This window comes from Micromonospora chokoriensis, from assembly GCF_000718555.1.
Classification (GTDB): domain Bacteria; phylum Actinomycetota; class Actinomycetes; order Mycobacteriales; family Micromonosporaceae; genus Micromonospora; species Micromonospora chokoriensis_B.
On sequence record NZ_JOAN01000030.1, the window covers coordinates 1 to 55045 of the forward strand.

Annotated in this window: 52 protein-coding genes; 22 read left to right on the top strand and 30 right to left on the bottom strand. The window is 69.5% G+C overall.

The window, feature by feature from the left end; genetic code table 11:
* Window positions 1–232: 232 nt before the first annotated feature.
* Window positions 233–1930 carry a DEAD/DEAH box helicase gene (locus IF46_RS0129470; protein WP_030491670.1) on the top strand — a complete coding sequence of 566 codons (1698 nt, stop codon included), beginning with the start codon at window positions 233–235 and terminating at the stop codon, window positions 1928–1930.
* An 88-nt stretch (window positions 1931–2018) separates the two neighbouring features.
* Entirely contained in the window at window positions 2019–3179 is a 1161-nt protein-coding gene (locus tag IF46_RS0129475; protein WP_030491671.1) for a class I SAM-dependent methyltransferase, read from the top strand.
* A gap of 11 nt (window positions 3180–3190) precedes the next feature.
* On the opposite strand, the gene IF46_RS0129480 is transcribed toward IF46_RS0129475, so the two are convergent.
* Window positions 3191–3631: a hypothetical protein gene (locus tag IF46_RS0129480; protein ID WP_030491672.1), complete on the bottom strand. Its 441-nt coding sequence runs from the start codon at window positions 3629–3631 to the stop codon at window positions 3191–3193.
* Between the two features lie 250 nt (window positions 3632–3881).
* On the opposite strand from IF46_RS0129480, the gene IF46_RS0129485 reads away from it, so the two are divergent.
* A complete protein-coding gene (locus tag IF46_RS0129485) occupies window positions 3882–4298 on the top strand; it encodes a helix-turn-helix domain-containing protein (protein ID WP_030491673.1) in 417 nt (138 codons plus the stop codon).
* Window positions 4299–4331: 33 nt separating this feature from the next.
* Here the strand turns inward: IF46_RS0129485 and IF46_RS0129490 are convergent, their stop codons facing one another.
* From IF46_RS0129490 to IF46_RS0129530, 8 genes are all read right to left on the bottom strand, one after another.
* On the bottom strand, window positions 4332–5258 hold the full coding sequence (locus tag IF46_RS0129490) for a hypothetical protein (protein ID WP_030491674.1): 927 nt from the start codon (window positions 5256–5258) through the stop codon (window positions 4332–4334).
* 260 nt (window positions 5259–5518) lie between these two features.
* The gene (locus IF46_RS0129500; protein WP_030491675.1) at window positions 5519–7651 is read right to left on the bottom strand and encodes a RecQ family ATP-dependent DNA helicase; all 2133 of its coding nucleotides are present in this window, start codon (window positions 7649–7651) and stop codon (window positions 5519–5521) included.
* 99 nt (window positions 7652–7750) lie between these two features.
* The gene (locus IF46_RS0129505) at window positions 7751–8854 is read right to left on the bottom strand and encodes a branched-chain amino acid ABC transporter permease (protein ID WP_030491676.1); all 1104 of its coding nucleotides are present in this window, start codon (window positions 8852–8854) and stop codon (window positions 7751–7753) included.
* Window positions 8851–9741 carry a branched-chain amino acid ABC transporter permease gene (locus IF46_RS0129510; protein ID WP_030491677.1) on the bottom strand — a complete coding sequence of 297 codons (891 nt, stop codon included), beginning with the start codon at window positions 9739–9741 and terminating at the stop codon, window positions 8851–8853. Before IF46_RS0129510 ends, IF46_RS0129505 begins: the two co-directional genes overlap by 4 nt.
* Entirely contained in the window at window positions 9741–10523 is a 783-nt protein-coding gene (locus IF46_RS0129515; protein WP_051724267.1) for an ABC transporter ATP-binding protein, read from the bottom strand. The genes IF46_RS0129510 and IF46_RS0129515 overlap by 1 nt, the downstream gene beginning before the upstream one ends.
* Before the next feature lie 53 nt (window positions 10524–10576).
* Window positions 10577–11320 carry an ABC transporter ATP-binding protein gene (locus tag IF46_RS0129520; protein ID WP_030491679.1) on the bottom strand — a complete coding sequence of 248 codons (744 nt, stop codon included), beginning with the start codon at window positions 11318–11320 and terminating at the stop codon, window positions 10577–10579.
* A 2-nt stretch (window positions 11321–11322) separates the two neighbouring features.
* On the bottom strand, window positions 11323–12522 hold the full coding sequence (locus tag IF46_RS0129525) for a substrate-binding domain-containing protein (protein WP_030491680.1): 1200 nt from the start codon (window positions 12520–12522) through the stop codon (window positions 11323–11325).
* Between the two features lie 414 nt (window positions 12523–12936).
* Window positions 12937–14049 (bottom strand): glycerophosphodiester phosphodiesterase, encoded by a 1113-nt coding sequence (locus tag IF46_RS0129530; RefSeq protein WP_030491681.1) that lies wholly within the window; start codon window positions 14047–14049, stop codon window positions 12937–12939.
* Between the two features lie 79 nt (window positions 14050–14128).
* On the opposite strand from IF46_RS0129530, the gene IF46_RS0129535 reads away from it, so the two are divergent.
* Window positions 14129–15523 carry a TrkH family potassium uptake protein gene (locus tag IF46_RS0129535; protein ID WP_051724259.1) on the top strand — a complete coding sequence of 465 codons (1395 nt, stop codon included), beginning with the start codon at window positions 14129–14131 and terminating at the stop codon, window positions 15521–15523.
* A 17-nt stretch (window positions 15524–15540) separates the two neighbouring features.
* Window positions 15541–16209 (top strand): potassium channel family protein, encoded by a 669-nt coding sequence (locus IF46_RS0129540; RefSeq protein WP_030491683.1) that lies wholly within the window; start codon window positions 15541–15543, stop codon window positions 16207–16209.
* 24 nt (window positions 16210–16233) lie between these two features.
* Here the strand turns inward: IF46_RS0129540 and IF46_RS0129545 are convergent, their stop codons facing one another.
* The 7 genes from IF46_RS0129545 to IF46_RS0129575 form a co-directional block, all read right to left on the bottom strand.
* The gene (locus tag IF46_RS0129545) at window positions 16234–17880 is read right to left on the bottom strand and encodes a serine/threonine-protein kinase (RefSeq protein ID WP_051724260.1); all 1647 of its coding nucleotides are present in this window, start codon (window positions 17878–17880) and stop codon (window positions 16234–16236) included.
* A gap of 71 nt (window positions 17881–17951) precedes the next feature.
* Window positions 17952–19514: a fused MFS/spermidine synthase gene (locus IF46_RS0129550; protein ID WP_030491685.1), complete on the bottom strand. Its 1563-nt coding sequence runs from the start codon at window positions 19512–19514 to the stop codon at window positions 17952–17954.
* A 36-nt stretch (window positions 19515–19550) separates the two neighbouring features.
* Window positions 19551–20567, bottom strand: a complete 1017-nt coding sequence (locus IF46_RS0129555) for a coiled-coil domain-containing protein (protein WP_030491686.1) — start codon at window positions 20565–20567, stop codon at window positions 19551–19553.
* Between the two features lie 179 nt (window positions 20568–20746).
* Complete coding sequence (locus tag IF46_RS0129560) at window positions 20747–21556, bottom strand: inositol monophosphatase family protein (RefSeq protein ID WP_030491687.1); 810 nt, start codon at window positions 21554–21556, stop codon at window positions 20747–20749.
* A complete protein-coding gene (locus IF46_RS0129565; RefSeq protein ID WP_030491688.1) occupies window positions 21549–22001 on the bottom strand; it encodes a response regulator in 453 nt (150 codons plus the stop codon). The genes IF46_RS0129560 and IF46_RS0129565 overlap by 8 nt, the downstream gene beginning before the upstream one ends.
* On the bottom strand, window positions 21998–23734 hold the full coding sequence (locus IF46_RS0129570; RefSeq protein WP_030491689.1) for a sensor histidine kinase: 1737 nt from the start codon (window positions 23732–23734) through the stop codon (window positions 21998–22000). Before IF46_RS0129570 ends, IF46_RS0129565 begins: the two co-directional genes overlap by 4 nt.
* On the bottom strand, window positions 23731–24930 hold the full coding sequence (locus IF46_RS0129575) for a PP2C family protein-serine/threonine phosphatase (RefSeq protein WP_051724261.1): 1200 nt from the start codon (window positions 24928–24930) through the stop codon (window positions 23731–23733). The genes IF46_RS0129570 and IF46_RS0129575 overlap by 4 nt, the downstream gene beginning before the upstream one ends.
* Before the next feature lie 290 nt (window positions 24931–25220).
* On the opposite strand from IF46_RS0129575, the gene IF46_RS0129580 reads away from it, so the two are divergent.
* A complete protein-coding gene (locus tag IF46_RS0129580) occupies window positions 25221–27641 on the top strand; it encodes a M28 family peptidase (RefSeq protein WP_420063604.1) in 2421 nt (806 codons plus the stop codon).
* Window positions 27642–27697: 56 nt separating this feature from the next.
* Here IF46_RS0129580 and IF46_RS0129585 read toward each other — a convergent pair whose 3' ends face one another.
* Window positions 27698–28186: a hypothetical protein gene (locus tag IF46_RS0129585; RefSeq protein ID WP_030491692.1), complete on the bottom strand. Its 489-nt coding sequence runs from the start codon at window positions 28184–28186 to the stop codon at window positions 27698–27700.
* Between the two features lie 280 nt (window positions 28187–28466).
* Between IF46_RS0129585 and IF46_RS0129590 the strand changes: the two genes are divergently transcribed.
* Complete coding sequence (locus IF46_RS0129590) at window positions 28467–30617, top strand: tetratricopeptide repeat protein (protein WP_051724262.1); 2151 nt, start codon at window positions 28467–28469, stop codon at window positions 30615–30617.
* Window positions 30618–30621: 4 nt separating this feature from the next.
* On the opposite strand, the gene IF46_RS0129595 is transcribed toward IF46_RS0129590, so the two are convergent.
* Window positions 30622–31563: a threonine/serine dehydratase gene (locus IF46_RS0129595; RefSeq protein ID WP_030491694.1), complete on the bottom strand. Its 942-nt coding sequence runs from the start codon at window positions 31561–31563 to the stop codon at window positions 30622–30624.
* Window positions 31564–31579: 16 nt separating this feature from the next.
* Entirely contained in the window at window positions 31580–32353 is a 774-nt protein-coding gene (locus IF46_RS0129600) for a hypothetical protein (protein WP_051724263.1), read from the bottom strand.
* 220 nt (window positions 32354–32573) lie between these two features.
* Between IF46_RS0129600 and IF46_RS0129605 the strand changes: the two genes are divergently transcribed.
* Window positions 32574–32822 carry a hypothetical protein gene (locus tag IF46_RS0129605; protein ID WP_030491696.1) on the top strand — a complete coding sequence of 83 codons (249 nt, stop codon included), beginning with the start codon at window positions 32574–32576 and terminating at the stop codon, window positions 32820–32822.
* Window positions 32823–33286: 464 nt separating this feature from the next.
* Here IF46_RS0129605 and IF46_RS35390 read toward each other — a convergent pair whose 3' ends face one another.
* Complete coding sequence (locus IF46_RS35390) at window positions 33287–33844, bottom strand: winged helix-turn-helix transcriptional regulator (RefSeq protein WP_232234212.1); 558 nt, start codon at window positions 33842–33844, stop codon at window positions 33287–33289.
* On the opposite strand from IF46_RS35390, the gene IF46_RS0129620 reads away from it, so the two are divergent.
* Entirely contained in the window at window positions 33767–34402 is a 636-nt protein-coding gene (locus tag IF46_RS0129620) for an NAD(P)-dependent oxidoreductase (RefSeq protein ID WP_030491698.1), read from the top strand. The genes IF46_RS35390 and IF46_RS0129620 overlap by 78 nt on opposite strands.
* Window positions 34402–34824 carry a nitroreductase family deazaflavin-dependent oxidoreductase gene (locus IF46_RS0129625; protein ID WP_030491699.1) on the top strand — a complete coding sequence of 141 codons (423 nt, stop codon included), beginning with the start codon at window positions 34402–34404 and terminating at the stop codon, window positions 34822–34824. Before IF46_RS0129620 ends, IF46_RS0129625 begins: the two co-directional genes overlap by 1 nt.
* A gap of 140 nt (window positions 34825–34964) precedes the next feature.
* Here IF46_RS0129625 and IF46_RS0129630 read toward each other — a convergent pair whose 3' ends face one another.
* Window positions 34965–35318: a hypothetical protein gene (locus tag IF46_RS0129630; protein WP_030491700.1), complete on the bottom strand. Its 354-nt coding sequence runs from the start codon at window positions 35316–35318 to the stop codon at window positions 34965–34967.
* A gap of 219 nt (window positions 35319–35537) precedes the next feature.
* On the opposite strand from IF46_RS0129630, the gene IF46_RS0129635 reads away from it, so the two are divergent.
* Window positions 35538–35882 (top strand): hypothetical protein, encoded by a 345-nt coding sequence (locus IF46_RS0129635; RefSeq protein WP_157563649.1) that lies wholly within the window; start codon window positions 35538–35540, stop codon window positions 35880–35882.
* A 15-nt stretch (window positions 35883–35897) separates the two neighbouring features.
* Here the strand turns inward: IF46_RS0129635 and IF46_RS34935 are convergent, their stop codons facing one another.
* The 3 genes from IF46_RS34935 to IF46_RS0129650 all read right to left on the bottom strand — a co-directional run bounded on the left by IF46_RS34935 (window position 35898) and on the right by IF46_RS0129650 (window position 36602).
* Window positions 35898–36071 (bottom strand): hypothetical protein, encoded by a 174-nt coding sequence (locus IF46_RS34935; RefSeq protein ID WP_198041566.1) that lies wholly within the window; start codon window positions 36069–36071, stop codon window positions 35898–35900.
* Window positions 36068–36286, bottom strand: a complete 219-nt coding sequence (locus IF46_RS0129645) for a hypothetical protein (protein WP_030491702.1) — start codon at window positions 36284–36286, stop codon at window positions 36068–36070. The genes IF46_RS34935 and IF46_RS0129645 overlap by 4 nt, the downstream gene beginning before the upstream one ends.
* Window positions 36287–36374: 88 nt before the next feature.
* Window positions 36375–36602 carry a hypothetical protein gene (locus IF46_RS0129650; RefSeq protein WP_084598100.1) on the bottom strand — a complete coding sequence of 76 codons (228 nt, stop codon included), beginning with the start codon at window positions 36600–36602 and terminating at the stop codon, window positions 36375–36377.
* Between the two features lie 249 nt (window positions 36603–36851).
* Between IF46_RS0129650 and IF46_RS0129655 the strand changes: the two genes are divergently transcribed.
* Window positions 36852–38021: a helix-turn-helix domain-containing protein gene (locus IF46_RS0129655; RefSeq protein WP_030491704.1), complete on the top strand. Its 1170-nt coding sequence runs from the start codon at window positions 36852–36854 to the stop codon at window positions 38019–38021.
* Between the two features lie 75 nt (window positions 38022–38096).
* On the opposite strand, the gene IF46_RS0129660 is transcribed toward IF46_RS0129655, so the two are convergent.
* The gene (locus tag IF46_RS0129660; RefSeq protein WP_030491705.1) at window positions 38097–38663 is read right to left on the bottom strand and encodes an NUDIX hydrolase; all 567 of its coding nucleotides are present in this window, start codon (window positions 38661–38663) and stop codon (window positions 38097–38099) included.
* Between the two features lie 378 nt (window positions 38664–39041).
* Between IF46_RS0129660 and IF46_RS0129665 the strand changes: the two genes are divergently transcribed.
* The 4 genes from IF46_RS0129665 (at window position 39042) to IF46_RS0129680 (ending at window position 45244) form a co-directional block, all read left to right on the top strand.
* Window positions 39042–39419, top strand: a complete 378-nt coding sequence (locus IF46_RS0129665; RefSeq protein WP_030491706.1) for a hypothetical protein — start codon at window positions 39042–39044, stop codon at window positions 39417–39419.
* A 1052-nt stretch (window positions 39420–40471) separates the two neighbouring features.
* The gene (locus tag IF46_RS34610; protein WP_157563652.1) at window positions 40472–41251 is read left to right on the top strand and encodes a hypothetical protein; all 780 of its coding nucleotides are present in this window, start codon (window positions 40472–40474) and stop codon (window positions 41249–41251) included.
* Window positions 41248–44544 carry a DEAD/DEAH box helicase gene (locus IF46_RS34110; RefSeq protein ID WP_084598099.1) on the top strand — a complete coding sequence of 1099 codons (3297 nt, stop codon included), beginning with the start codon at window positions 41248–41250 and terminating at the stop codon, window positions 44542–44544. Before IF46_RS34610 ends, IF46_RS34110 begins: the two co-directional genes overlap by 4 nt.
* Before the next feature lie 142 nt (window positions 44545–44686).
* Window positions 44687–45244: an HD domain-containing protein gene (locus IF46_RS0129680; protein ID WP_030491709.1), complete on the top strand. Its 558-nt coding sequence runs from the start codon at window positions 44687–44689 to the stop codon at window positions 45242–45244.
* Here IF46_RS0129680 and IF46_RS0129685 read toward each other — a convergent pair.
* A complete protein-coding gene (locus IF46_RS0129685) occupies window positions 45232–45702 on the bottom strand; it encodes an NUDIX hydrolase (RefSeq protein WP_030491710.1) in 471 nt (156 codons plus the stop codon). The two genes, IF46_RS0129680 and IF46_RS0129685, sit on opposite strands and share 13 nt — an antisense overlap.
* Window positions 45703–45780: 78 nt before the next feature.
* Here IF46_RS0129685 and IF46_RS34115 point away from each other — a divergent pair, with 78 nt between their 5' ends.
* Window positions 45781–46170 (top strand): tyrosine-type recombinase/integrase, encoded by a 390-nt coding sequence (locus tag IF46_RS34115; protein WP_232234213.1) that lies wholly within the window; start codon window positions 45781–45783, stop codon window positions 46168–46170.
* A gap of 57 nt (window positions 46171–46227) precedes the next feature.
* Here the strand turns inward: IF46_RS34115 and IF46_RS0129695 are convergent, their stop codons facing one another.
* The 3 genes from IF46_RS0129695 to IF46_RS0129705 all read right to left on the bottom strand — a co-directional run bounded on the left by IF46_RS0129695 (window position 46228) and on the right by IF46_RS0129705 (window position 47838).
* Window positions 46228–46482 carry a Smr/MutS family protein gene (locus tag IF46_RS0129695; RefSeq protein WP_007465523.1) on the bottom strand — a complete coding sequence of 85 codons (255 nt, stop codon included), beginning with the start codon at window positions 46480–46482 and terminating at the stop codon, window positions 46228–46230.
* Between the two features lie 118 nt (window positions 46483–46600).
* Complete coding sequence (locus IF46_RS0129700) at window positions 46601–46969, bottom strand: tetratricopeptide repeat protein (RefSeq protein WP_030491712.1); 369 nt, start codon at window positions 46967–46969, stop codon at window positions 46601–46603.
* A gap of 98 nt (window positions 46970–47067) precedes the next feature.
* Window positions 47068–47838, bottom strand: a complete 771-nt coding sequence (locus tag IF46_RS0129705) for an ROK family protein (RefSeq protein WP_030491713.1) — start codon at window positions 47836–47838, stop codon at window positions 47068–47070.
* 62 nt (window positions 47839–47900) lie between these two features.
* Here IF46_RS0129705 and IF46_RS0129710 point away from each other — a divergent pair, with 62 nt between their 5' ends.
* From IF46_RS0129710 to IF46_RS0129720, 3 genes are all read left to right on the top strand, one after another.
* Window positions 47901–49538: an ABC-F family ATP-binding cassette domain-containing protein gene (locus IF46_RS0129710; RefSeq protein WP_030491714.1), complete on the top strand. Its 1638-nt coding sequence runs from the start codon at window positions 47901–47903 to the stop codon at window positions 49536–49538.
* Window positions 49539–49576: 38 nt separating this feature from the next.
* Window positions 49577–49885, top strand: coding sequence for a hypothetical protein (locus IF46_RS0129715; protein ID WP_030491715.1), 309 nt, complete (start codon window positions 49577–49579; stop codon window positions 49883–49885).
* 210 nt (window positions 49886–50095) lie between these two features.
* Window positions 50096–50821, top strand: a complete 726-nt coding sequence (locus IF46_RS0129720) for a methyltransferase domain-containing protein (protein WP_030491716.1) — start codon at window positions 50096–50098, stop codon at window positions 50819–50821.
* A gap of 16 nt (window positions 50822–50837) precedes the next feature.
* Here IF46_RS0129720 and IF46_RS0129725 read toward each other — a convergent pair whose 3' ends face one another.
* A complete protein-coding gene (locus tag IF46_RS0129725; RefSeq protein ID WP_030491717.1) occupies window positions 50838–52340 on the bottom strand; it encodes an amino acid permease in 1503 nt (500 codons plus the stop codon).
* Between the two features lie 206 nt (window positions 52341–52546).
* Here IF46_RS0129725 and IF46_RS0129730 point away from each other — a divergent pair, with 206 nt between their 5' ends.
* Window positions 52547–54205: a glycoside hydrolase family 10 protein gene (locus IF46_RS0129730; RefSeq protein ID WP_030491718.1), complete on the top strand. Its 1659-nt coding sequence runs from the start codon at window positions 52547–52549 to the stop codon at window positions 54203–54205.
* A 180-nt stretch (window positions 54206–54385) separates the two neighbouring features.
* The gene (locus IF46_RS0129735; protein ID WP_030491719.1) at window positions 54386–54922 is read left to right on the top strand and encodes a phospholipase; all 537 of its coding nucleotides are present in this window, start codon (window positions 54386–54388) and stop codon (window positions 54920–54922) included.
* Window positions 54923–55045: the final 123 nt, after the last annotated feature.

Sequence of the window (55045 nt, forward strand, 5' to 3'; positions counted from 1 at the left end):
GGGGTGGAGCGGGGGTGGAGCGGGGGTGGAGCGGGAATCGGGACGGGGGTGTGCCTGTTCAGGTAACATGGAGCAGTTGCCGTGGGCGCCGATCTGATCGAAGCTCAGCCTGCGGCGCGCGTGCGGCCCGGTCCGGCTCGGCAATCTGCCGCCGACCGTGTGGCCCGCGTCATACCGAACGCGCCCTGAGGACAGGACGGGCGCACCCACGAGAGGGCACCCCCACATCCACATGAGCGATCTGACTCAAGATTTGATGGACGGCCAGGAGCTGGCCCCCACCGCCCCGGTTCGACCGGAGGCCCCCACGTTCGCCGAACTCGGCGCCCGCGCCGAGACCGTCGAAGCCCTGGCCGCGGCCGGCATCACCCGCGCCTTCGCCATCCAGGAGTACGCGATCCCGATCGCGCTTCGCGGCGTCGACCTGATCGGTCAGGCGCCCACCGGCACCGGCAAGACCCTCGGCTTCGGCGTACCGCTGCTCGACCGGGTCTTCGCCCCGGGTGAGGGCAGCGACGGCGTCCCCCAGGCGCTGGTCGTCGTACCCACCCGTGAGCTGGGCATCCAGGTCGCCAAGGATCTGGCCGCCGCCGGCCGGACGCGCGGTGTCCGGGTGCTGCCGATCTACGGCGGCGTGGCGTACGAGCCGCAGATCGACGCGCTGCGCAAGGGCGTCGAGATCCTGGTCGGCACCCCGGGCCGGCTGATGGATCTGCAGAAGCAGAAGCACCTCCGTCTGGACCGGGTGCACGCGCTCGTCCTCGACGAGGCTGACCGGATGCTCGACCTGGGCTTCCTCGACGACGTCGAGAAGATCCTCGCGATGCTTCCGGAGGACCGGCAGACGATGCTCTTCTCGGCCACCATGCCGGACCCGATCGTCACGCTGTCGCGGCGTTTCCTGCGCCAGCCGATGACCATCCACGCCGGGCACACCGCCGAGACCGGCCCGTCGCCGCAGACCCAGCAGTTGGTCTACCGCACCCACTCGATGAACAAGGTCGAGGTGGTGGCGCGCATCCTCCAGGCGGAGGGACGTGGGCTGACCATGATCTTCACGCGTACCAAGCGGGCCGCCGACCGGGTCGCCGAGGACCTCGACTTCCGCGGGTTCGCGGTCGCCGCGGTGCATGGTGACCTCGGCCAGGGCGCCCGCGAGCGGGCGCTGCGGGCCTTCCGGGCCGGCAAGATCGACATCCTGGTCGCCACCGACGTGGCGGCGCGCGGGTTGGACGTCACCGGCGTCACCCACGTCATCAACTACGACTGCCCGGAAGACCAGGACACCTACACCCACCGGATCGGTCGTACCGGCCGGGCCGGCGCGACGGGTGTCGCGGTGACCTTCGTCGACTGGGACGACATGCCGCGCTGGCGAATCATCGACAAGACCCTCGGTCTGGAGATGCCGGAGCCGCCGGAGACGTACCACACGTCGCCGCACCTCTACACCGATCTGCACATCCCCACCGACATCAGTGGCACGCTGCCCACTGCCGAGCGCACCCGGGCCGGGTTGTCCGCCGAGATCGAAGAGGACCTGGGTGGCACGACCCGCTCCCGCCGGGGCGACAGCGCTGGTCGGGGCCCCCGCCGCGGTGAGAGCCGCAGTGAGGGTCGAGGCGAGCGCCGTGGTCGGGGCGATGGCCGCCGCGACCGCTCCGACGCCGGCACGCCGGCCGTCGCCGAGGCACCTGCGGCCGACGCCGGCGACTCCGCCGACGAAGGCACCCGTACCCCCCGCCGCCGGCGTCGCCGCCGGGCCGGCGAGGTCGTCGCGAGCGAGGCGACCGCGGTGATCTCGGCCGACGCCGGCCCCGCCGAGCCGGCCACCGCGTCGGACGGTGAGGCGTCCAAGCCGCGCCGCCGCCGACGCCGCCGTGGTGGCGGTTCCGGTGCGGGTACGCCGGCCGAAGCGACCGCGGACTGAACACCTGCCACACCTGACATCCCCCGCACCGCCCCGCGCGGTGCGGGGGATGTTCCCTTCTCCCACCCCACCTGCCGAAGATGGAACGATGCCGCAACCACTGGACGCTGCCCTGACCGAGGTTCGGGCGCTACTGCTCGACCCCGCGCTGACCCGGGCGGTCGCCGCCGGACGCCGCCGCGGACGTCGCCCCACCGTGGCCCGAGCCGAGCTGCGGCCGGTGACGCTCAAGGCCGGGCCACGGCTTCAGGTCACCACGTCCGACGGCGTTCGCCCGTACACCCGCAACATCGCCTCCGGCCCCGAAGCCGCTGCGGCGATCGACGAACTGCTCGCCGAGCCGTTCGGCAACTGGCACGTGGAGACGGCCGACGCGACGCTCCAGCTGCGGGTGACCAAATCCGGCGAGGCGCAGGTGCACCGGGCCGCGACGTCCCGTCCGGCGGCGACGCCCACCGGAAATGACCGGACGAAGGAGTACCTGCTCGACCCGGGTGACCCGATCTTCGCCGAGATCGGCGGCTCGGCGGCCAAGCGTCGCCAGGTGGACGCGTTCCTGCGCGCCTTGGCCGCGACCCTGCCCGACGATCTGACCGGTCCGCTGCGGGTGGTCGACCTGGGCTGCGGCAATGCCTACCTGACGTTCGCCGCGTACCGCTATCTGACGAGTCGTGGCCTCGACGTCCAGCTGATCGGCGTGGACGTCCGGGAGGACCAGCGGCGGCGCAACACCGAGCTGGCGCAGCGGCTGGGCTGGGCCGACCAGGTCAGCTTCGTGGCCGGGACGATCGCCGACGCCGTCGTCGACCCGGCTCCCGATCTGGTGCTGGCGCTGCACGCCTGCGACACCGCCACGGACGAGGCGCTGGCCCGCGCGGTGCGCTGGGAGGCCCGCTGGGTGCTGGCCGCGCCGTGCTGCCACCACGATCTGGCGAAGCAGCTCCGGGCCCAGCCCACCCCGGCGCCGTACGAGTTGCTGACCCGGCAGGGGATCCTGCGCGAGCGCTTCGCCGACGTGCTCACCGACGCCGTGCGCGCCGGGCTGCTGCGGGTGCACGGGTACCGAGCCGAGGTGGTGGAGTTCGTGGACTCGCAGCACACGCCACGTAACCTGCTGATCCGCGCACGCCGTACCGGTGCGGACGCGACCGAGCCGCAGCGCGCGGAGTACCGCGAGCTGGTGGACCAGTGGGGGGTCACCCCTCGACTGGAGACGCTGCTGGCCGCCGCCGAGGCGTCCGCCTCCTAGCTCGTGGGTGGCTAGCGCCGACGGTCCCGGCCACCGTTGCGCTCGCCGGTGCTGCGTTCGAGGACCGACACCCGATCAGCACCGGACCGGTTGGCGGCGAACTCGCCGTCGCCCGGGACGGTCGGGAATGGTACGACCTTGCCCGTGCTCTCGGCGTTGCCGGCTGCCGCGAAGGCGTTCCAGGAGATGTCCACCAGCAGTTTCTTGACCTCGGCGTGCCGGATGGCGGCGTTGTGTTGCAACGCCATCCGGGCACCGAGCAGAACGGCGACCAGGGTGGTGGTGATGGTGCCGGTGGCGGCAAGCACCTGGAGACCGGTCGCGGAGTCGGTGCGGAGCACCAGGACCAGCAACCAGATCCAGAACGCGGCAGCGAAGACGCCGGCCTTGGCGACGAAGAAGAGGCTCACCGCACCGGGCTGGTACGGCTGGGGACGGCTCGATTCGGCCATGGTGCTCCTCGGCGATGGTCCGGTCGGACGCGGCAGGCGAAAGACGTCATGTCGGGGACGGGCACCGAGCTTAATGGAAGAACGACGATGATCGCTCGGTGCAATTTTCGTTATGCACGAAGGCTGCCAGAGAAAAAGTCTCGTCCACGGGACAGTTTGTGCGGTCAGTCAATTGTTTCCTGCCCTGGGCGTACTACCCTCGGAAGGCGCATCGTCCCGGTGCTCCGGCAGGAGGGGAAGACACGCAGGGATGGGATCCGCCGACGTATCACCGCAGATGGCCTTCGCCCGCTTCGTCCGGCGTGCCATCGATGACGCTCGCGACGAGCGCGGCTGGACCGTGACCGACCTTGCCTCACACACGGGCGTGGGTCGCTCCACCGTGTTCCGCTGGCTGGCCGGCGATTGGCAGGATTATCCCGAGCTGGCCAAGGTTCGCGGCTTCTGCGCCGCACTGGATCTGCCGGTCGCCGCCGCGTTCCGCGCGCTCGGGCTGCCCGACGCCGGCCCCGCTCCGCGCCGCCGCCACGACGAGGGCCCGGTCGAGGCCGACGTCCGCGCCATCCTGGACCGGCTGGCCGACCCCACGGTCCCCGCCGAGGAGAAACACCACATCCGCGACCTGCTCCGCTACCTAGCCCGCCGCCCCATCCGCCGAGCCGGCTAAACCCACCCCCGCGGGAGAGGGGCAGGGGCGGGGTCAGGGGACGGTTAGGGTGAATTGGGCGGTTTGGACTTTGGCATCTACCTGGAAGTCGAGGTAGAGGCGGTAGCGGCCTGGGCCGGGGGTGGTCAGCCAGAACTTGATCTGACCGTCGACCAGCTCGGTCTCCGGGTGCACGTGCAGGTAGCCGAGGTCGCCCTCGCGCAACGCCACCAGGTGCCCGTACGCCCCGAGGTATCGCTCCAGCGAGGCGGCACCGCCAGCACGCTCGACCCGGAAGGTCAGCGGCACGGTCGCCCCGGCCTGCGGGGTGCCCTGGTAGCCGACGGTGAAGCCTTCCACGGTCGTCGAGGTGGCCGGCCCTGGCAGTGCACCAGGCTGGTAGTCACCGGGCACGACCAGGTCCGTGCCGAGGGTCACCGCGGTCTGCGCGCCATTGTCGGCGACGACGGTGAAATCGGCGTACGCGCGCCAGAGGCCGGGCTGCGCGAGGGTCAACGGCACCGACCAGGTGCCGTCCGCCGCCATGGTCGGGTGCAGGTGCTGGTAACCGGTGAGGTCCCGCCGGACGACGATGAGGTGCATCGGCTTGTCGTGCACGATGGCGAACCGGGTGACCTGCCGGCGCTGCACGTCGCGCACCTGAAACTGGAGCTGACCGGGGCGACCGGCCGTGAACTCGGTGGCCAGTGGCGCCAGAGTGAACCCGGCCGAGCTGACCGCCAGACCGCCCGGCTCGGTGGCCGCGCCCTGGTCGGCGCCCGTGGCGGAGCCGTGGCTGTGCGGCCCTATACCCGGCGGATCGGTGTGGTCGGCTGCCAACGGCGGGCTGCCGGCGGCGGCACCGTTGGCGTTCAGCCGGCCGAGGCCGAAGCCGAGCAGCACCGCCAGCACCAGCCCGCCGACGATCAGCGCCAGCCGGAGGGTGCTCCGGTCCGGCCCGGCGGGGACCTGGTCAGGCACCGCCGACGCCCAGCGCCTGGCCGGCCTGGTCGCCGACGGTCAGGTCCGTGCCGGCGTTGGCGCGGCGGACGGGCTGCTGGTCGGTCATGCCGCCCACGGTACCGCCGCGCCGGGCCGGGTCAGGCCGACGCCCGGGCGGCGTGGCGACTGTCGCATTCGACGCCGCCCGGGAACTGAACGCGCATCGCCCGAGCCAGAGCCAGAGCCGCAGACACTACGACCACCCAGCCCCGCGCAGCCAGAGCCGGGGCCGAGGCCGGTCAGCCGGCCACGGCGAGGGCGAGCGGGAGCACGTCGGTGGCGCCGGCCCGGCGCAGTGCCCGGGCCACCAGCGTCATCGTCCAGCCCGAGTCGATCAGGTCATCGACGAGCAGCACCGGGCCGTCCAGCCCAGCCAGGGCGTCGGCCAGGTCGGCCGGCACGGTGAAGGCGTCGTGCAGCGCGCGTACCCGTTGGGCGCTGTTGCCGCGCGGCCCGGCTGGGCCGCCGGGGCCGGCCGCGGTGACCTCGCCGAGCAGCGGCAGCCGGCCCACGGTGGCGATCCGCTCGGCGAGCGAGCCGAGCAGCCGGGGTCGCCGCCGGGAACCGACCGCGATCACCGCCACCGGCCGGCGGGGCCACGGGTCGTCACCGTGCGCCCACGCCTTCAGCACCTCCACGACCGCGCCAACGACGTCGTCGGGCACCGGCGCGTCCGGCGCGTCCGGGCCGACGAGATCACGCAGCCGCCCGCCCCAGCCCAGGTCGGAGAGGCGCCCGACGGCACGACCCGGCAGCGCCTGCTCCGCGGGGGCGATCCGGCCCTTGAGGGGTACGCCCACCGCGTCGAGCCCGGTCGGCCAGAGCTTCTTGGGCGAGATCTCCACGCCGGGTCGGCCCAGGAAGGTCTGCGCGGCGGAGAGCGCGGCCGTCGACACCTCGGCGGCGAAGAGGGGGTCGGCGCACCGATCGCATCGGCCGCAGTCAGCCGCCTCGGTGTCGTCCAGGCGTTCCCGTAGATACCGCATCCGGCAGTCGGACGTGGTCGCGTACTCCCGCATGGCCTGTTGCTCGACTGTGCGCGCCTCGGCGACGCGGCGCAACCGGGCCTCGTCGTAGACCCAGGGCTCGCCGGTGGCGAGCCAACCACCGCGCACCCGGCGGACCGCGCCGTCCACGTCGAGCACCTTGAGCATCAGCTCCAACCGGGCCCGGCGCAGGTCGACGAGGGGTTCGAGGGCCTGGGTGGAGAGCGGGCGGTCGGTGTGCAGGGCGGCCAGCACGGCCCGGACCTGCTGCTCCGGTGGGAACGCCAGCGAGGCGAAGTAGCGCCAGATCGCGGCGTCCTCGACGCCGGGCAGCAGCAGCACCTCGGCGTGTTCGACGGCGCGGCCGGCGCGGCCGACCTGCTGGTAGTACGCGATCGGCGAGGGCGGTGCGCCGAGGTGGACGACGAAGCCGAGGTCAGGCTTGTCGAAGCCCATGCCGAGGGCGCTGGTGGCGACCAACGCCTTGATCTTGTTGTCGAGCAGGTCCTGCTCGGCGGCCCGCCGGTCGGCGTCGTCGGACTGCCCGCTGTACGAGGCGACCGGGTAGCCCCGGGAGCGCAGGAACTCGGCCGTCTCGCCCGCTGCCGCCACGGTAAGCGTGTAGACGATGCCCGAGCCGGGCAGCTGGTCCAGGTGGTCGGCGAGCCAGGCCAGCCGGTGCGCGGGGCTGGGCAGGTCGAGCACCCCGAGGCGCAGCGACTCGCGGTCCAGGGTGCCGCGCAGGATGAGGGCGTCGCCCAACTGCTCGGCCACGTCCTGGGTGACCCGTGCGTTGGCGGTGGCGGTGGTCGCCAGCACGGGGGTGCGCTCGGGCAGCTCGGCGAGGAATGTCCGCAGCCGGCGGTAGTCGGGCCGGAAGTCGTGCCCCCAGTCCGAGACGCAGTGCGCCTCGTCGACCACCAGCAGGCCGGTGGTGGCGGCCAACTTCGGCAGGACGCCGTCGCGGAAGTCCGGGTTGTTGAGGCGTTCGGGGCTGATCAGCAGCACGTCCACGGCGCCGGTCTGGATCTCGGCGGTGATCTCGTCCCACTCGTCGAGGTTTGCCGAGTTGATCGTGCGGGCCCGAATGCCGGCCCGAGCGGCGGCCTCGACCTGGTTGCGCATCAACGCCAGCAGCGGCGACACGATGACTGTCGGCCCGGCCTGGTGGCCCTGCTCGCGGTCGCGGAGCAGGGCGGTGGCCACGAAGTAGACCGCCGACTTGCCCCAACCGGTCCGCTGCACGCAGAGCACCCGTCGCCGGTCGACGACAAGCGCCTCGATGGCCCGCCACTGGTCCTCGCGCAGCCGGGCGTGGTCACCGGCCAGCCGGCGCAGCACCGCCTCGGCCCGCTCCCGTACCGCTGCCCGCTCTGCTGTCTCCACCCGGCATTTCTACCAGCGCCGTGCGTCATCCCCCTGTTGATCAAGAGGTTTGCATCATCCTCGGGCCGGATCCTGACGCAAACCTCTTGATCAACATGGTCAACGACGGGGGCGGAGGGTGCGGGTTAGGTGGGATAGGCGGGGAGCCAGACCGGCCATGCCGCCGGGGAAGAAGTAGACGGCCAGGATGAAGACCGTGCCCAGGACGAAGAGCGGCTGGCTCAGCGGGCGGCTGAGGACGGCCGGCAGGTTGTCCACCGCGTCGCTCGTGCCGAACGCGGTGAGCCGGTGGTCCAGGTACATGTAGAGGACACCGCCGAGCACCGGCCCCCAGCGGGTGCCCGGCCCGCCGAGCACCACCATGACCAGCAGCGACAGGGTCAGCTCGGAGGACGTGATGTGCGGCGACGCGCCGCCGACGATCAGGACGTAGACCACCCCGCCCGCCGACGCCAGGCCGCCGGCCAGGGTGAACGCCACCAGCTTGTAGCGGTACGGGTCCAGCCCGAGCACGCCGATCCGCCGCTCGTCGTCGCGCAGCCCGGCGAGCACCCGCCCGGTCGGTGACCCGCTCACCCGGTGCACCACGAAGACCACCAGGGTCAGGTACGCGAGCGCCAACCAGTACAGGTTGACCGTGTTGGTCACCCCCACCAGCCCGGCGGGCAGCCCGGACACGTCCAGCGGCAGGCCCTCCTCGCCACCGGTGAGCCCGCCGAAGTCCCGGGCCACCAGGATCGCCCCGACCTGGGCGAAGGCCAACGTGACCATGGCGAACGCGATGCCCACGGTCCGCAACGCCACCGCACCGAGCAGCGCGGCGAGGATCGTGCCGCCGGTCACGGTCAGCAGCGCCGCCTGCCACAGCGGCAGCCCGGCCCGGGTGATCAGGATGTCGGTGCCGTACACGCCGGCGGCGAAGTAGAGCGCGTGCCCGAAGGAGAGCATCCCGGTCCGGCCGAAGAGCAGGTCGTACCCGGCCGCCAGGCCGCCGAAGATCAGGCAGATGGCGAGCAGTTGCAGGGTGCCGGGTGAGTTGACCGGCCCCTCGAAGATCCCCGGCAGGGAGATCGTCGAGTACGGCAGGATCGCCAACACGACAAGCGCGACAAGCGGCAGGAACGGGCGGACCCGGTGCCACCGCCCCCGCTGCGGGGTCAGTTCGTCCGGCACCTGCGCGGGAGGCGCGTCGATCACCGTCATGCCGTTGCCACCTTTCCGGCGATGCCCTGCGGGCGCAGCAGCAGCACCACGGCCAGCAGCCCGACCACGCAGATGTCGCCGAGCCCGGATGTGCCGTAGTAGTTGACGAACTGCTGCACCAGCCCGACCACGACCGCCGCGTACGCGGAGCCGACCACCGAGCCCATCCCGCCGATCACCACCACGATGAACGCGAAGATCAGCAGTGAGCCGCCCTGTCCGGGCGAGACGGTGCCGAAGTAGACCCCGCCGAGCGCGCCGGCGAGCGCGGCAGCCGCCCCGCCGATCGCGAAGACCAGGGTGAACGCCTTGCGCACGTCGATGCCGAGCGCCGTCACCATCTCCCGGTTCTCCACCCCGGCCCGGATCACCAGGCCGTAGCGGGTCCAGCGCAGGAACGCCAGGATCGCGCCGAGCACCAGCACCGCCGCGATGATCAGCAGCAGGCCACCGTTGGGCACCTGCGCGCCGAGGATCCCGGTCACCTCCCGGGTCCAGTCCGGACGCGGGAATGGCCGGGCGTCCGCACCCCAGGTGGCCTGGAGCAGCGCCACCCCGGCCAGCGACAGCCCGACGGTGACCAGCACCTGCTCGATGGTGCGGGAGTACAGCGGGCGGATCAGCACCAGCTCGACCAGGATCGCCACCAGCGTGCCGGCGGCCACCCCGAAGGCGACCGCGAGCACGAAGCCGAACCCGTCGGGGCCGGCACCGGGCAGGTTGCCTGCCGCCCACCAGGTGCCGTACGCGCCGACACCGAGGAACAGCCCGTGCGCGAAGTTGAGCACGTCGGCCAGGCCGAAGACCAGGGACAGGCCGGACGCGACCAGGAAGTACAGCGCCGCCAGGCCGAGCCCGGTCAACGCCAACAGGATCACGGTGCCCATCAGAGCTGGTCCTTCCTCGCGACTGCGGGGCTCGCAAGCTCACTCCTCGCGCTCGGCGAGGCCCCCTCCGCAGAGCCGACCCCGAGCAGCGACTTCGTCAACGCCGTCTCCAACAGCAGCTCATGGGCGTCGCCGGTCCAGGCCACCTTGCCGGCGGCTAGCACGACCGCGTCGCGGGCCAGTCGGCGTACGACCGCCAGGTTCTGCTCGACGAGCAGCACCGGCACCGACTCCGCGACCCGTTCCAACACCTCGGCCACCTCGGTCACCACCTTCGGCGCCAGCCCCTTGGTCGGCTCGTCGACGAGCAGCAGCCGGTTGCCGTTGAGCAACACCCGACCGATCGCGAGCATCTGCTGCTGCCCGCCCGACAGCGAGCCGGCCCGTTGCCGTCCGCGCCGGTCCAGCTCCGGAAAGAGCGCGAAGACCTTGTCGTACGCCGGGCTGCTGCCACGCCGCTCGGCGAGGCGCAGGTTTTCGGCCACGGTGAGGCCGGCGAAGACGCAGCGGTCCTCGGGCACGTAGCCGAGCCCGCCGCGGACCAGCCGGTGCGTCGGCCGGGCCAGCAGGCTCTGCGCGCCCATCCGGATGGTGCCGCGGACCTCCCCGGCAGGCGGGGTGAGGCCGACGATCGCCCGCAGCGTGGTGGTCTTGCCGACGCCGTTGCGACCGAGCAGGACTGTCACGCCGGTCGGGGCGACCGTGAAGGACACCCCCTGGAGGATGTGCAGCCCGGAGATCCGGACCGACAGGTCCTGCACACTGAGAATCGGTTCCAACAGGGCTGGCTCCGTTCGCGACTGCGGGGCTCGCAAACCCGGCTCGCTCCTCGCGCTCACAGCGACTCCCCCAGGTAGGCCTCTTGCACGGTGGGGTTGGCCATCACCGTCTCCGGGGTGTCGCAGGCCAGTAGCGCGCCGTGGTGCATGACGGCGATCCGGTCGGCCAACTCCAGGATGACGTCCATGTGGTGTTCGACCATCAGCACCGCCCGGCCGCTTTCGCCGGTCAACGACTTGATGACGGCGACCAGTTCGGGCACGTCCTCGGCGCTGACCCCGGCCATCGGCTCGTCCAGCAGCATCACCCGCGGTTCACCGGCGAGCAGCAGGGCGATCTCCAGCTTGCGCTTCTCGCCGTGGGCCAGGGTGCCGGCCAGTGCCGTACCCCGGTGAGCGAGGCCGACCCGGTCGAGCGCCGCGTCGGCGGCGGCGGCGACCTCCCGGTCGGCCGCCGCCCGCCGCCACAACGCCATCGAGCCCCCGCGGTGCGCCTGGACGGCGAGCCGGACGTTCTCCCGCACGCTCAGCGAGCCGAAGACCGAGGACGCCTGGAAGGTACGGCCCAGCCCGAGGCGGGCCCGCCGGTGCGGCGGAAGCGCCCCGATGTCCTGCCCGTCCAGGGTGATCCGGCCCTCGGTGGCCCGGCGCAGGCCGGTGATCAGGTTGAACAGTGAGGTCTTGCCGGCGCCGTTCGGCCCGATGACGCCCAGGAACTCCCCGGGCGCCAGGTCGAGGTAGACGCTGTCGACGATGGCGACCTCACCGATCCGCCAGGTCAGACCGCGGGTGGCGAGCATGATCAGCCCTTCATGGCCACGGCCGGCGGCGCGGTCTCGTCACCGGTGAGGCTCTTCTGCGCGGTCGCGGTGAACGCAGTGCCACTGCCGGTCAGCTTGGCCTGGAACATCGGCTGGAGCAGCGCGTGGTCGGCAGCCCGGATGGTCATCTTGCCCTTGACCCCGTCGAAGCTCCAGCCCTCCAGCGCGGTGACCATCTTGTCGACGTCGTCGCCACCCTCCTGCACGGCACGGACCACCATCTGCGCAGCGGCGAAGCCATCCGGGTGGAACAGGTCGATGGTGCTGACCTTGGCCTTCAGCGCCTTGCTGGTCTCGGTGTCGCTGGCACCGTCGAAGTAGTGCGACAGGAAGGAGATCTTCGCGCCGGCAGCGCCGAAGGTCGGCCACGAGGCGCGGATGTCCAGGCCGGTGACGACAGTGGTGGACGAGAGCACGCCCTGCTGGTCGAGGGTCTGCCACATGGCCGGGGCGGTCGTGCCGGCCCACGCGACGAAGAGCAGATCCGGCTTGGCAGCCTTGATCTGGCTGGCGAACGGGGTGAACTCGGTGGCGCTGGCCGGGGCCCGGACACTGCTCACGGTAGCGCCCGCCCCGCCGATGACGGCCTTGACGGCCGCCTCGTTGGCGTCGCCGAACGCGCCGTCCTGGGCGAAGACCACTACCTTCTTGCCGGCCGGGTCGCCGATGAACGACTTGGCGGTCACCACGTCCTGGTAGGACTGCCGGCCGGAGCGGAACGTGTACTTGTTCGCGCCGGTCACCGCGTCGGTGGCGGCCGGGCCGGAGATGAAGAGAACCTTGTTCTGCGCGGCGATCGGCGCGACCTGGAGCGCCACGCCCGAGGCGGTGGAACCGGCGATGATCTTCGTGCCCTTACCGATCAGGTCCTTCGCCGCCGAGACCGCCTTGGCCGGGTCGCCCGCGTCGTCGACCTCGGTCAGCTCGATCTTCCGGTCACCGACCTTGCCGGTGCCCTGGGTGGCGAAGTCCAGCCCCGCCTTGAACCCCTCGATGTACTGCTTTCCGTAGCTGGCCAGGGCTCCCGACTGGGAGTACACCAGGCCGACCTTGACCGGGGCGGCGCTGTCGCCGCCGCCGGTGGCGGTGTCCTGCGGGCTACCACAGGCCGTGGCGGCCAGCGCCGCGGCCATCATCGTGGCGGCGGAGAGGAACACCCGCCGCGTCGTCCGGACCGTCATTGCGACTCCACATGAGGACTCGGAGGGAGAGAACTTCTTCGTGACGGCTCACGCTAGAAGTGACGTCACCCACGAGCTATGTGGCAGAAACACACAAGTAACAGGGGTGGGGTGGTCGGCTCTACCAATCCACGGCAACATCGGTGTGAGGGCCGGGTTCCGGATGGGCACCGTCCCCACCGCTCCGGCAGCCGCTGTGTCGGCACCCACCACCGACGATCACCCGCCAGGGCACCGGTCCGGGGCCGGTGGACAGTCACCGTCGTGGCCGGCGGGCCAGCCCTCGATAGCTGAACGACACCGCCGGGCGGGGGTGTCGGGTCCGGCGACCCGACGGAACACGGGTTCGTTCGGACGCGTCAAGCAGAACGGGGGTGTCCGGACGCACCGGACACCCCCATTCCTGTGGACGGGTCAGAGGCCGGCGCGGGCGGCGACGGCCGTGTCCGGGTGGTCGCTGAAGACACCGTCGAGGCCCAGGCCGAGGAAGAGTTCGTACTCGGCGGTGATGTCGCCGCGCGCGTTCGGGTCGGCCCCGATCCGGAAGTCCACCGGGAGGAACTGGTTCTCGGCACGGAACGTCCAGGAGTGCACGAGCAGGTGCTCCCGGTGCGCGTCGCGCACCACGTTGGTCGGGGCGAGTAGGGCGCCGGCGGCGTCCCGGGGCACGATCAGGTTCTTGTTCGCGCCGATGCCGTCGGCGTACCCGGCGATCCACTTCAGCCCGGCCGGCGTGGCCAGGTCCTGGTAGGTGCGGGCGTCACCGGCGACGGCGAAGTCGTAGGGGCGCCCGGTCGCGTCGAGCAGTTGGATCAGCTTCACGTCGGTCAGCCGGCTCAGGCGGCGCAGGTTGGCCGTCTCGAACGACTGGATGAAGACCGGTGAGTTCTTCCGGTCCAGCTTGTTCTGCCGCAGGACGCGGAGCAGCGGCTCCTCCAGCGGCAGACCGATCGCCGCGAAGTAGCTCGGGTGTTTGGTCTCCGGGTAGATGCCGATGGTGCGGCCCCGTGCCCGCCCCTCGGTCCGGGCCAGGTCGATGACTTCCTGGAGGGTGGGCACCTCGAATCGGCCGTCGAAGGCGGTGTTCGCCACACGCACCTGCGGCAGCCGCTCCTTGGCCCGCAGCGTCTTCAACTCGGCGAGGGTGAAGTCCTCGGTGAACCAACCGGTCACCGCGACCCCGTCGATGGTCTTCGTCGTCTTCCGGGCCGCGAACTGCGGGCGGTTCGACACGTCGGTGGTGCCGGAGATCTCGTTCTCGTGCCGGGCGACCAGCACGCCGTCCGAGGTGGAGACCAGATCCGGCTCGATGTAGTCGGCGCCCAGCCGGATCGCCAACCGGTACGCCTCCAGGGTGTGCTCCGGCCGGTAGCCGCTGGCACCGCGGTGACCGATCACGATTGGTTGGTCGTTTGCCCGGGACCGGTCCGCAGTCGCGTTCGGTTCGGCAGCGGCCATGGTCGGCAGAGCCACGGCTGCGGCGAGCAGAGCGCCGGCCACGCCGAAGGTCGAGAGGGTACGTCGCAACGCCGTCTCCTGTCATCGATGGTCCGCGCAAGCAGACCGCTCGCGATTAGCCAGAAGTTGGTCGATGGCTGGCCGGCAGATGAATCTCCGGAATGCGCGTTCCCACTCCGGGCGAGCTGGCGGCCAGGAAGATTGGCTGGTGCGCCGGTTCTTCCGCAATCCCGTGCGGCTGGTGCCGTTCGCGTTCCTGGTGCCGATCCTGCTCGGCACCGGGTTGCTCATGGCGCGCTGGGCGACCGCCAATCACCAGCGCCCGCCCCTGGTCACGGCGCTCTTCACCGCCACCTCGGCGGTGTCGGTCACCGGCATGGCGATCACCGACACGCCGAACTACTGGTCCGGCTGGGGACTACTGGTGATCACCCTGCTCACCCAGCTCGGCGGTCTCGGCATCCTCACCGTCGCGGCGTTGGTCATCCTGGTGGTCTCCAGGCAGCTCGGGCTGCGCAACCGGTTGCTCGTGCAGGCCGAGACGGCGGAGTTCGGCATCGGTGACGTGGGCCGGTTGCTGCGCCGGATCGCGGTGACCGTCTTCGCCTGCGAGGCGGTGATGACCGTGCTGGTCGCCGGTCGGCTCTGGCTGGCCTACGACTACCCATTCGGGCAGGCCCTCTGGTCGGGCGTCTTCCACGCCGTGCAGGCGTTCAACAACGGTGGTTTCGCGCTCTACACCGACGGCCTGCTGGCGTTCAGCCGTGACCCGTGGGTGTCGCTGCCCCTGGCGATCGGCGCGATCATCGGCGGTCTCGGGTTCCCCGCGCTGTTCGAGGCGGTGCGCGAGTGGCGTCAGCCGACGCGCTGGGCGGTGGCGACGAAGTTGACCATCTGGGGCAGCGCGGTGCTGCTGCTGGTCGGCTTCGCCGGCCTGCTCGCGGCCGAGTGGACCAACGCGGGCACGATCGGCCAGTACGACGTACCCGGCAAGATCCTCGCGTCGTTCACCCAGATCGCGCTGAGCCGCACCGGCGGCTTCAGCGTGCTGGACATCGCCGCCCTCCAGGAGGAGAGCTACCCCCTGCTGATCGTGTTGATGTTCATCGGCGGCGGCAGCGCCAGCACGGCCGGTGGCATCAAGGTCTCCACGTTCTTCCTGCTGGCATTCACCATCTGGGCGGAGTTGCGGGGCGAGCCCGACGTGTCGATCGGGCATCGGCGGGTGGCCACCGCCAGTCAGCGGCAGGCGGTCACCGTGGCTCTGCTCAGCGTCGCGTTGGTGATGGCCGGAACCATGCTGTTGCTGCTGCTCACCGAGGGCGTCCGCTTCGTCGCGGCCCTGTTCGAGATCACCTCCGCGTTCAGCACCACCGGTCTGACCATCGGTCTGGCCGCCGAGTTGCCGGCCGGCGGTCAACTCGCGCTGACCGTGCTGATGTTCATCGGCCGGGTCGGGACGCTCACCCTGGGGTCGGCGATCGCCCTGAACACCAGACGCCGGCTCTACCGCTATCCCCAGGAGCAACCCATTGTCGGCTAGCAGTTGGGAGGGCCGAGGTGTCGGCTAGACGGGCGGACAGCGGCGGCATCGCGGTGATCGGGTTGGGTCGATTCGGTTGCCACCTGGCCGGGTCGCTGACCCGAATGAACCGCGAGGTGTTGGCCATCGACCGCAGCCCGGAGAAGGTGCAGCGCTGGTCGGCGCAGCTCGACCGGGTGGTGCAGGCCGACTCGACCGAGGAGGGGGCGCTGCGGCAGCTGGGCATCGCCAGTTTCGGGCGGGCGGTGGTGGCCATCGGTGCCTCGGTGGAGGCGAGCGTGCTCACCGTGTTGGCGCTGGTCGAGCTGGGTGTGCCGCAGATCTGGGCGCGGGCCACCTCGCAGAAACACGCCAAGATCCTGGCGTCGGTGGGCGCGCACCACGTGATCTTCCCGGAAGCCGAGACCGGGGATCGGGTCGCCCACCTGATCGTCAGCCGACTGCTCGACTTCATCGAGTTCGACGATGACTTCGCCATCGCCACCGTCCGGGTGCCCGAATCCCTGGTCGGGCGCACCCTGCTCGACCTGAGACCGGAAGAGCGCTACGGGGTACGCGTGGTCGGCGCCAAACTGCCGGGCGAACGCTTCCGGTACGCCTCCGACGACATGGCACTTCCTGAGGGCGGGGTGCTCATCGTCGAGGGTGGGATCGATCAGGTGCAGCGGTTCGCGGGACGGCGCTGACCCAGCACCGCCGACGGTGCCCGGTCACCTTCCCGCCTTTGCCGGGCCACCACCAGGAGCCTTCGGCTTCGCGGGAGCCTTGGGAGGCTTCGGGGGCTTGGCCTTCGTCGCGCCGCCGCCGGTGCCACCGCGGACCGTCGCCGCCTTGGGCTGGACCTTCGTCGTGGCGGCCTTGCTCGGCGGAACGGCGGACGGCGCGCTGCCGGCGACCCCGGACACCCGCACGCCGCAGGTCGCCTCGCCGAGGCGGAACTCCACCGGCAGCGGGTTCGCCCCGCTGTACTTCGCCGTGAGGGTGAGCTTCTCGGCTGCACCGGGCGCCAGCGTGGTGCGCTGGGCCGCCGGCCGGACCAGCACCGTGCTCCCCTGCTGGTGCACCGGCGCGGGCTCCGCCTTCGTCACCGTCTGCTGCCCGGGGAAGGTGAAGCTCATCGTCCAGTCCCGCAGCTCACGGCCACCGGTGTTGGTCAGGGTCAACTCGGCGGCGAATTCGGTGCCCGAGTCGGTGCGCAGCGCGTACGTCACCTCGCAGGGCACCGCCGCCGGCAAACCCATCCGGGCCTCGGTCGTCGGCCGATCCCCGCCACTGGCCGGGCTGCGCGAGGTGAACCCCCACATCGCCCCGGTGGCCGCGATCAGCCCGACCGCGGCGACGCCGGCCTCCACCCGCCGACGCCGACTCACCCGCTGCCGCGCCTGCCGGCTCCGCTCGCGGGTCCGCGACAACGGCAACGCGTCGGTCGCCGCCGACCAGGGCAGGATCGTGGTACGCGCAGTGCCGAGCATGGCCGCGTCCAGCGGCCCGGCAGCCGGGGAGACCGGCACCGCCGCGAGCATGCCGGCCGCGTCGGCGAGCGTACGGGTCAGCTCGGCGGTGGCCGGTCGATCGGCGGGCCGCTTGGCCAGGCAGCGCCCGACCAACTCGGCCACCCCGTCGGGCAGGCCCGGGACGCTGGGCATCGGCTCCGGGTCGTTGTACATGTGGGCGCGCAGCATCTGCGTCGTCGTGCTGGCCCGCCACGGCAGCCGACCGGTGAGCATCCGGTAGAGCAGCAGCCCGACGGCGTACACGTCGGTGGCCGGGGAGACCTGGCCGTTGTCCAGCCGCTCCGGGGCGAGGTACGCGGGGGTGCCCAACAGTGCGCCGTCCGGCCCCTTCTCGCTCTCCCCCACGAGCGCGGAGATGCCGAAGTCGACCACCTTGACCCCGGTCGGCGTGAGCATGACGTTGCCCGGGGTGACATCGCGGTGCACCACACCACGGGCGTGCGCGGTGGCCAGCGCCGAGCTGACCTCCGCGCCGATGGTCACCGCCTCCCGCCACGGCAGCCGGCTCTCCTGGCCCAGCCGACTGGCCAGCGAAGCGCCGTCGACCAGCTCCATCACCACGTACGGCACGGTCAGACCGACCTGCTCGGACTCGCCGTAGTCGTACACGTTGGTGATGTTGGGGTGGCAGAGCCGCGCGGCGGCCTGCGCCTCGATCCGGATGCGGTGGCGGAAGGCCCGGTCGCTGGCCAGCCGGGAGGCCAGCACCTTTACCGCGACCTGGCGGCCGAGCACCTCGTCGTAGCCGCGCCAGACCACCGACATTCCGCCCGCGCCGAGCTGCTCGATCAGTCGGTACCGCTCATCGAGGAGCTGCGCGCCGTTTCGGTCCCCACCACCCATGGTGACCGTTGTTGCCCAGGAAAGGTCGCCCTACACCTGGGCAATCGGAATCGGTCAGGATTGTCACCCGTTCAGGCGGTGGCCAGCAGTTGGTCCACCGGGGCGTAGTCGTCGGTCAACACCATGGCCCCGTCGACGAATTCCGTCAGTGCCGCGCCGGAGAGCAGGCTGACCTTCGGGTCCACCTCGATCAGCCGGGTGCGGACGGCCTCCAGCGGCAACGGCGCGTCGGAGCCGACGATGAGGAAGTTGGCGCCCTGCTCCTCGGCGAGCGCCTCCGGTGGCGCGATCAACGCGACGTGCGTGAACTCGGCGGCCACCGTGGCCAGCTCGGCGCGGATGAAGCGCAGCGGCGGGTAGTCGATGACGTTCTGCACGTACACCCCGCCGGGGCGGGTCACCCGCCGGACGTCGGCGGCCATCTCCCGGGTGGCCAGGTGCCAGGGCACCACCAGGTGCCCGAAGGCGTCACCGACCACCAGGTCACGGCTGTCCGTCGGCTCGCCAGCCACAAGCATCCGGGCGTCGCCCACCACGGCCCTCAGCTCCGGCCCCGGGCGTACGCCCAACTCCTGCTCGCCCAGCTCGACCAGCCCGCCGTCGATCTCGAACACCAGGTTTTCGGTGCCCGGTCGGGTGGCGGTCAGGTAGGTCGGCACGGTGAACCCGCCGCCGCCCAGGTGCAGCGCGTCGAGGCGCTGACCGGCCGGCGCGGCGACGTCGGCGACCGCGCCGATCCACTTCGTGTACGCGTACTCCAGGTGCCTCGGGTCGGCGAGGTCCACGTACGAGTGCTGGGCGGAGTTGAGCAGCAGCGTCCGCCCGCTGGGCCGGGACGGGTCCGAGGTGACCCGGGCGCAGTGGTACGCGGTCTCGATGTCGCACGGGTTGGGTGCCACGGTGGTCAGCCCCGCCCCGGCCAGGCCGAGCACGGCCAGCGCGGCCCGGGTCCGGGCCGGACCGGGCAGCTCGGTGGGCTCCTGCCGGCGCAGATACCAGCCCAGGCCGATACCGACCAGCCCGAGCGCGATCGCCAGCGCGAGCAGGATGACTGTGGTACGCAGGGCGGCGACCAGCACGAACCCGGTGAGCAGGGTGGCGGTGATGCCGCCCAGGGTGCCGATCCCGGAGAGTCGGCCGACCACCTGCCCGGTGCGGCGCAGGTCGGCGAGCTGAAGTTTCACGACCAACGGGGTGACCGCGGCCAGCAGCGCGGCCGGCACGAAGACCGCCAACGCGACCAACAGCAGGATGCCGCTGGCCGCGCCACCGCGCAGCACCTCACCGGCGTATCGGACGACGGGCAGGGTGACCGCGGTGGCGATGCCGGCCAGCACCAACGCCGGTGCCAGCAGGCCGCGCGGGTTGCGTCGGTCCGCCAGCCAGCCGCCGGACCACGCCCCGTACGCGATCGCGGCCAACGCGATGCCGATCACCGAGCTGGTCACCTGAAGGGTCACCCCGACGTACGGGCCGACCAGGCGCAGCGCGACGGTCTCCAGCACCAGCACGGCGCCACTGGAGAAGAAGACCAGGAAGGCGGCCAAGCCGTTGGGCAGCGCCCGGCCGGTGACCGGCACGGGCGGCGCCGGGGAGGCCGGCGGGGCCGCTACATCGGACGGTGGGGAGCTCATCGTCGCGATGGTACGCAGCGAAGCTGGTGCTTGGGGTCAGTACATCGAGAGATGAACATGGTTCGTGTGGGACGCGGCGGGGCTGCCGCTACTGCTGTACGAACGCCACCCGGTGCCGGGATGCCAGATCTGCCGGTACCAGATCACGTAGAGCACGCCCAGACGGTCGGCGTTGCGCACGTGCCAGGCGGCCAGGCTGTCCCCGTACGCCTTGTCGCCGCCGGTCGCGTTCTTGTCCTCGAAGCCGTTCGTGGCGGCCGCGAAGTCGCAGGCTCGCCCCTTCGGGTGCTCGCCGCCGCCACCGCTGCGCTTGCAGGAGACGTGGCGCTTGTAGCCGGCCGCCTGGGTCTGCTTGAGCGCGTTGAGGGTGCGCGGGGTGATGCATCCGGAGGTGGTGGGGTCCTTCACCGAGCAGGATTCCGACGGCCAGGAGCCGTCCGAGTTGCGCGGCGCCGGCTTCGCCGAGGTCGAGCTGCCGCCGCTGAAGCCGTTGCTGCCGCCCGAGCTGACCTCGGCGAGCGCCTCCTCGGCTTCCTTCTTCTTCTTCGCCATCACGGCGAGCTGCTTCTGCTGCTCGCGGACCTCGGCGTCGATGGCGACCTTGGCCTGCTGTGCCCCCTGCCGGGCCTCGGTGAGATCACGCAGCCGCTTGCTGTCCCGCTGAGCCATCACGTCGAGGTCGCTCGCGCGTTGCAGGAACGCCTCCGGCGTGCCGCTGTTGAGCAGCATCGACACCGCGCTCAGCCGACCGAAGCGGTACGAGTGTGCGGCCACCTCGCCGACCTGGGCGGTGAGCCCGACCAGCCGACCCTCCAGCGTGGTCAGCTCGCCGGTCAGCGCCGTCTGGCGACGCTTGGAGTTGTCCAGTTTTGCCTTGGCCTCGATGTGCCCCTTGGCGGTCAGCTCCAGCGCGTCCTGCAGCTTCTTGCTGCCGCCCTCGCCGGGCTCCGCGTACGCGGGCACTGCGGCTCCGCCGAGCACCAGCGCGACGGCGGCGAACAGAGCGAACAGAGCGCGGCGACCGAGCCGCGGGCTGAGCCTGGTCCTGGGCACGAAAGCGTCCTTCCGTCGACCGCCGGCCCCGATGAACACTGCACGGCGACGCCGGTCGGCGGCCTGCTGGCGGAGACCGCCGGTCACGATACCGGACTGTGGGCCGGTGACCAGCCCCCTGAGCCCCGGGCTGTCTCGATGTCGACGCAGCGTCCCAACCTGGTTGCGCAGCGCGCGGATCAGGTGCTCAGGAGAGCGTCGCGCACCTCGGCCCAGACCTGCTCGTTGGTCGCGACGAGCAGACCGCGGCCGTCGTCGGCGGGGTGGTAGTCGACGCCGTCGAATCGACGGGCGACGCCCCCGGCAGCCCGGACCAGCAGGGTGCCCGGGGCATGGTCCCAGGGCAGGGTGCGCCAGAAGAGGGCGAACTGCTGCTCGCCGGTGAGGATGTCCAGGTATTCCCGGCCGGCGCAGTGCTGGCCGGGCAGCAGCTCACCGAGCCGTCGACCGCCGGCGCGGACCCGGTCCCGGGTCTCCGGTGGCAGGAACCGGGTCATCGCCGCGCCGCGCAGCTCACCGAGCGGCGGCACCGAGCCGGTGCCGTCCACCGGCCGACCGTTGAGCAGGGTGCCTTCGGCCGCAGAGCCCACGGCGAGAGTGTCGGCGAGCGGGTCGAGGATCCAACCGGCGGTCGGCCGCCCGTCGCTCAGCAGCGACACCATCAGGGCGAACGGCCGGCGACCCGCGGCGAAGTTGGCGGTGCCGTCGACCGGGTCGACCAGCCAGACATCGCCTCCGTCGCGCAGATGCCGGAGCAACCCAGGATCGTCGGCGACGCCCTCCTCGCCGACCACCATCGAGCCCGGCCGCAGCCGGCGCAGCCCCGCCGAGAGCAACTCCTCGGCCCGACGGTCGGCGACGGTGACCACCTCGCCGGGTGCCTTCTCCGACACGTCATCGTCGTCGAGCTTGCGGAACAGTGGCAGCACGACCTGGTCGGCGGCCTCCCAGAGCAGGCCGCCAACGTCGTCGAGCAGGGTGTCAGCCACGCGGCGGCAGCTTGACCACGCTGACGAAGAACTCGTCGATCTGACGGACCACCGAGATGAAGCGCTCGAAGTCCACCGGCTTGGTCACGTAGGCGTTGGCGTGCAGCTGGTAGCTGCGCAGAATGTCCTCGTCGGCCTGCGAGGTGGTGAGCACCACCACCGGGATCCGGCGCAGGTCCTGGTCCTTCTTGATCTCTTCCAGCACCTCCCGGCCGTCGCGCCGGGGCAGGTTGAGGTCGAGCAGGATCAAGTCGGGCGCCACCGCGTCGGCGTACTGGCCCTCCCGCCGCAGGTAGGCGAGCGCCTCGGCCCCGTCGGAGACGACGGTCAGCCGGTTACGCAGCTTGTGTTCCTCGAACGCCTCCTGGGTCATCAGCACGTCACCCGGGTCGTCCTCCACGAGCAGGACCTCGATCGGGCTCTTGCCATCCGCCGGCGCGGTCATCCCACCGTCTCCCTCATGTCACCCGTTCTACCGCCTTCCGGCGTCCCGTCGGCCCGGTCCGGCTGGTCCGACCCGTCGGCCTGCTCCGTGAGCGTTGCCGGAGCCTCGGTCGAGGGCGTCGGGTCGCCCCCGGTGAGAGCGGGCGGCTGCGGCGGCGAATCGGCGGCAGCCGCCGCCGCCTCGACGTCCCCGGGGAGCGCCGGCAGGGTGAACCTGATCGCGGTGCCCTCCGGCACGTCGGTGTCCACCCAGACCTGGCCGCCGTGGTACTCGACGATCTTCTTGACGATCGCCAACCCGATGCCGGTGCCCGGGTACGCGTCCTTCGAGTGCAACCGCTGGAAGATCACAAAGATCTTGTCGGCGAACTCCGGCTCGATCCCGATGCCGTTGTCCTGGCAGCTGATCTCCCACCCGGCGTCCACCAGCCGGGCCGAGACGTGCACCTTCGGCGGTACGTCCGGACGACGGAACTTGATCGAGTTGCTGACCAGGTTGGCCAGCAGGTTGGTGAGCAGCGGTTCCTCACCCGAGATCACCGGCAGCTCGTCCCAGGTCAGCTCGGCGTCGGCGTACTGCAGGGCGGCCTCGGTCTGGCCGGCCACGTCGCCCATCACCTTGTTGAGGTCGACCTCGACGAAGCCGGTGGTGAGCCGCCCGATCCGGGAGAACGCGAGCAGGTCGTTGATCAGGCGCTGCATCCGTTGCGCGCCGTCCACCGCGAAGGCGATGTACTGGTCGGCCCGCTCGTCGAGCTGCCCGGCGTAGCGGCGCTGAAGCAGCTGGCAGAAGCTGGCGACCTTGCGCAACGGCTCCTGCAGATCGTGCGAGGCCACGTACGCGAACTGCTCCAGGTCACGGTTGGACCGGGTCAGCTCCTCGGCCTGCTTCTGGAGCTGGGCGTTGACCCACTCGATGCGTTCGCGGGCGGCCCGGACCTCGGCCAGGTCGGCGGCGATCTTCTGCCGCATCGCGTCCACGTCCTCGCCGAGCCGGATGAACTCCGGTGGGCCGGTGGTCGCGATGCCGTGCTGGTAGTCACCCTCGGCGACCTCGCGGACCTGGTCGGCCAGCCCGACCAGGGGCCGGATGACCATCCGGTCCAGGGAGAGCAGCAGCAACGCCCCGGCGACGACCACCACCAGCGCGGCCACGATGAGGAGGACGACCAGCACGTTGCTGCTGGTCCGCACGTTGGCGGCGGCCTCCTCCCGGGCGACGAGGATCTCCTCCTGGAGGTCGTTCACCGCCGAGCGGAGCTGGTCGAACTGCTGCCGGGCCTGGTCGGTGATCAACGCCTGGCCCGCCTGGGTGCCGCTCTGCTCAGTGGTGGCGATCACCGGCTCGGCCACGGACTGCCGCCACTGCAAAGCGCGTTCCTCGACGATCCGCATCTCCTGGCCGATTTGCGGATAGTCGTCGAGCAGAGTTCGCATCGAGGCGACGACGCGCTCCTCCTGTGTGAGCCCGTCCCGGTACGGACGCAAATCGGCCGGTTTACCGCTCACGGCGTACCCGCGGATCGCTGTCTCCTGGTCGAGCAGCGCGTTGAGCAGCTCCTGCGACTGCACCCGCAGTGGGCCGGTCTGGTTCAGGATGGCGTCGATCTGGGTGCGGTTGCGGGTCGCCATCGCCGCCTCCGCGGTGGCCAGACCGATCAGCAACACACCCACGACGGTGAGCAGGGTGATGACCCGGCGGCGCAGACTCCAACCGCCGACCACCGGCTTCACCGGCCACCACCCCGGCTGACCAGCAGCATCGCCACGTCGTCGGCGAGCGGGCCACCGTTGAGCCGCTCGGCCCGGCCGACCAGCCAGGCCGGCAGCTCGGGCAGCGACACCGAACGGCTGGCCGGCTCGTCCAGCAACCCACCGAGGCCCGGCACGTCGAGCCGTTCGTCGCCGGCACCCACCCGCCCCTCGATCAGGCCGTCGGTGTACATCAGCAGGGACCAGTCATCGGTGTCGAACTCCAGGTCGTAGGCGATCGGCCGGCGAGGTCGTATGCCCAGTAGCAGGCCGCTGGGCGCGGGCACCGGGACGACCCGGCCGCCGGAGAGCAGCAGCGGTGGCGGATGCCCGGCCAGTCGGACGGTGGCCCGGTTGGCGTCCAGGTCAAGTCGGGTGGTGGCCACCGTCGCGAAGATCTCCTGGAGGCGGCGCTCACTCATCAGCACCTGCTCCAGAGCGGGCAGCACCTCGTCGTCGGGCACCTTGGCGAGCACCAGGGCACGCCAGGCGACCCGCAACTCCACCCCGAGCGCGGCCTCGTCCACCCCGTGCCCACAGACGTCGCCGACGATCAGGTCGAGGCGGTCCGGCTGGGTCTGCACCACGTCGAAGAAGTCCCCGCCGATCAACGCGGCGTGCCGGCCGGGACGGTAGAAGGTGTGCACCGCCACCTGGTCGGTCGTCATCAACGGTTGGGGCAGCAGGCCGCGTTCGAGGCGGGCCGACTCGGCCTGGCGCAGCTCGACCTCGCGCAGCCGGCGGGCGTTCTCGTCGGCGCGCTTACGCTCCACGGCGTAGCGCAGCGCCCGGGTCAGCAGCACCCCGTCGACCTGACCCTTGACCAGGTAGTCCTGGGCACCCTCGGCGACCGCCACGATGCCCAGGTGCTCGTCCGTTCGGCCGGTCAGCACGCAGACCGCCGCGCCGCTGGACATCTCCAGCACCTGGCGCAGACCGTCCAACCCCTGTGCGTCGGGCAGGCCCAGGTCGAGCAGGACGCAGTCGACGTTGGTGATTCGCTGCCGCGCCTCCCGAAGGCTGGTGGCGACCGACAACTCGATCATCGAGTTGGTCTCGGCGAGCAGCTCACCGACCAGGAACGCGTCGCCCTCGTCGTCCTCCACCAGCAGCACCCGCAGCCGCTCACCCGGCGGCAGGTTGGCGTGCCGCGCCAGGCCACCGTGCGGGTACGGCACAACTGGGGAACCGGCAGAGCCGGCCCCCCGGTGCGGCCGGGTCACCGCCGCGAGACGCGGGAGTTCGCTGGTGATGTCGGGGCTCCTTCCGAGTGCCCTGCTGATCCTGTATTAGACAACGGTCGCACACAACACGATGCCCGCGGCGCGGGCGGGGATGGGCCGCATCACTGCCCACCGAATGACGAACCGGGTGGCTGGTGGACGCAGGCGTACCGGCCATCCCACCCGGGGCCGCCGACGGGCAGGATGATCCCACCCCAGGCCCCACCACCCCCCGAGGAGTTTCCGTGGGCGCACCCACCACCCCGGCCGCGACGGGCACGCCGCCCCTTCCGATTCCGGCCGTACCCCCGGCCAACCGCGCGCTGACTCGGCCGCGTCGGCGGCTCGTGGCCGCAGCGGCGGCTCTGGTCGCGCTGGCCGCGGTCGGCGCCGGCAGCCTGCTCGACCTGCGCACCCCGGCTCCCAAGCCGACGGACGCACCGGCGGGTGAGTTCAGCGCCGGCCGGGCGTACGAGGACGTCCAGGTGATCGCGGCCCGGTCGCACGTCGCCGGCAGCCCGGCCAACGAGCAGGTCCGCGTGCACCTCGAACAGCAGTTGCGGGGGCTGGGCCTGGAGACCGAGGTGCAGGACACCGTGGCGTCGGAGGCCGGTCAGCTCAGCGGGGCGGCGGGCGGGGCGACCCTGGCCCGGGTCCGCAACGTGGTGGCCCGGCTGCCCGGCACCGACTCGACGGGCCGGGTCTTCCTGGTCGCCCACTACGACTCGGTGCAGACCGGGCCGGGTGGCAACGACGACGCGGCCGGCACGTCGACGATCCTGGAGGTGGCCCGCGCGCTGACCACCGGCCCCCGGCTCCGCAACGACATCGTCTTCGTGTTGACCGACGCCGAGGAGGCATGTCTCTGCGGCGCGTCCGCGTTCGCCGCCAGCCACCCGCTGGCCGCCGACGGCGGTGTGGTGCTCAACCTAGAAGCGCGGGGCTCCACCGGGCCGGTGATCATGTTCGAGACGTCCCGGAACAACGCGAAGCTGGTGGACGTCTTCGGTCGAGCCGCCCCGCACCCGGTCGGCACCTCCTTCGCGGTGGAGATCTACCGCGCGCTGCCCAATGACACCGATTTCACCGCGTTCCTGGATCAGAAGTTCGTCGGGCTGAACTCGGCGTACATCGACGGTGGGGCCATCTATCACACGCCGTTGGACACCCCAGCCGCCATGGACCGGGGCAGCCTCCAGCAGCACGGGGACAACGCGTTGGGCCTGGCCCGGGAGTTCGGCGGCACCGACCTGACCGACCTGCGCTCCGGGCACGACGCCACCTACTTCCCCGTCCCCGGTGGGCTGGTCCGCTACCCGGGCTGGCTAACCCTGCCGCTGGCCCTGCTCGCGGTGGCCGCGGTGGCCGCCCTGGGCTGGCTGACGCGTCGCAGTGGCCGGGCCAGCACCGGCCGGCTGGCCGCCGGCTTCGCGCTGGCCCTGGTGCCGATCATCGTCGCGCCGGTCGCCGCCCAACTGCTCTGGCTGGCGATCACCACGATCCGACCGGGGTACGCGGAGCTGCTCGACCCGTACCGGCCGATCTGGTACCGGTTGGCCGTCCTGGCGCTCGCCACCGCCATCCTGTTCACCTGGTACGCGCTGACCCGCCGCCGGATCGGCCCGGCCGCGCTCGCCGTGGGCGGGCTCGCCTGGCTGGCCCTGCTCGGGGTGCTGCTCGCCGTGGCGGTGCCGGGTGGGGCGTACCTCACCACCCTGCCGGCACTGGCCGGCGCCCTCGGCGGGCTGGTCGCGCTGCGTACCCGACAGACCGGACCGTGGCCGGTGGTGGCGGTGACGGCCGCCGCGGTCGTCGGTGTGGTCATCCTGCTGCCCACCGTGGTGCTGCTCTTTCCCGCGCTGGGGATGGAGAAGGGCGGGGTGGCCGCACTGGTCGCGGTGCTGCTCGGCCTGACCGCCCTGCCAGTGGTCGACCTGCTGCACCCGCAGGCCGGTGGCCAGCGCGGCCTGCTGGCGCTGCGGGCCCGGCGGCTCGGCGTGCTGCCGGCCGGCGCCGCCGCCGTGGCGGCGGTGGTGCTCGCCGGGGTCGGGCTGGGCGTCGACCGGTTCGACGCCGCCCATCCCGCACCCACCCACCTGATGTACGCCCTGGACGCCGGTACCGGCCAGGCCCGTTGGCTGAGCGAGGAGACCGACCCGCAGCCGTGGACGGACGGCTACGTGGACGGGGTGGCCGACGTCGGCGACGACTTCCCCGGACTCGGCGGCGGTGAGCTGCGGGCCGGTCCGGCGCAGTCGGCGAACTTGCCGGCGCCGAGGCTCGACGTGGTGGCCGACGCTACCTCCGGAGGCGAGCGCACGCTGCGGCTGCGGCTCACCCCGCAGCGGACGGCCCGGCTCGCCACCCTGCACGTCGACACGTCGACCGCCACCGTGCTGCGCGCCGAGGCAGCGGGGAGGTCGGTGCCGGTGGAGCCCCGCGCAGGCAAGTGGGGCTTCGGGCTGGTATTCCACGCCCCACCGACGGAGGGCATCGAGGTCACGTTGACCCTGCGTCCCGTCGCCGGGCGGGTGTCGCTGCGGGCGATGGACGCCAGTGACGGGTTGGACGCGCTGCCCGGCTTCCGCCCCCGGCCGCCAGCCGTCGGCGTCGTCGGGTCGCACAGCTCGGAGATGCTTGCGGTCGCCCGTACCTATCCCATCTGACGGGACGCGGTGGTCCGGCGGAGCGATCTGCCCGCCGGACCACCGGAGCCGATCGGTCAGCCCACCGGCTCCGGTTGACCGGCACCGATCCGGTGCCAGCGATTGCCGTCGTGATCGGTAAAGGTGAGGTCCACCAGAACGGTGTCGGCCGTGCGTAGCCGATATTCCGCAGCGACGGTGACGAAGAGGTCGTGCGAGTCGCGGCCCGGTATCCGACGCACCTGTTTCGGCGCGGCCAACCCGACCGACGGGCCGTCCGGATCATCGGGCTGGGCGAGCCGAGCCAGCACCACCACGTCCAGCACCGGGGCGTCGCTCTCGTTGGCCACGGCGATCCGCAGCACCGAGGTGCCGCGAATCTCGGCCACCGCCGAGACCAACCGGGCCTGGGTGGCCCGGGCTCGCAGATCGTCGCTGCGGCGAGCACGGATTTCCCGCCGCAATCCGAGATAGACGAAGAGCACACTGGCGATGGAGCCGACCGCGCCAAACCAGTCCGGCACGGTTCCCCAGTCGATCACGTCCTGGATTGGCGACCAGTTCATGCGTCCATCGTGGATGCCTCTGTCGATGCCGCGCACGGCGGATCGGCCGGAATCGACCGCGAATTGGGAATTCCGGCACCGATTACGGTCACCCGGGCGGCCTAAACGGAGAGTGTGCAACCCAGTACGGGGATGGATACGCTTGCGGTTCACATGGCGCGGGTGGCAATCCCTCCGACTGTCCATCAGATGGACAGGATCTTTCGCCACCGGCCCATTGCGAATTCGCCACCGAAGGGGGACCGCATTGACTGCGGACGTTCCACCCGAGGATGCCGGCGTGCCTCGGCCTGCGTACGACCGACCGAGTCGTGTCTCCGTCGATCCACCGCTCGGGCGACTGGACTGCCCGCTGCACGGGCGCGACGACCTGATCGACGAGATCGTGCAGCCGGGGGAGGTCGCCACGGACCGACCTCCGGTGCACATCCTGTGCGGAATGGGCGGCTCCGGCAAGAGCCACGTCGCACTGGAGATCGCCCGCCGTGCCCGAGCTGGCGGCCGGACGGTCTGGTGGGTGCAGGCGGGACGGCTCAACTCCGGAATGCGGGAGGTGGTCAGCCAGCTCGGCGCGTCGGAGACCCAGGTCGACCAGGCCTGGGCCGGGATGATCAGTGCCACCGACCTGGTGTGGCGCTACCTCAACCAGGCCGCGCAGCCCTGGCTGTTGATCTTCGACAGCGCGGACGAACCCGCCACGCTGGGCCCCACCGACGGGGTGCTCGCCGACGGCACCGGTTGGCTGCGCCGCCCGGAGGCCGACGACGGCATGGTCATCGTGACCACCCGGGATGGCAACCGGGCAACCTGGGGCACCTGGTCGACGCTGCACCAGGTACGCCCGCTCGACGCAGACGCCGGCGCCCAGGTGCTGATCGACCGGGCCGGCGCACAGGCCGGTGACCTGGCCGACGCCCGGGAGCTGGCCCGTGAGCTGGGCGGCCTGCCCCTCGCCCTGCGGGCGGCCGGCAACTACCTGCGGTCGGTCAACGCCAGCCCGGTCTGGCGCGGCACCTCGACCATCACCACCTTCGCCGAATACCGCAGCGCCGTGCAGCGTCGGTTCCGCTCACCGCGCGACGCCGCCGACGTCGACCTCGACGAGTCCCTCGGCCTGGAGATCGTCCGCGAGGTCGACGACCTCTCACTGGATCTGCTGGCCCGCCGCCAGCTCCAACAGAGCCGGCCGCTGCTCAACGTGCTGGCCTGCCTGAGCGTCTCCCCGGTGCCCTACGAGGTGGTGCTCAAACCGGCCATCCTGGCCCAGTCGCCACTCTTCAAAGGGCTCACCGCCCGGCAGCGGGTGAAGGTGCTGGAGGGCATCGGCAACCTCGCCCTGGTCGACTTCGACGTCGTGGAGGAGGTCACCGACCCGGCGTTCGCCCACGTGCTGTCGCTGCACCCGCTGGTGCACGCGATGTTCCGCGACCGCGACGAGGTCCGTGAGCAGATCGCCGACTACCACGGGCTGGTCATGAAGCTGCTGCTCGCCGCCACCGAGGGGCAGAGCCCGGACGACTCGGCGGCCTGGGCCAACTGGGATGTGCTGGTGCCGCACCTGGTCGAGGCCGTGCGGGGATACCTCGTGCCGCAGAGACACAAACACGACCCCGAGACGGTACGCCGCGCGCTGGAGCTGGCCCGACTCACCGCCCGCTACCTCATCGCGATCGGTCTACCCGGCTCGGCCTTCGACATCCTGGAGCCGATCGTGCGCGGTTGCGCCGCGTACGACCACGACCTGGACCGGCCACAGGTGCTGGCGCTGCGCCACGAGCTGGGCCGCACCTGGCTGGAACGCAACCAGCCGGAGATGGCCGACCGGGTCCTGCGCGAGGTGATCGCCGACCGCACCAGGGTGCTGGGCAGCGACGACGCCGACACCCTCGCGAGCCGGCACAAGCTCACCAAGGCGATCATGGCCCAGCGGCAGTGGCCGGAGGCCGAGTTGGAGCTGCGGCAGATCGTCGCCGCCGAGGACCAGGTCCGGGGCCCGGAACACTGGGACACCATGATCGTGCGGCACAGCCTCGCGCTGGCCGTGCTCGCCCAGCAACGGGCACCCGAGGCCGAGGAGATGCTGCACGCCATCCTGGAGGTCCGCTACCGGCTGTGGCCGCTCAACCAACCGGAGACCTGGCAGGCCCGGCACACGCTGGCCCGGTGCATGCAGGCGCAGGGCCGGCTCGCCGAGGCGGAAGCCGAACTGCGGGCCACCCTGGCCACCGTGGAACCCCGGCACGGCGATCGCAGCGAGGTGCTCGCCATCCGGTCCACCCTGGCCCTGGTGCTCCTGCTCGAAGAACAGGTCGACGCGGCGATCGAGGTGTACGAGCAGTTGCTCGCCGATCGCCGGCGACTCCTCGGGGACACCCACCTGGACACCCTCCAGGTGGAGCACGCGCTGCGCCGGCTACGCACCGGCGGCTGACCGGTCAGTGCGGTGCGGCCGGCCCAAGGTCGCTCGGGTCGGTGTTGCCGCCGCAGATGATCACTGCCACTCGCTCACCCGGCTGCGGCACGTACGCGCCACCGACAAGCGCGGCCAGCGCCGCGGCGCCACCCAACTCGGCGGCGACCCGCAGCTCCGACCAGAGCAGTCGACGCGCTCGCACCAGGTCCTCGTCACGGACCAGCACGGAGACCACCTCGGTCCGGCGGGCGGTGTCGAAGGCGATCTCGCCAATCCGCCGGGCGCCCAGCGAATCGGTGGCGATGCCGCCCACCTCGATGTCGACCGGCCGGCCCGCCTTGAGGGCCGAGTGCAGGGTGGGGATCTGCTCGGGCTCGACCGCGACGACGCGTACCGAACCTTCGAACCAACTGGCGATGCCGGACACCAACCCGCCGCCACCGACCGCCACCAGCACGGTGTCGATCCCGTCCACCTGCCGCTCCAGCTCCCGGCCGACGGTGCCCTGCCCGGCCACCACCTCCGGCTGGTCGTACGCGTGCACGACCAACGCGCCGGTCTCCGCCGCCCGCTGGGTGCTCGCCGCCAACGCCTCGGCGTAGTGCTGGCCCACCTGGCGCACCTGAGCGCCCAGCCCGGCCAACCGCTGCACCTTCACCGGCGAGGCGGTGACCGGCACGAAGACCTCCGCCGGCACGCCCAGCGACCGGGCCGCGTACGCGACGGCGAGGCCATGGTTGCCACCCGATGCGGCGATCACTCCGGCCGAGGGCAACGACCCCTGGAGCATCCGGTTGAACGCGCCACGCGGCTTGAACGAGCCGGTGTGCTGGTGCAACTCCAACTTGAGGCTGAGCTGACCGGGCACGCCCAGATCGGCACCGTCGACGGCGATGACCGGGGTTTCCCGGACCCGCCCCTCGACGAGAGCCGCAGCCGCCTCGACGTCGTTTCTGTCCACCATGGGGAAACGCCCTTCACTACGACCAGAGGGCCAGTCGACCATCGTCGGTGAGCCCGACGAAACATCCTATGGAGATCCGTCGGCCATCCGACGCGGGACGCACCGTGTGGTAGTGCCGCGGATCAAACAGAAAGCCCTCCCCGAGCGTGGGGCGCAGCGTCAACGACTGCGCGTCGGCGGCCACCGACTCCTGAAAGCCGTACCCACCGGGAATCCGCAGCTCCTCGTCGTTCGGCTGCCAGCGCCGCCGCCACAGCACGGTCTCACCACCGGCCGGCGGCACCCGGATGTAGATGTTGAACGCCAACTGCGCCACCACCTCGCCGTCGAGCAACCGACCCGCGTACTCCCGGACCGCGTCGTCGAAGTGCACCTGGAGCCCCGCGTTGATCTCCCGGACGACGCCGACGTGCATCTCCCGACGCTGCCGCCGCCCGGCAGCGACGTCCGGCCAGGCACCTCGGAACGCGTCCAGGCACAGGTCCCGGGGCGAATCCGGTAGGCCCAGCGTCGACCAGCTCTTCTCGGCCGCGCGGGCGGCGTCCCAGTAGTCCTCGCGGAGTTCACCGGCGGCCCGATGGTCGTTGATGGCCGGGCCGAACTTGGCCACGACGGGAAAGACCCGGCTCTCGTCGTAGCGGTCCATCGGCGCGTTCGCGAGCGCCGCGGTGATCGCCTGACAGCGGGCCGCGGAGAGCAACCCCGGCACCCGGACGGCGGCCAACCGCCCCGCGATGAGCCCGGCGACATCCGCACGGGTGATCGACTCTGCTTCTACGGCAACGAACAAGGGATCGATCCTGCTCGAATGCTGCACGGCGGTCCTCCCGTAACGAAGATCCCTCACCGAACTTGTCACGCCCCCCGATCCGCGCACCGTGCAATGTACAAACCTCCAGCAAGGCGCGGTTCCACAGATCCACGCGGGATGGCGCGGCCGCCGCTACCATCGGCGCAACCGGGGTACGCGACACCGAGCCGTACGGCGGGCGCTTTCCACCGATCGGAGAATGGTGACGTTTCCCGGCGTGACAGATGATGCGACTAGTTCGAACGCTGACAAGGAGTTCGAGATGGCAGGCGCCGGCCCGACCGATCTTGACATGCACGTCGATCGCCTGGAAATGGCGCGTCGAATAGCCCGAGAAATGATCGAGTCGGACCATCAGGCTCTGGAGCTCGCCGTACGGCAGCGCCCGCAGTGCTGGTCCCGCCGCCCCGCCGGCCACGGCGGTCGGCCCGACGCCCTCGCGGGCTGACCCACCAGAGGACCCCGGGCGTCAAGCGCATCACTCGACAGCGTCAGGCCGGCCACGCCTGGACGATGTCGTCAGGTCCCCAGACCAGGTCCACGGCCTCGGCCGGGAGGTCGACTCCGGAGCGGCTGACCACGATCAGGCCGCTGACACCGGGCTGGAAACCAGGGATCAGCGGGGCGTGACGCCGCAGTTCGTCGAGATGGTGCCGGTCGAACGGGCCGTCCTGCCATTCGATGGAACCGGCGAAGGCGATGCGGGAAGCGATCGGAGCCCGATCGGCTCCGACAAGATCGATCTCTGGGTTGCACTGCCGATTCCACCAGCCGCCGACTTCCCACGCGTCGGTCCAGGGCAGGCCGTCGGCGCCTGCGGAGATGGCGAGCGCATCGCGGATGATTTGTGGCAGAGGCGCTGCGCCGGGCGCGTCACGACGCGGGGTTCACCCGACGTCTCGTGCTGGTCTGCTACCTGGCGCGCTGAAGTGGTGTCGACGCTTCGCGCGCGTCGAGGAGTTCCTCCCAGTGTTCCTCTGCCCAGGCGCACATGGTGGCCATTGGTTCGAGCATGCTGCGGCCGAGTGGGGTCAGGTCGTACTCGACGCGGCGTGCTCGATCGAGGTGGGTGATGCGCTGGATCAGGCCGTCTCGTTCGAGTGCCCGCAATGACTTGGTGAGCGCCTTCGCGGTGATGCCACGCAGCGGGATGCGAAGCTCCGAGAATCTTCGGGTCCCGTGTTCCAGGCAGCGGATGATCATGCCGGCCCATTTGTCGCCTACGCGGATCGGTGACAGGTCGGACGGGCAGACCGGGTCGAACATGTCCGGGTCCAATGGCGCGTTCACGGCGTCTACCGTAGTTGGTATCCGATCGGAAACCACGCCGCTGGCTACGGTCACCGTCGGTGGTCGGCGATCCGGGCCGACCGAGAGAGGCGTGGTGTTGCTATGGGCAAGATTGTGGTTTTTGGCGCGGGTGGTCGGGCCGGCCGGGCGGCCGTTGCCGAGGCGCGCCAGCGTGGCCACCAGGTCACCGCCGTGGTGCGTGAACCAGGCAAGCACGGCAGCCTGACGGGCGACGAAGTGCGCGTCGTCGCCGGTGACGTGACCGACACCGCCAGTGTCGCCCAAGCGGCCGAGGGACACGACGCCGCGATCAGCGCGGTCTACGACGCCGCAACCGAGCCCGGCGCGTTCTTCACCGGCGCCGCCCGGGCACTCCTCCACGGACTGCCCCGAGCGGGCGTCGGACGGCTGCTCGTCGTTGGCCTGGCGTCAGTACTGAAGAACGCCTCCGGAACGGTACTGATGGACACGCCCGGCTACCCGCAGGAATACCGATCGTTCTACCTCGCGCACGCGGCCGGAGCGGACGTGCTGCGCACCGCGACCAACGGGCTGGACTGGCTGATCGTCAGCCCTGCCGGTGACTTCGACCACGACGGAGTACGCACCGGACGGTACCGTACCAACACCGCCGATGCGGACAGTCGCATCTCGTACCCCGACTTCGCCGTCGCATTGCTTGACGAGATCGACACGCCCAAACACGACAGGACGCACCTGGGCGTCGAGGCCTGCTGATGACCGAGGAGATTTTCGACAGCCCGAACACCTGGGTGGCCGAGCATATCCGTCGTTTTGTCGAGACCAACGGCAATGCCAGACCAGGCGTGAACGATCTGTTGTTGACCACCCGGGGACGCAGATCGGGAAAGCTGCGTCGCACCGCGCTGGTCTACGCCCGAGACGGTGAACGCTACGTGTTGGCCGCGTCCAACGCCGGAGCCGACCGGCATCCCGCCTGGTACCTCAACCTTGTTGTCGATCCCAACGTCACGGTGCAGATCGGTGCACACGCCTTCATAGCGAAGGCACGAACCGTAACGGCGGAGGAGAAACCCAGACTGTGGGGGTTGATGGTCGCGACGATGCCGGCCTACCAGGGCTACCAGGAGGCGACCAGCAGGGACATTCCGATAGTCATCATCGAACGTGAAGGATGATCGACCTGACACGCGAGCGTCCAGGACGGATTGGTTAAGTTCGGCTGAGCGCGCTGCGCAGCTCGTCACCATGCGTGAGCGGAGGGCCTTCCGGCCGCGACTAAGCCGTCGCAACCGACGGTGGTGCAAAGTCGCGAACGTCAGGACCAGCAAGGTATTGCTGGCGCCGCGGCCAGAAGTTGCGCGGCATTACCTGTGGGCAGAGGGTAAAAACTCGCACACCTTGGCCGGAACGTGTGCGTTTTATTGAACGGGCCGAGGACCATGTTCGTGGCCCTGCCGTAGAACGGGCGGTCGTACTCGGAGAACCGCTGCATCATGTGCAGATCACTGCCGAGCAGCAGCAGTAGCACTGGCTTGTTGGAGATGAGCCGGTCCCAGGCAACCTGAAGGTGCCCGTCGAACGTCGCGTCCTGCTCGGAGATCCAGGGCAGTTCGTCGAGGACAACCACAGTCGGCGTATCGGGCAGGACACCCGCCAGGACCCGCAGCATGTCTCCCCAGCCACCTGCCGGCGACCGCGGATGGCGACAAGATCAGTCTACCTAAAGCCGTGGGCGGCTATGGTCCGCAGGCAGAGGGCGTGACGCTTCTCCTGCCGGCGGCATTGATCCAGTTCGTGAAAGTCCTCGACGGAATCGGATGAGACAGCGGCTCCCGCGCCGATTCGATCGGGGGCTGACCCCACTCGCGCAACAGCGGATACTTCGCTCATGACTCTCGCACCGTCACGCACTCATCTCGTTGACGCGCGCTCATCCTTCTTGGTGCTGGTCGGCTGGTACGTCGCCGTTGTCGTGTCGTTCGGCCTGTTCCTCAGCACGCTTTCCGGGTCGGTCCCGGCTGGCTGCGGCGAGGTATGCGATTCCGAACGGTCGCGGGCGCTGCTCTTCGGGCTCTACACGGCTACGCCCGCGCTGTTCCTCGCGCTGCTGGTCAGCCTGGCAATGCTCGCGGGCCTCGTCGCCCGTACCCGGATCCGCTCGTCGGCCGTGCTGGGCAGCCTGTCCGCGGTGCTTCCGCTGGCCGTGTGCGGACTCCTCATCGCCAGCCTCTGACCGCCGCTGCTCCCATCAGATCAGCCGCTGGACGCGGACCTTCGGACGCTCGTTACGCAGGTGGCCGTGTTTGTGCTGGCGAATCTGCTCGTCCCAGACGTCCTGGTCGTAGTCGGGGTCCGGCGGGATCCACTTGTGGGAGCCGTCGCTGTAGTGGAACTTCTCGTCACCCACACGAAGGATGCTCATCGGGTCCAACCGAGGAAGCGATAGTGCAGATGGCCGGCCGGAACGTGGGCCAGGTCCTGGGCGGCGTCAACCAACTGGGCGGCCAGGTAGAGGGCGAGCGACACCGGCGCCCTGTCGTACTCCGCTTGCAACTCCTGGCGGCGGGTGCGGCAGGGCCAATCAGCACCACAGCCGCCGCAGGTCCAGCCCGGGGTCATCGGGAGGTGGCTCGTCATCGGGCGCCGCCCTGACTCGGCCAGTGACCGCGTATCGCCGCCTGTCGTGGCTTGCTACCGGCCTCGTCGCCCGGGTGGATGCTGCCCATCAGCGCGTCCACGCCACAAAGCGCTCGTACAGCTCAGCCGGCGCCACGTCGGGCAACTCCACGGCGACGATGAATAGCAGGCCGCCAACGTAGGTGGAGAGGCCAATGCGATCAGGTCCGTACGCCTCGGCCAGGCGCACCCGCGCCGGGTGGCACGGCCAAGGCATACCCGCCTCGCACATCAGGCACTGCCACTGCGGCCGACGCGGCAGATGCTCCCCGTCCATCCGGCGATCCAGTGCCGACGCCGACCGCTCAGCCTGGCTCGCTCGTGCCTTTTGCGGCACGTCGGCCGTCACAAAGCCATCTGCCGGCCATCGAGATTTCCGCCCCGCGTGAACTGCCACCACGCCTCCCACCAGTCACCGCGCGTGCTCGTCCGGTACACCCTGCGGCGGTACGCTCACATCGGTCGACGGGTTGCGGGTTGCCAACCCGCTCCGTTAACCCGGCAACTCCGGTGGGAGGCGCGAGACATGCCAACATTCGGCGTCCGAATGCGACAAGCGCGGGAAGCGCATGGCCTCAGCCTGGCCGCGCTCGCCGAGCTGCTGCCCGCCGACAAGGGGCATCTCTCCCGGCTTGAGAACGGCCGTCGCCGCCCCGGCGAGGATCTGGCCCGCCGAATCGACGACGTCCTCGCCGCTCGCGGGGAACTGATCGCTTGCGCCGCCCTGGATGTCGCCGCCGCCACCGACACCCGGCCGTCCGAGACCGTCGAACTGCTACATCGAATGCACGCCAGCGACACCGCCCCCGCAACCATCGAGACGTTGCAGGCGACTATCACCGAGCTGTGCTGCCAATATGGGTGGCGCGACGCTGGGGAACTCCGCGCCGAAGGTCAGGGTTGGCTGCGTGAGGTCGCGCGGCTGCTACAGCGACCGACCGGGCTACGGCAGCACCGCGAACTGTTGGTGTGCGCGGGCTGGCTGGCACTTCTGATTGGTTGTGTCGAGTACGACCTCGGCATGCGCGCCAGCGGTGAAGCCACCCGTATCGCCGCCCGCCAGCTCGGCGACGAAGCCGGTCATGCTGACATCACCGGCTGGGCGTGGGAGATGACGGCCTGGTTCGCACTCACCCAGTCCCGACACGAGGCGGCGCTGACCGCCGCCCGAGCCGGCCAGGAAGTCGCCGGCCGGCAGCGGGTGGGAGTTCAACTGATCGCACAGGAAGCCAAATCGCTGGCACGGCTCGGCGACCTCCACGGCGCGCGGATGGCACTCGATCGAGGTCGGCGGCTACTCGACGAACTCGGTGCGCCTGACCGCCCCGACAACCACTTCGAGGTCGATCCGGGCAAGTGGCTGTTCTACGCGATGGATACCTGCCGGCTCGCTGAACACGACGCTCTCGCCGAGCACTACGCCAACGAAGTTCTGCGTCTCGGCGCTGGCCCTGACGGCATCGAACGCTCACCTATGCGGATGGCCGAAGCCCGACTCACTCTCGCCGCCACAGCCCTGCGCGCGGGCGAGCTGGATCGGGCCATCGAGCAGGGGGTGGCAGCGTTCGCTGCTACTCGCCGGTCCCTGCCGTCGTTGCTGCTGGTCGCTGGCGAGGTTGACGTCGAACTGCACCGTCGCTACCCGCACGAGCATGCCACCGCCGACTTCCGCGACGCGCTGAACGCGGTTCGGTAGCTGCTTGCGGCGATATTTGATCTAGATGGCAGGCAGAGGTAGTACGTCGACGTGACCCTCGGTCAACGCCGCTGACTACAGCTCGCCCCGGGCTTTGCGCGCGACCAGCTCCAACACCGCGATCACCGTGCCGGATCCCACGATCTCACCCTGGGACACAAGGTCCCGCGCTTCCGCCAACGGCATCCAGGCCACCCGCTCGGCCTCGTTGACGTCCACTGGCGAACCGATGTGTACCGCATCGCGCGCAAGGAACAACAGATTCTCCGCGTCCGCAGTCGCCACCCACGGCTGGAACGACAGCATCGGTTCCACCGCACCCGGACGCCATCCGGTCTCCTCTTCAACCTCCCGGACCGCGCATCTCGCCGGCTGCTCACCGTCGTCGACGTAACCCCCAGGCAGCTCCCACACCCACCGGTCGAACACGAACCGGTGCCGCCGCATCAGCAGCAGCCGCTCCTGCTCGTCGAGCACCGCAACCATGGCTGACCGGGGCGCCCGGATCACGTACTGCTCGAAACGGATTCCATCCGGCAGTTCCACCTCGGCGATGCTCAACCGCGCCCGCCGGCTGTCATCCACCACCCGCTCACCGTGAATCGTCCACCGCGTCGACTCGGTAACCTGCTCCTCCGTCACCCGCCCAGTATCGACCACCGGCACGGACGCATCGCCGCACCTCACGACGAAGATCCATCCGACGCTAAACCGAACAGATCCCTCCGAAGCTAGATGGAATCTAACTTCGACGCGATCTACCTAAACCACGGGTCGATGGCCGCATGGGACGGTCGCCGCAGAACAATGGGCGTTGGACGCTACTTCCAGCGGTATTGATCTCGGGCAGGGGCGTAGTCGATCAAACTGGACGACTACGCCTCCGACCTGGGGCCGGAACTGGCATGGATGGCCAACGATGGTCAGTGCTGGTTCCCCTCGCACGGCCTGGAAGCGGCATGATCTTGGGCGGAGCCGCAGGGATAGGCTGAACCGAGACCGAGCGATTGGGAGGTCGCCATGACTGAGCCTGCGCCGCCCCCCGCCTCAAGGATCGATCCCGACCGGCCCCGGCAGTTCGCCCAGAGTGGCCGCGAGGTTGACTTCTTCCTCCCGGTGGTCTGCACCGATCGCGGCCAGCACAAGCGGCGTCTGCTGACGGTCGCGCGCCGCGAGCTCGACGGCAGCGGAGGCATGAGTTCGGCCTTGGAGTGGTTCGCGCCGCCGATGGGAGCCGAGGCGAAGCCGGGAAGCATGATCGGGAAGAACTCCTACATCTTCAGGTGCCCCTCATGCAGTCGAAAGCCACAGATCAACAGCGTGAAGTGGTGGAAGCTGGTCGATGACGCGGTGCGCGCCAAGCTGCCCGAGCTAGATCTGTCCCTGCTACCCTTCTAGTACTGCGCACGAACACGGCAGCCCTGGCGCGAGGACGGGGTTACGTTCAACCAGCAGGTTCACCCCTCGGGGTGCTCGCCGAAAGCCCACTCATCCGGTGGGGCGGTTCATTACGCCCTCCGGAGGTACAAGTGGCCTCGCAAGATGTGGACATCGCCGACGGCACCCCGACGCCGAAGCGTCGACGTCCGAGCGTTCGGCCTCGTCAGTCGCCAAGCAGCACCCAAGACGTCCTCCTGGCCGCCGCAAGGTCCGGATGGGGGCCTACGCTCCGGTACGGTCTTCTGCTTCTCATCCACCGCGGACCACTGCCAGTCATGGGCCTCATCGCTTACCAGGTCGCACGCTCGAAGGGCTGGCTGTAGCACTCAACTTCCGCGTCGCCATCCCGTCGGCCTTCGTCCGCACACCCGTGGAGTGGGTGGGGCCTGCCCGGTCAAGGTGGAGCACCCAGCGGCTGAACGACCTTGACCGGGCAGGCCCCACCTGCTCGGCTCCGCCCGGACGGAGGTTGTCGGGATGGCGCCACCATCCCAGAGCGCCCGAGCGCCCCGCCGGAGGCACTGCCCGTGTCTCGACCAACTGAAGCCCCGGAACTGCCATCGACCATGGCGGCCCGGGGCTTCTTCGTATGTCGCGCCGCCGGCGGGCTATCACCGACGCGCTGGCGGCCGAAGGCCAGAGGCGCGGCGGCGGGCCATCGGCCCGGCCCAGGTTCGGCGGCGCGAGCGGCCTGCGAAGCGGGCCGCCTTGATCTCGTACAGAAACTTCTCACACGGTGACTCCCGCTAGACTCCCGCTAGGCCATGTCCGACCCGGCCAGGTGTCATGCCGCAACGGCACAAGGGGCAGATCGGATCGCGTCGCTGGCGTCCACGCAATTGCTGCACGTCAACATCCTCCGAACGCATCACCTGGAGGCCACTTCGGCCGCCGTACCACACCCAATGGATGCGCCATACCCACCGTTGCTCTATGTTACAGAGCAATCGCCTCCTGTAGTCTGCACCAACAGGATCTCGTATCCGTTCCACCTTGGGAGGGTGACGTGGATGGCAGGCACAGTCGCCTATCAGATCGACGGATGCGTTGTACCTGCCACGGGATTCGAGCTAACCGCCACTGATGTCGAAGAAATCGCGCCGGCGATACGGGCGATTTTGCGAGATGACTCTGGCCTGAGTGAGGCCTTCGAGGCTCTACAGGATCTACCCCGAACAGAATTCGCTGTCACCATGCTACAACGTGTACTAGAGCCACCTAGCAAGTTCGAAGAGTGGCGTGTCGGCGAAGCCCTCGCAGAACATCATTTGTCGATCTCAAGGGATTGCACCTTTCCTTGGGCCGACAGTCGTTCAGCTCGCAACCCAAACAGCATCAGTGGCGGCGTCGATCTGATCGGATTTCACTCCGGCGACCGGGTGCGATTCGTCTTTGCCGAGGTGAAGACTAGCCACCACCAGTCATGGCCTCCGTCGGTCGTTACCAGCCGAAGCGAAGGGCTCCGGGGCCAGCTATCGGGCCTCAATGACAGCGACGATCGTAGTCGTTGGGCGATCAAGTACCTCACCATGAACAGCATCAACAAGCCGTGGTTTAGCATCCACCGGCAGGCAATGCAGACATATCTCGCAGACGTCAAAGACGTGATGCTTTTCGGGGTTTTGGTACACGTTGCCACCGCAAACATGAAGGATCTCGAAGCGTTAACAAATCGCCTTTCAGAGTTGCCTGCCACGAAAACAGCGATAGAATTGATCGGGTTGTACATTGAGGCCGACGTGTTGGCATCGCTGGTGGAAGGGCCGATCGCAGTGGAGACGGCAGCATGAGCATCTCTAGCAGAGGGCTCGAAGCGCTACAAAACCACTGGTCCGTGGCTTCGATAGGCCCTGAGCGAGTAAAAGCAGCGCACGAAGCCGCAGCTCGACTCTATGTACAGCATAACCTCGGCCAGCAGTTGCGACTTCCCGTCGACAACACGGCGGAGGATGGCTATGCTCTCATTCACGATGTTGCCTTCGCCTACGAGATCGCAGCCAGCGAGGGAATTGACGAGCTGGCCAAAGCGACGCCCTCTCGGTCAACCGAGTCAGCCGAGATAGCTGAAGCTGCCGCGTACCGAGCATTCGAATTGCTAAGATCCCTTCCTCTGGAGGACTACTCACTCGAAGCTTTGGTACGGCAAGTACTACAACTGGGTGCCCTAGCTTATTGCTCTGATCGGTGGGCGGAGTACCGCGCGTGGTTGCGGGATCGCGACGTCAAACCGGAATTGTTCGGCGTTGGGCGCACTTGGGACACAAGAGTCCTCAGCAGCCTTGGTCAGGTGTGGGTTCGTCTGTTGCGAAAAGATGGTTGGGGAGATTTAGAGGGAGTAGCCCAGATTGTCGCCCACCTTCGGAGTGACCAGCGGGAGAGCGAGGAGGTTCTTTTCGGCTCGAAGAGCCATCCGGATGAGTTAAAGGCAACGGGCTGGCGCCTAGTAGCCTTATATCACTGGGCGAAGCTTTCGGAACTCGTTGCCGCATACCTCATGCAAGGAACCCCCGCCGACATCGTCACCCACCTTGAATTCCATTTCGATCGCGCCATCTCGGCGGCTCAGCAGTCTGCCGATCCGGCCTTTGTCGTAGTACTGCGTTGGCAGAGGGCTATGGTCCATCGAATGGTTTCCGGGTCCCTTTGGGCGGTTACCAGAATTGGCCCAGAGATCCGAAGCGTCGTTCGGACTGCTACCCGCGAACGATCGATGTTCGAGATGCTTCCGCCGCAGCGAGTCGCGATTCAAGAGCAAGGATTGCTCGATCCCGCAAGCGCAGCCGTTGTAGTCGACCTTCCGACGAGTTCCGGCAAAACCATCCTTGCTGAATTTAAGATCGTTCAAGCAATCAGCCAGTTCAAACAGGATCGAGGCTGGGTTGCTTACATCGCACCGACTAGAGCGCTAGTCTCCCAGATCACCCGGAGGCTGCGAAGGGACCTAAGTCCTAGCGGAGTGCGCGTAGAGGAATTGACTGCGGCGGTCGAGCTGGATGAGATCGAAGCATCCATGCTGGCCGAGGCGGAGGGAACCTTTGATGTCTTGGTGGCCACACCGGAGAAGCTCGCGCTAATTATCAGAACCCGCGCTATAGCCCGGCCTCTCGCGTTACTCGTACTTGACGAGGCCCATAACATTGAGGACGAAGACCGCGGCATCCGTATAGAACTATTGCTTGCAACGGTAAAGCACGACTGTCCCCATGCCAACTTCCTGCTGCTTATGCCGAACGTTCCCAACGGGGATGATCTCGCTCGTTGGCTTTCGCCGCAAACAGGAAAGAGCATCAGTCTCTCGACCACCCCTTGGCAGCCGAACGATCGTCTGATCGGCCTCGTATCCGTGACCGCTCCTCCAAGTGGTCGCGGGAGGCAATGGGGGCTGGAGTTTGAACCTCTAGTCACCATGGCTCCGTCGCTTCGCATCGATGACACTTACCAGCTTGGCGATGGACCCCAGCTCGATTCGACGTACTCGGCTATCAGGACCAACCTAGGGAAGATCGCTGGCGCGGCGTCAGTAACGCTCTCTAATCGCGGGACAGCGATTGTGATCTGCGTTAACATCCCGAGCGTATGGGCGGTTGCTGGTGCCTTGGCTGACGAGTTGCCGGAATCCACGGATCCGGAGATTGAACTCGTGCAGCGCTACCTAGCAACGGAAGTCAGTGAAAACTTCACACTAATAAAATTGCTGTCACATCGAATCGGCGTGCATCACGCCGGGCTTTCCGACGAGACTCGATCTCTGATGGAGTGGCTCGCGGAACAGGGAAAGCTGCGTATCCTTGTCGCCACGACCGGCCTCTCACAAGGTTTGAACTTCCCGGTCTCGTCGATCCTGCTCGCGAGTAGGCACCTGCCGGCTCGGAGGTCTAGCCGACCCATGAGTAGCCGCGAGTTTTGGAATCTTGCCGGACGGGCTGGACGGGTGGACCAGGACAGCATCGGGGTCGTAGGGATTTCCTGCAAACCCGATGACCGCGAGACCCTCAAGAGTTTCGTCTCAGAGAAGACCGGCCGTCTGGTCTCGCGCCTCGTAACGCTTCTTCAGGAATTGGAGGACGCGGGTCAGCTTCTTCAACTTGAGCGTTCGATTTACGGTGACCAGTGGGCGGATTTCCGAACCTACGTCGCACATCTATTCGCGCAGAAGAAGAATCTCGACGCCGTCCTCGCGGAGACGGAGCTGCTGCTTAGAAACACGTTCGGCTACTCTTCACTGGCCGAATCCACTCCTAAGAAACGCGATCAGGGCCTAAAGTTACTAGAAGCGACGAGAGCGTATGCAGCGGATCTCGCAGAACGGGTGGAAACAACCACCCTCGCGGACAGCACGGGATTCACCCCGGAGGGGATCAGGGCGGCTATGCACAGCATGCGTGATATGCCGCACGCGCTAGACGCCGACGACTGGCAACCATCAAGCATTTTCGGGGACGTCTCTTCTAGCTCTCTGCCAGAACTAATGCGGGTAATGCTTCAGCTCCCTCAGATTAGCGCCAGCATCGAGGAGTTAAATGGCGGCGTGGGGCCCGGCCTCGGCGATCGAGCTGCCCGAATCGCAGTGGACTGGGTCGAAGGCGTTTCTATCGAGGATATTGCAATTCGGTATTTCTCGGGCTCGCATACAAGCACGACAGCGGCTATCACGGAGGCGACACGCGCGATCTACCGACACCTCGCCGTTGCGGGCGCCTGGGGGCTTTCCGCGTTGTCTAAGTTGCCGACCAGCGGAATCGATTTCAGCGCACTCCCCGAAGACCAGTTGCGCAGAATCAATCTTCTCGGCGCCATGATTTATCACGGTGTCAATACTGAAGCTGGTGTTGTTATGCGGATGAGTTCCGTGCCACGTAGCGTAGCCAATTCCTTAGGCGTGGAGTTCGCAAGGACGCAGCCACCGGAAGGGATCCGCCCTGCCCCGGCTCGTGAATTTCTGAGGGCTTTGAGTCCCGGTGAGTGGCAACGGCACGTACCTGAGGGCGCCCAGGTGAGCGGTGCCGACCTGCGCCAGCTCTGGCAGGTGCTGTCCGGGGAAGCCCTCAGGTCTTCGTCTGAAGAGACGCAGTCCGCTAGGTGACATCCGCGAGGGGGGTAGTCGGCCTCGTCAGGTGCCGGCCGCTTCTGTGGACACCCTGCTAGGAGGCTGACACACGCTGCTCCTTTACATTCGTCCGCTCAGGGCCATCGTCACAGGGAAGGTGGGGAACTAGTCTCGGCTCATGAGGGAAGGGGTCGAACTGGCAGCAGCGGTGGCACATCGTCATCTAGCAGACGAGCTCCCCCGCCGCTGGGACCATGTGCAAGCCGTGGCCACGAAGGCAGCTCGACTCGGGGATGTGCTAGCACTCCCGGAATCCAGCCTGCTGGTCTCTGCGGCGTGGCTGCACGACATTGGGTATGCAGCGTCGATCCGGGACACAGGCTTCCACTCCCTAGACGGGGCAAGGTGGCTCTTGCGGGAAGGGTTCAGCTACCGCCTGGCAAGCCTAGTTGCCCACCACTCTTGTGCAGCCTACGAAGCTGAGGTTCGCGGCCTGGGTATCGAATTGGCCGACGAGTTCGAGCGAGAGGAGTCCCCCGTCTCTGACGCCTTGTGGTTTGCCGACATGACCACTGGGCCTGACGGGCAGGACTTCACGGCGGAAGAACGACTTGCCGAGATTCGCGAACGGTACGGGCCTGATCATCTGGTGACGCGGTTTTGGGACGACGCAGAGCGGCCGCTGCTTGAGGCAGTGAAGAGAACTGAGGCGAGGATGTCTGGCTATCCGATGTAGGGCTCGCGCCGTCGCTCGAAGCCGTGGTCAATGCGAAGGCGCATAGAGGGGTGGATAGTGAGTTCATCCAGCTTCTCTTGACCGATCCATCTGACCGCTGATGACTCGTCGCTAGTCTTCGGCTGCCCATGGAGGTATCGGCTTCGGAAGCATATGGAGAACTGCTGACGAATTTCACCGTCGCTGTACTCCACGACGTGGCTCGGGTTGGTGTATATCCCGATCACACCGGTTACCTCGACGTCGACTCCGGTCTCCTCGCGCGTCTCCCGTACCGCCGTCTCGGCGATGTACTCGCCGAAGTCCTGGGCACCGCCGGGCAACGCCCAGAGGCCGTTGTCGGTGCGCTGGATGAGCAGCACGCGTCCCTGCTCGTCCTGGACGAAGACGGTCACGGCTACGACGATGCTGTTCGGCTTCGGGGCGTTCGGGTTGTTGAAGTGCTCGATCCGGGCCATGCCTCCAGCCTCTCACCGCTGGCGGCTCAGTGCTCGGGCCAGACGGCCCGCTTCTTCCCGAGAACTCGGTTGAAGGCAGTGACCCTGCCGTGGGAGACGCTGACCGGCGAGCCGCGAACCGTCGAGCTGTACCTGACGACACCCGCCGGCCTGGCGCTGTCCCGCTCGATGTTCAATTCCGCCGTCTGGAAGCCCGCGATCCGGGCGACCGGCATCCCCGATGACCGACACAACGGAATGCACGTCCTGCGGCACACCTACGCCTCGGTCCTCCTGGACGCAGGGGAAAGCATCAAGGCTCTGTCGGCCTACCTGGGCCACGCGGACCCGGGCTTCACCCTCCGGACCTACACCCACCTACTGCCGGCCAGCGAGGATCGCACCCGCCGGGCCATCGACAAGGCACTCAGTGAGGACCAGGCCGGCGATGATGTTCCGCCATCCCTTGACGGCCTGGACACGGCATGATCTTGCTTCCGACCCCCTCCGAGCGGACTAAATGCCAGTTCAGAGGGCATGCCACCTCTACTTCCAGCGGAAGTGTACGAAGAGGCGGCCGAAGTTCTTCGAGTCCTTCTCCACCCGGTGGTAGAGCTGCTTGACGTCCTTCTGGTCGAGGAACCGCAGCACTCGCTTCTTGAGCTGGCCGGAGCCCTTGCCGGGGATGATCTCGACGAGGGTGGCCTTCTTCGCCACCGCCTCGTCCATGATCCCGCGCAACGCGCGGTCGATGTCCTGGCCCTTGTTGAAGATCTCGTGCAGGTCCAGCTTGAGCTTCATGCCGCAGCCCCCGGCCGGTCAGGTCCCATGTCCGCCATCCTAGGCACGTCCGGCAGGTCGCCCGACGACGAAGGGGCGGCCCCGAAGGACCGCCCCTGCACGCGTCACCGGGTCAGACTCAGCGCCGGCCGCCCAGGCGGGTCTCCACCCGTTGCAGCGCGGTCCGGTAGTCGTCGTTGGCCGCGTACATCGCGGCGGCGATCCGCAGGTGCCGCAGCGCGTCGGTGTGGCGGTTGAGCCGTTCCAGGGTCCGACCGAGCACGTGGTGCGCGTAGTGGTCGCTCGGGTCCCGTTCGATCAGCTCGCGCAGGTGCTCCTCGGCCCGGTTGAGCTGGGCCGACTGGAAGTACGCCCGGGCCAGCAACTGCCGGACCGCCGCGTTGCCGGGCTCGGCGTCGATGATCGGCTCCAGCAGTCGGGCCGCTCCGCTGGGGTCACCTGTTTCGAAGAACATGGTCGCCCGCCGGTAGTCCGCCAGAAGATCCATCTGCCACCTCCTCGGGTCGCACCGTCACCTGTTCCGACGCTGGCACAACACCGCGCGTTTGGCGACTGTTCCCGGGGGCGAGATCAGACGAGATCCGGTCAGGTACGGGCGTCCCGGCGGCCGGCGGACAGCTCCCAGGCGCGGACACCGCCGACGATTCCGGCGGTGTTCGGCACCACCACCACGTCGTCGCCCATCCGGGCCAACTGCTCGGGTCGGATCAGTCGGGAGTTGCCCCCGCCCAGGTAGAGCCGGTCCCAGCGGAACACCGGACGCAGCCCGTCCACCACCTGCCGGATCCGACGGGACCAGAAGGCGTCCCCGAGCCGCCGCCGTTCCGGTTCACCGACGTACGTGTCGTAGGTGGTGCCCCAGCGCACCGGCGCGTGCGACAGCTCCAGGTGCGGTGCGAGCACCCCGCCGTCGAAGAGCGCGCTGCCCAGCCCCGTCCCCAGGGTCAGCACCAGCTCGCAGCCGGTGCCGGCGACCACCCCGGCACCGTGCACCTCGGCGTCGTTGAGCACCAGCGCCGGCACCCCGAACGCGTCGGCGAGCGCGCCGCGCGCGTCCCAGCCGGACCACTCGGCGAGCAGGTCCGGGTCGACCCTGGTGCGGGGGCCATTGCGGGTCACGTAGTGCGGTGTGGCCACGACCACTCCGTGCCGGATCATCCCGGGTACGCCGACGGTGAGCCGGTCCGCCGTCGGCAGGCGCCCGCCCAGATCCAGCAGGGTCCGGACAAACAACGCGGGCGGCAACGGGTACGGGGTGGGCACCCGCAACGGCCGGGCCCGCATCGTCCCCGCCTCGTCGAGCACGGACGCCTTGATGCCCCCGCCGCCACAGTCGATCGCCAGTGTGGTCACCACGACGTTGAGTCTGCCCGCTGCCGGCCGGTCGTATGCCGGCGGCCGGATAGGCTGCCGTCCTGATGAGCGCCACGATGATCGTCAAGGACCTGGCCGCCGGGCACGGCGACCGCCCGCTCTTCGCCGGATTGGACCTGGTGGTCGCCCCCGGCGACGTGGTCGGGCTGGTCGGGCCGAACGGGGCCGGCAAGTCGACGCTGCTGCGTACCCTCGCCGGGTTGTTACCGGTCGAGGCCGGCAGCGTGCGGCTCAGCCCACCCACCGCGAGCGTCGGGCACCTGCCGCAGGAGCCGGATCGGCGACCGGGCGAGACCGTGCGGGACTTCCTGGCCCGGCGCACCGGGGTGACCGCCGCGCAGGCGGCGTTGGACGCGGCGACCGAGGCGTTGACCGCCGGGGCGGCTGGCGCCGACGACGCGTACGGCGACGCGCTTGAGCGCTGGCTCGCCCTCGGCGGTGCGGACCTGGACGAACGCGCCGAGCAGGTGAGCGCCGACCTGGGGCTGGCGGTCGACCTGGACCACCCGACGACCGGGCTCTCCGGCGGCCAGGCGGCGCGGGCCGGGCTGGCGTCGCTGCTGCTCAGCCGGTACGACGTGTTCCTGCTCGACGAGCCGACAAACGACCTGGACCTGGCCGGGTTGGAGCGGCTGGAGGAGTTCGTCACCGGGCTGCGGGCCGGCACGGTGCTGGTCAGCCACGACCGGGAGTTCCTGACTCGCACGGTGACCCGGGTGCTGGAGCTGGACCTGCCGCAGCAGCAGGTCAATCACTACGGCGGCGGCTACGCGGCCTACCTGGAGGAGCGCGAGGTGGCCCGCCGGCACGCCCGCGCCGACTTCGAGGAGTACGCCGACACGCGGGCGAGCCTGGAGGCGCGGGCGCGCACCCAGCGCTCCTGGATGGAGAAGGGCGTGAAGAACGCCCGCCGCAAGGCCACCGACAACGACAAGATCGGCCGTAAGTTCCGCAGCGAGGCGACCGAGAAGCAGGCCGCCAAGGCCAAGCAGACCGAACGGCTGATCGAACGGCTCGACGTGGTCGAGGAGCCCCGCAAGGAGTGGGAGCTGCGGATGGAGATCGCCGCCGCCCCCCGCGCCGGCGCCGTCGTGGCCACGCTGCGCGGCGCCGTGGTGCGCCGAGGTGGCTTCACCCTCGGCCCGATCGACCTGCAGATCGACTGGGCGGACCGGGTCGCGGTGACCGGGGCGAACGGCTCGGGCAAGTCCACCCTGCTGGCCGCGCTGCTCGGGCGGCTGCCGCTGGACGCCGGCACGGCCTCGCTCGGGCCCGGTGTGGTGGTCGGCGAGGTGGACCAGGCCCGCGGGCTGTTCCTCGGCGACATGCCGCTGATCGACGCGTTCGAGGCGGCCGTACCTCATTTGTCGCCGGCGGACGCGCGGACCCTGCTGGCCAAGTTCGGGCTGCGGGCGGCGCACGTGCCCCGACCGGCGGCCACCCTCTCCCCCGGTGAGCGGACCCGGGCGGCGCTGGCCCTGCTCCAGGGCCGTGGGGTCAACCTGCTGGTGCTGGACGAGCCCACCAACCACCTGGACCTGCCCGCCATCGAACAGCTCGAATCGGCGCTGGCCAGCTACCCCGGAACGCTGCTGCTGGTCACCCATGACCGGCGGATGCTGGCCGCCATCGAGACCAACCGGCGGCTGCGGGTCGACGGCGGGCGGATCGCCGAGGATTGATCCGTGCCCGCAGGCCGGCGCGGGGTGAGAATGACGGCATGCTCAAGTGGGAGTACGCGCTGCTGGTCCGCCGCCGCCAGGCCGCGACCACCGACCTCGGCTGGGAGGTCGTCTTCGTCTGGTACGGCCCGGACGGCTCGATGGTCGACGTGACGCCGTACGGCGACACCTCGCTGGCTCACCTGAACCGTGCCGGCGACCAGGGCTGGGAGTTGGTCGCGATGAGCGAGGACCCGTCCCTGGAGGGCCTGTCCGAGTTGCACCGCTACCACCTCAAGCGGCCGAAGCCCGCCGACCCGCCGCCCCGCCAGCGGATGCGCGGGGGCCGCCGCACCATCTCGGGCTGACCCCCGCTGCGGGTCCCGGGCCGGCCCGGGACCCGCAGTTTCTGTAGAGCGTGATGTCCGTGAGTCATCGTGATGTCTGTGAGTCATCACGCTCATTGCAGCCAGGCCCCGCACACCTGGTCGGCGGGCTGCCCGGGTCACCCCCGAAAAATGGATGAGCGGCGCATACCAGGCGTGATTGCGGGTAACGCGCGGCGGGAGGTGGCCCGAATGGTCGCTTTGGCACAGACTCCGCCCTCGGCCGACCGGCTGCGGGCGATTGACGAATTCCTCGCGCAGGCATGGGCGGACCAGGTCCGGCACGATGATCGATTGCGGGACCTGGCGGTCGAGGTGCGCTTCGACCGGGGGGTGGCCCATCTGAGCGGCAACGTAGCCGACCCCGCCGAGCTGCGGCTCGTCCGAAGCCTGGTGGGGCAGCTGGCCGGCGTGTACGGCGTCTGGTGCCGGGTCGGCATCGGCGGGCGAGCGCCGGTGGTCGTCGACCTCGGTTGCGGGCCGACCAAGCAGTGGTCGGGCAACCTGGGGCTGGACATCTACCCGGCACCCGGCGTGGACGCGGTCGCGGACCTGTCCGGTTCGCTGCCGCTCGCCGACAAGTCGGTGGACGTCCTCTTCGCGGTGCACATCCTGGAGCACCTGATCGACTTCCTGCCGCTTGTCGACGAGTGCCACCGGGTGCTTCGCCCCGGCGGCGTGCTGCACGTGATGAGCCCCTGGTGGGGGCACGTCAACGCGGTGGCCGACCCGACCCACGTCCGGCTGATGGACGTGCAGACGTTCAAGGGGATCTGCCAGCTCCGGCCACCCGGCACGCCGCGGTGGTACCCGCTGCACGCCGGCTGCGACGGTGCCTCGATCTTCGCCGACCTGACCCCCCTGCCGCCGGACGCCGATCCGGCACCGCAGTCCCACCTGGCCCGCTTCTTCGACTGACCCACCCACCACCGGATCAGCTGTCGGCGGTCGGCTCCCGGGGAGCCGGGGCGACGGCGGGTTCGTGTTGGGCCAGCCGGTTGCGGCGGTAGCCGTAGCCGAAGTAGATCAACGCGCCGAGCAGCATCCAGGCCAGGAACCGCAGCCAGGTCTCCACCGACAGGTTGAGCATCAGGTAGAAGCAGGCCAGCGCCGAGACGATCGGCAGCACCGGTGAGAACGGCACCCGGAACGGCCGCTCCAGGTCCGGCCGCTTGCGGCGCAGGATCGGCACGGCCACCGACACGAGCACGAACGCGCAGAGCGCGCCGATGCTGACCAGGTCGGCCAGCGCGGAGAGCGGCAGGAAGCCGGCCAACAGTGCGACCGCCACCGTCATGATCGCCGAGATCCGGTACGGCGTGCCCCAGCGCGGGTGCACCTTCGCGATCGAGGGCGGGATCAACCCGTCCCGGGCGATGGCGAAGCCGATCCGGCCCATCGCCACCAGGTCGACCAGGATGACGCTGGTCAGGCCCGCGACCGCGGCGATGGAGACAAGCACGGCCGCCCAGCCCGCGCCGACCGACTCGAAGGCGGACGCGATCGGAGCGCCCCGGTCGATCTCGGTGTACGGCACCATCCCGACCACCACCAGCGAGACGCCGATGTAGAGCACGGTGGAGATCAGCAGCGTGCCGAGCAGGCCCAGGGTGAGGTCCCGCTTGGGCTTGCGCGTCTCCTCGCCCAGGTTGGCCACGGCCTCGAAGCCGGTGTACGCGAAGAAGACCACGGCGGCGGCGCTGAGCACCCCGACGAAGCCGAAGACCGACGGCTCCAGCCCGAAGAGCGCCTGCGTGACCGGTTGCTTGATGCCGTCGTCACCGCTGCCGGCGGGCTCGGCCGGCGGGATGAACGGGGTGAGGTTGGCGGCCTTGACGAAGAACAGCCCGGCGACCACCACGAAGACGCAGATGGCCACCTTGACCAGCACCAGCAGGTTGGTGATCCGGGCGGATTCCCGGATGCCGACGATCGCCACGATGCCGAGGATCAGCACGATGGCGATGGCACCCACGTTGACCGCGCTGCCCTCCTCGCCGAACCAGCGGGTTGGCAGGTCGAGCAGTTCGGCGAGGTATCCGGACCAGCCTCGGGCCACCACGGCGGCGCCGAGCGCGAACTCCAGCAGCAGGTCCCAGCCGATGATCCAGGCGACGATCTCGCCCATCGTGGCGTACGCGTAGGTGTAGGCGCTGCCGGCGGTCGGCACGCTGGAGGCCAGCTCGGCGTAGCAGAGGGCGGCGAGCAGGGCCACCACGCCGGCGATGGCGAAGGAGATCACCACGCCCGGCCCGGCGCTGTCCCGGGCCTCGATCCCGGTGAGCGTGAAGATGCCGGTGCCGATCACGATGCCGATACCGAAGCCGGTGAGGTCGACCGCGCCGAGCCGTCTCTTCAGCCCGAGTTGGCCGTCGCTGCCGTCCGCCTCACCCTGGGCTATCACGTCCTTGATTGGTTTTGTGCGCAGCACGGACACCCGGTCACCCCTCCCACCGTGCGACCACCTCCGTGGCGGCCGGTAGCCGGCGTTGCTACCCAGTCACGGGAATGGTCAACCGTGAACCCTTGCGGCAATGGCCAGACTGTGAAAATTTCCTACCAGTAACGCGGACATCTGCGGCGAATCTTGCCGAACGGGTGCCGCGTGCAGCATCCGGGAGCCCCAACGAAGGGACACACCGCATGAAAGCCACCCGACTCGGAGCCGCCGGGCTGGTCGCAGCCCTGCTCGGCACGCTCGTCACCGCCACCCCCGCGACCGCCGCACCCCACGCGGTCGGCACCACCACCGCCACCTGCACCACCGACCCGGCCACCCCCAAACGGCAGTTCCGGGCCATGTGGATCTCGTCGGTGGTCAACATCGACTGGCCCAGCAAGGCGTCCCAGACCGACCCGGACCGGATCGCCGCCCAGCAGGCCGAATACCGCGAACTGCTCGACCTCGCCGAGCGGCTGCACCACAACGCGGTAGTGGTGCAGGTCCGGCCCACCGCCGACGCGCTCTGGCCCTCACCGTACGAGCCCTGGTCGGAGTACCTGACCGGCGTACGCGGCCAGGACCCCGGCTGGGATCCACTGGCCTTCCTGGTCGACGAGTCGCACAAGCGCAACCTGGAGTTCCACGCCTGGTTCAACCCGTACCGGGTCTCGATGCCGGCCCCCGGCGGCGCCGGCGCCGACCTCACCCAGCTCGCCCCCGGCCACCCGGCCCAGCAACACCCCGACTGGACCTTCGCCTACCCACCGGCCGGCGTGGCCGGCAGCCGGCTCTACTACAACCCCGGCATCCCCGAGGTCCGCGAGTTCGTCCAGACCGCCATGATGGACGCGGTCCAGCGGTACGACATCGACGGCGTCCACTTCGACGACTACTTCTACCCCTACCCCAGCGGCACTTACCAGGTGCCGGACGACGCGACCTTCGCGGCGCACAACCGGGGCTTCACCGACCGGGCGGACTGGCGGCGGGACAACATCAACCTGCTGATCCAGGAGATGAACGGCAAGATCAAGGCGGCGAAGCCGTGGGTGAAGTTCGGCGTCAGCCCGTTCGGCATCTGGCGCAACAAGAGCGCCGACCCACTCGGCTCGGACACCACCGGCAGCCAGTCGTACGACATCATCTCCGCCGACACCCGCAAGTGGATCAAGCAGGAGTGGATCGACTACGTGGTGCCGCAGCTCTACTGGTACATCGGCCAGTACCCGGCGGCCGACTACGCGCGCCTCGTGCCGTGGTGGGCCGAGACGGTGCGCGGCACCCGTGTGCAGCTCTACATCGGCCAGGCCGACTACAAGAGCGGCGACCCGGCGTACGGGCCGTACTGGCAGAACCCGCGTGAGCTGTCCGACCACCTGACGCTCAACCGGTCGTACCCGCAGGTGCAGGGCAACGTGCACTTCTCCGCGGTGCAGGTGCGCGCCAACCGGCTGGGCGCCACCGACATCTACGCGAGCGAGCACTACTCCCGCCCGGCGCTGGTGCCGGCCATGCCGCACCTACCGGCCCGGCCGCTGCTCTTCCCAGTGGTGAGCAAGGCGACCCGGCAGGCCGACGGGGTTCGGCTCACCTGGCGGCAGCCCGCCGACGGCGTCGGCCCGCTAGGCACCGCCACCTCGTACGCGATCTATCGGCTCGACGGCACCGCGCTGCCCGGCCGCTGCGCCACGGCGGACGCCACCCACCTGGTCGACACCGTCCGGGCCACCCCCGGCGGCACCCAGTCCTGGGTGGACACCTCAGCTCTGCCCGGTCAGGGCTACACCTATCTGCTGACCGCGCTGGACCGATCGGCCAACGAGAGCCCGGTGAGCCCACCGGCCTTCATCAGGCACTAACCCGCTTCTCTGAATGCCCCGGACGCCTCGCGCGTCCGGGGCATTCGTCTGTTTCGACGCATGTCACCAATAGTTGGCGACGTGCATACCGCCCAGTTGATCAGCTGATCGACACTCATCGACATCCGGTAACCCGCCGGTAACTTCCGTCCCACCCGCCCACCCCCGCGGAGGTAAACCGTGCCCCGACGTCTCACCACCCTGCTCGCCTCGGGCGCGTTAGCGCTGCTCGCCACCCTCGCCATCGCCTCCCCCGCCGCCGCCGTCACCCCCGCCCAGAAGCTGTCCGTGCTGTCCAGCTGGACCCAGACCAGCGCGTCCAGCTACAACTCGTGGAACAGCGCCCGGGTCAACCAGGCCCCGTGGGCCGAGTACAACTTCAACTGGTCCACCGACTACTGCTCGTCCAGCCCGGACAACCCGCTCGGGTTCACCTTCAACCTGGGCTGCTACCGGCACGACTTCGGCTACCGCAACTACAAAGCGGTCGGCCAGTTCTCCGCCAACAAGTCCCGCCTGGACAGCGCCTTCTACGAGGACCTGAAGCGCGTCTGCGCCACGTACAACTCGGTAGTCCGACCGGCCTGCTACAGCCTGGCCTGGACCTACTACCAGGCAGTCAGCATCTTCGGTTCGGTAGCAGCCGTCCAACAAGCCGACCTAGACCGCGCCGCCCGCATGAAGGCCCAAGCCGAAGCCCAAGCCGCCCTCAACTAACCCACCTACCCACCCCACCCCCCACCCACCCCACCCCCCCTCTGACCCGCGTTGATCAAGAGGTTTCGGTCATCGGAAGCGCGTTTTCTGACCGAAACCTCTTGATCAACAAGGGCCGGAGGG

Coding starts and splice junctions, on each gene's coding strand:
- IF46_RS0129470 (WP_030491670.1), top strand. CDS start 233: ATGAGCGATCTGACTCAAGATTTGATGGACGGCCAGGAGCTGGCCCCC.
- IF46_RS0129475 (WP_030491671.1), top strand. CDS start 2,019: ATGCCGCAACCACTGGACGCTGCCCTGACCGAGGTTCGGGCGCTACTG.
- IF46_RS0129480 (WP_030491672.1), bottom strand. CDS start 3,631: ATGGCCGAATCGAGCCGTCCCCAGCCGTACCAGCCCGGTGCGGTGAGC.
- IF46_RS0129485 (WP_030491673.1), top strand. CDS start 3,882: ATGGGATCCGCCGACGTATCACCGCAGATGGCCTTCGCCCGCTTCGTC.
- IF46_RS0129505 (WP_030491676.1), bottom strand. CDS start 8,854: ATGACGGTGATCGACGCGCCTCCCGCGCAGGTGCCGGACGAACTGACC.
- IF46_RS0129510 (WP_030491677.1), bottom strand. CDS start 9,741: ATGGGCACCGTGATCCTGTTGGCGTTGACCGGGCTCGGCCTGGCGGCG.
- IF46_RS0129520 (WP_030491679.1), bottom strand. CDS start 11,320: ATGCTCGCCACCCGCGGTCTGACCTGGCGGATCGGTGAGGTCGCCATC.
- IF46_RS0129525 (WP_030491680.1), bottom strand. CDS start 12,522: ATGACGGTCCGGACGACGCGGCGGGTGTTCCTCTCCGCCGCCACGATG.
- IF46_RS0129535 (WP_051724259.1), top strand. CDS start 14,129: ATGAATCTCCGGAATGCGCGTTCCCACTCCGGGCGAGCTGGCGGCCAG.
- IF46_RS0129545 (WP_051724260.1), bottom strand. CDS start 17,880: ATGGGTGGTGGGGACCGAAACGGCGCGCAGCTCCTCGATGAGCGGTAC.
- IF46_RS0129550 (WP_030491685.1), bottom strand. CDS start 19,514: ATGAGCTCCCCACCGTCCGATGTAGCGGCCCCGCCGGCCTCCCCGGCG.
- IF46_RS0129565 (WP_030491688.1), bottom strand. CDS start 22,001: ATGACCGCGCCGGCGGATGGCAAGAGCCCGATCGAGGTCCTGCTCGTG.
- IF46_RS0129585 (WP_030491692.1), bottom strand. CDS start 28,186: ATGAACTGGTCGCCAATCCAGGACGTGATCGACTGGGGAACCGTGCCG.
- IF46_RS0129595 (WP_030491694.1), bottom strand. CDS start 31,563: ATGGTGGACAGAAACGACGTCGAGGCGGCTGCGGCTCTCGTCGAGGGG.
- IF46_RS0129605 (WP_030491696.1), top strand. CDS start 32,574: ATGGTGACGTTTCCCGGCGTGACAGATGATGCGACTAGTTCGAACGCT.
- IF46_RS0129620 (WP_030491698.1), top strand. CDS start 33,767: ATGGGCAAGATTGTGGTTTTTGGCGCGGGTGGTCGGGCCGGCCGGGCG.
- IF46_RS0129625 (WP_030491699.1), top strand. CDS start 34,402: ATGACCGAGGAGATTTTCGACAGCCCGAACACCTGGGTGGCCGAGCAT.
- IF46_RS0129630 (WP_030491700.1), bottom strand. CDS start 35,318: ATGCTGCGGGTCCTGGCGGGTGTCCTGCCCGATACGCCGACTGTGGTT.
- IF46_RS0129635 (WP_157563649.1), top strand. CDS start 35,538: ATGACTCTCGCACCGTCACGCACTCATCTCGTTGACGCGCGCTCATCC.
- IF46_RS34935 (WP_198041566.1), bottom strand. CDS start 36,071: ATGAGCATCCTTCGTGTGGGTGACGAGAAGTTCCACTACAGCGACGGC.
- IF46_RS0129645 (WP_030491702.1), bottom strand. CDS start 36,286: ATGACGAGCCACCTCCCGATGACCCCGGGCTGGACCTGCGGCGGCTGT.
- IF46_RS0129650 (WP_084598100.1), bottom strand. CDS start 36,602: ATGGACGGGGAGCATCTGCCGCGTCGGCCGCAGTGGCAGTGCCTGATG.
- IF46_RS0129655 (WP_030491704.1), top strand. CDS start 36,852: ATGCCAACATTCGGCGTCCGAATGCGACAAGCGCGGGAAGCGCATGGC.
- IF46_RS0129665 (WP_030491706.1), top strand. CDS start 39,042: ATGACTGAGCCTGCGCCGCCCCCCGCCTCAAGGATCGATCCCGACCGG.
- IF46_RS34610 (WP_157563652.1), top strand. CDS start 40,472: ATGGCAGGCACAGTCGCCTATCAGATCGACGGATGCGTTGTACCTGCC.
- IF46_RS34110 (WP_084598099.1), top strand. CDS start 41,248: ATGAGCATCTCTAGCAGAGGGCTCGAAGCGCTACAAAACCACTGGTCC.
- IF46_RS0129680 (WP_030491709.1), top strand. CDS start 44,687: ATGAGGGAAGGGGTCGAACTGGCAGCAGCGGTGGCACATCGTCATCTA.
- IF46_RS0129685 (WP_030491710.1), bottom strand. CDS start 45,702: ATGGCCCGGATCGAGCACTTCAACAACCCGAACGCCCCGAAGCCGAAC.
- IF46_RS0129695 (WP_007465523.1), bottom strand. CDS start 46,482: ATGAAGCTCAAGCTGGACCTGCACGAGATCTTCAACAAGGGCCAGGAC.
- IF46_RS0129700 (WP_030491712.1), bottom strand. CDS start 46,969: ATGGATCTTCTGGCGGACTACCGGCGGGCGACCATGTTCTTCGAAACA.
- IF46_RS0129710 (WP_030491714.1), top strand. CDS start 47,901: ATGAGCGCCACGATGATCGTCAAGGACCTGGCCGCCGGGCACGGCGAC.
- IF46_RS0129715 (WP_030491715.1), top strand. CDS start 49,577: ATGCTCAAGTGGGAGTACGCGCTGCTGGTCCGCCGCCGCCAGGCCGCG.
- IF46_RS0129720 (WP_030491716.1), top strand. CDS start 50,096: ATGGTCGCTTTGGCACAGACTCCGCCCTCGGCCGACCGGCTGCGGGCG.
- IF46_RS0129730 (WP_030491718.1), top strand. CDS start 52,547: ATGAAAGCCACCCGACTCGGAGCCGCCGGGCTGGTCGCAGCCCTGCTC.